We start from the raw sequence: 57,671 nt of genomic DNA, 5'->3' as shown, positions 1-57,671 counted from the left end.
CCAGTCCAATGATTGGGATATTCATCATTTCGGCCATCTTCACTGCTTTTGATACAATCATGGATACCAGTTCTTGGGGTGAAGTTACAACAATAATCCCATCAACGGCAATGGACTGAAATACCGTAAGGGGAACATCGCCGGTGCCCGGCGGCATATCGATGAACATAAAATCCACATCACTCCAGATAACATCAGTCCAAAACTGTTTTACTGTACCGGCAATAATTGGTCCTCTCCAGACAACAGGATCAGTATCATTTTCTAAAAGCAAATTAACAGACATAATATCAATACCGGTCTTAGTTTTAACAGGAAATATCCCGAATTCGCTGCCTGAGGCTTTTTCCCTGATACCAAAGGCTTTCGGGATAGAAGGTCCGGTAATGTCCGCGTCCAAAATAGCGGTATGATAGCCCATTCTATTCATGCTAACTGCAAGCATAGAGGTTACCAGCGACTTACCGACTCCTCCTTTACCGCTGACAATACCAATAACCTTTTTAATACTACTCATTTCATGTGGTTTCTCGGAAAAGTCATTTTTCTTTTCCTGCCTTTCACCACAGTCCTCCGAGCAACTGCTACAGCTTTGATTACAATTTTCGCTCATAATCTTATCTCCTTTATTTTAGATTCTCTTTTAATGTTGTCAACCGCGCCTGCGACAGCCCCGGCCACATCCATTTCCTAGTCCCTCGCAAAGCCGATATTCTCCGCCTTCAATCAAAAGGACCTTACCATTTACCAGTGACTGGGCCAGTTTCTTTCTTGCTTCCCCATAAATACTTTGAGCGGTAGTCCGGGCAACATTCATTTGCTTTGCGCATTCTTCTTGTGTAAATCCCTCTAAGTCGATAAGTCTTATCGTTTCATACTCGTCGACTGTCATTTTCACATAATTTTTCTCATCAGCATTTTCACCAAGAGGCCCAAACCTGTTTTTTTCGGGCAAGCAGCATACTTTTCTCCATTTGATCGGTCTTGGCATAATCTTATCATCTCATTTCCAAACTGATATAACTAGAGCGTACTTCGTTTACCCCTCAATAGTTTGTGACATATGTCGTTTATATTATACTCCGTTTATGGCATATGTCAATAATGCTTTGTAAAAAGGCCGCCAATTAAGAAGATTTTATTCTTAACTGCCGGCTATTTTACTATTAGCTTATAGCCTCGCTAATAGTATGTTAATCCCTTCAGGAATGTATTCTCCATGTTTTACCTATCGATTTGACATTGCGCTTTTACCTACGAAGCAATTTCTGCTTCTATAAGCTTTTGAATGTATGTACTACTTTCTTTGTTTAGCTCATGAAAGAAAGCCATGCTCCTACATTTCTTATACTCGACGCCATCCATCATAAATGCATATCCTCCAGGGCATGTAGGGGAACATGTATCTCCAATTAATTTTTTACAATCACATGCTTTGATAATTTCTTTTTTCATTTTGTCCGGGAAATTAGCCAAAATTGACTCATACCTTGCAATACCTGCTGTATATATTCTCATTTTAACCCCAGACTTTCTAAACACGTAATTTAGCAATACCTTTCCTGTAGAAGGTGAATTGTAAGATGTAACAAACCCTCTTTTCGCTTCTTTAATTACTCTCTTACATCCTTTTTCAGTCAAAAGTTTGTCCAAATCGAGAACAAATCCCTGCATATCGGCCGGAACATCATTTAAAAACGTCATAAACTTTTCGTCCATATCATACTTCTCCTTTTCTTGCTGTAAGCAACCAAATTTCAAATCGCGCCTTCTTCGGTTCAAGATTCATTGCTAAATTAATTTTATCACAGCACCGTCCTTTGCTCTACTAAGAATTGGCTTCAGCTACAACAACTAAACGCCAGCTGTTTTCATTATAACTATTCATTTTATAATCTCCGCTTAAGCATTAGCTTTATAATTCTCCTCTAGCTTCCTTCCAGTCCACCAACAAATTATAACGTTTTGTTTTGAAACGTAGAACACAAAAAGAAGGATCTTCCGGTCCGCTGAAATGATTGGCTAAACCATCATACCACATTTCCTTTTTTATCTCCGGGTCGGTCAATACTTCCATTTCCCCAACCAATGTGATATTGTAGTCCTCCGCATTAAAACAAACACTGGCTCTGTTACATTTATTAATCCGGTTAGTTTTGGTTCCACCTAACCCGGTACAGAAAGTAATCCAGTTGATTCCATCAGCTTTTGAAGCAGTGATTGTAGATACTGTCGGATAATCATCCATGTCTGTCTGAGCCAATACGCAGTAGGTTCCTTCTCCTGTGTTTCTTTCAATAATCTCCCCTGCTCGCTTAAGTATATCCTGATTCATTTTGTCCCTCCTTAGATTTTTCAAACATAATGTTATCTTCAAATGCTTTTACTATCACTAACCGCCCATTCCCTCTTTATATAAGTAAAGCAAGGTGGACTTCAGATATTTCCCCTGATTTCAAAAGAATAATTCGCTTTGATTAATCATCCTTTCGAAATACCGGAATTTTTACTGTAACCGCCCCGCTGCCATTATCATCATTCGATAATATAAGTTCTCCCTTGCATTTTGTAATAACGGTGTTTGCAAAAAACAAACCTAATCCATGATGCCCGGTTTTTGACCTACTTTCATTTTCCATAAAAAATTGCTCTTTTCCATACTTCAACGCCTTTTTAGAAAATCCTTTGCCCTGATCAATTATTTTGAAAGTCAGTTCACAATCATCCACTGCAACATATACAGCAATTGTTGACGCTTCCGGAGAAAAGTCAAATGCATTTTTGATAATATTCATTATTGCACGTTCGAATTCATTTTCAGAACCTTTTATATAGAGATTATCTTCAACATCTATTTTCCAAACTATGTTAATCTTTTTTGCTTTACTTAGAGCCTCGCTTTGCCTTTTCAAAGAATTCAGTACATTTATAACCTCGATATTTTCACTCGGATGTTCTTTATCAATTTCCTTTTTTGTAAGAGTCAATAATTGTTGAATATATTCATCCATTTGGTCACTGCTTTCCACTATATAATTGCAGTAGTCTTTTTGCTCCTTTGATAACTCTGTTTCCTTAAGTAATTCGGCATTTCCTTTGACTATAGTAAGAGGAGTTTTTATATCATGAGCTAAAGCTGAGACCTGTTCCCTCTTTTGCTTCTCCAACAACCATTGTTCCTCCAACGCAATCTTTAAAGAGTTTTTCATCCTATCAATCCCGTTAAGGACCATGCCTATCTCTTCTATATTACTATTGCCTGCCTTAAAATCTAAGTTCTGCTCCTGTATTTTTTCTGTTGCTCTAAGAAGGGATTGCAATTCAATATTAACCTTTTTTGCAAACCGATTAGACCACAAGACAATTGTTGTAATAAGTTGAAGCAAAAATAAAGATACACCAACTAATTCTACATTGGGTAAAGCTTTTCTCAATAAATCATTTCTTAATTGCATCGTCAACGGATAGCTTATAATCAAGATATCCTTTTCTCTTACAATGCCAATAATATAATTTGACAAACCTATTGAATTATCCCCTTCATAATAGGCATTCCAAATCTTTTTCTTATTCTTAGAAGGTAAATTTCCGTATAAGTATTGTCCATCTTTTGAGTAAACACCAAAACTGCACATTGGTGTTAATAGCTCCATTGTTACTTCAGGTGCATCCTTTAATTCTTCATAATTCTCTTTAATTACTTTTTCGGAATAATTTGCCAGATACACCATTGTGGCCGAAGTAAATGCTAATATGAAGTAATTGGCTAACAGTAAAGCAATAATCTGAGCCCCAAGAGATATAACATATTCAATAAAAATTGTTCGAAGTTTTTTGCTTTTTTTCATTCCCATTTGTACCCTATTCCCCAAACTGTTTTAATTGGTTCTTCTCCAAATTGCATGAATTTAGCTCGAATATTTTTTATATGCTCAACAATTGCACTTAAATTGCTCTCCTTTTCAAACCCAAAAGCATATTCAAATATTTGCTCCTTTGAAAAGACTTGACCATGATGAAGAGCTAAATACTCACTTATTTCATACTCACTCTTGGTAAGAGGAACCTTGTTATCGAGTACGAAACACTCCTTGGCAGATATTGAAAATCTGACATTTCCTATGCTGACCGAGTGTCTCTTTTCTCTTTATTCTCTTCTAATATGAGCATCCACTCTTGCACGAAGCTCTTGAACCCCAAAAGGTTTTGTCAAATAATCATCTGCTCCCAATCCCAATCCCTTAATAATATTCGCTTCCTCTGTTTTTGCTGTAAGAAATAAAATAGGAGAATCTACTTTGAACCGTATTTGAGAACATAATTGAAACCCATCAATACCGGGCATCATTATATCCAGAATTATTAGGTTATAGTAATCTAAATTTTCAGATAAAACATTTTCCGGATTCTCTATTTTCTTAACAAAATGTCCGCTTTTACCAAGGATATTCTCAATCAAATCCAGGATTGCTTTATCATCATCCACAACTAAAATATTAGCCATATAAACCTCCTATTCCTCCAACTTATGCCCTTCCCATCTTGAAAACCATACTAACATAATTATAATGGATAAAACAGTTGCAACAATAGATATAATAATTCCTAAATGTAAATCCGGCTCGATAAATACACTGCCCGCACTTTTATACTTCATCAGCAAAGATTCAACAAATCTCATGCTCCAAGTACTTGGGACAAAGGGCCATCTGCCGTCACCCATGCCTGTTAAAAACAACCCTGATGCAAGAGATTCAGAGATTCCCACTCCGATCGAAACTCCCTTTGAAAATCTAAAACTTAAGAAGAAATGCAAAACATACTGAAATACATTGCTGCCTATTAGAATTCCGACAACCGCCAAATTTATATAACCGGGATAAATATTATCGTCTATAAAAGAATAACCTATGTAAAAGCCCATAACTGCCAATAGAGTACTTAAAGTCCCCAATGATAAGAACAATATTAATTTACTGGCAAAAGCTAAATACTTTGGTTCCGAACCGGTTAAAATATTCTGAAATCCCCCTGCGGTATATTCTTGATCCGCCACCATTGAAGTAATTATTCCAATTAGTATAGGAAAAACCATGCATAAAACTTGCAAATAGGCTGATATCTTGCTAAAACTACTCCACGGCGAAATAGAATAATATCCTAAAAATATAATCAATCCCAGTAATGGAATGCAAAAGTGCATCCATATCATTTGAGTGGATTTCAATTTCATTATATCAGCTTTTATTAGCTTTATTAATTGCAACATTTATTTCACCTCTTTTTTATCAAACCACACAGTAGTCAAAATAGTTAATATAATGAAGACAATTATGTTGATAATCGTATCCGTTACTATCAAATCACCATTTATCAATGGACTATCTGCCTGTACCGGAAGGCCATTGGGCAAAATGTGAAGAATCGGTACCATTAATGCAGAGGATGCTGCGTAAGGCGAAAACTTTAAAATTGAATTTGTACCAACACTCACCACACCAATCATTGTCATACCTATATTAAAAAGAACGGCAACAAACATATTGAATTGGACGGTCAAAAACAGACTAACAGGAATAGTAAATAAAAAAGTGAGTATCAATATAACAGTTGCAAGCATATTAGCTTTTAAAGGGATAGTAGAACCAAAAAGAAAACCAATGACTTCAATTCCCACCGCAAATATCAAACTGGAAAATGCCAGTAAAATGCTAACATATATTATCTTCCCCACCCAGACAGAAGCTTTACTTTGAGGATATAATAGCACCCCCTTATAGGAAAGGCTCTTCTCTCTTGTAATCACTTGAGCAGAAATAATAGACAACATTCCTGGAAGAAACATAACATACCACCAGTTGTATGCTCCATTTTGTCCCCCACCCCATAAAACACATATTAAAAGGGTGAATAATGGCGTTATTAAAGCAAATTTATTTATAGTTGTTCTTTTACTCTTTTGAAATTCAGATTTTATTATTTCCAACATTAGTTTTCACCTCTGTTTCTTTTTATAATTTCCATAAATAATTTTTCAAGATTGTCATCTTGATTTATTTTGCCGTTATAACCGATGATTCCATTTGAAATAATACCTATTTCATCAGCTACTTGGGCAACTTCCGATAAAATATGACTAGATAAAATTACTGTAATGCCTTTTTGGGGAAAGGTTTTAATTAGTTCTCTTAGCTCTTCAATCCCAATTGGGTCAAGACCGTTGGTAGGCTCATCAAGAATAAGCAGCTTTGGATTATGGATAAGCGCCATGCCAATTCCTAATCTCTGCTTCATCCCCATAGAAAAATTCTTCACTTTCTTTTTGCCGGATTTCTCAAGACCTATAATATTCAGTACTTCTTCAACCCTTGGCTTGGGAAGCCCACGAAGTGTACAAGCAACATTTAAGTTTTCCATTGCAGTTAAATTTGGATATATTGCAGGATTTTCTATTAATGCCCCTATATCGTTTAAATCTTTCCTTGCCCACAGATGATTTTCAAATAGTATTTCCCCGGAAGTTGGTTTCATAATCCCTTAATCATTTTTAATAAAGTTGATTTTCCTGCACCGTTGGGTCCAAGTAAACCATAGACAGAATTCTTCCTGATGGATAACGAAACATTATTTACGGCTGTTTGACTCTTAAACTTTTTGGTCAGGCCCTTTACTTCCAAAATATATTCTGACATCCTAATAACCTCCCTAATTTCACCTTGTATTTAATCAATAATTTAAGTATAAAAGGTAATTATAAGGAATTTATAAGGATTTATTATGTTGCAACATATGCATATGAAGGGTTTAAGTCGAGGTGACGAAAGGTTACTGCTATTAATAATACACAGAACAATAAAGATACTTTCCTTTTAATGTTTTTGCAACAGCACCAAATCGGGCTTCCATTGTCAAGTGTTTGATTGTCTGTTCCTAAGTTCTTCATAGGCACTATTCAATGCTTCAGCCAATAAAAAAACATTCGTAATAGGGTCACCTTGAAGTTCACCCATTTGCTCCTTCTGTTCCCATAGCCGTCTAGCTGTTCGAATAGCAAAGTCTTGGCGTTCTTTCAAGAGTTCATACATTCCCCTTGTTCCATGTGTATAACATATACCTAAATATTCACTTAGCTTTTTGTCATACTCGGTTTTATTGATGGCTCCTGTTACCATTTGAAAATGCAGCAAAAACCACAGTTCAAAACACTGGACAGAATAAATTGCATTAAACTTCTTAGCCCTTGCCGCTTGTATGGCACGATTAAGGCCGTCAGAATCTCCATCACAGTCAAAAACACACCAAACTTCATTAGGAGAAATCGTCCCATATTTCTTTTTTAATTCAACCCATACCTTGTGAGCCTTTGAGACTACTCTTTCATGTTGCCCTGCTCCCGATTCAATATATACAGCACCACAACTATAGTGATATCCTCTATCCGAAGCAGCTCCCAATTTACCATAATAAGGAAAAGACTTGAAATAATCGTCCTCTGTAACTTCTCCTTCGCAAACAATGAGAAAAAACGGACTAGGGCGTATATATTTCTTTTGTCTTTTATAACTGGATATATCTCACTTTTTGCCCACAATACAACCCCCCGTCTATTTTTATATACTCAAGTTAAACTCTCCCAGATATGGGATAGCACCAAAGCGACCGGCTAAATAATTGTTCAAATAATTAAAATTACTTCTAATATCCAAATCAATGTCATATAAACTGTACATACCGCTTTCACCATATTTATTCTTTTCAATAAAATATATCTGGTCTCTCCGTAGTAATTTAGGGTTCATTAAAAGTGTATTATGGGTAGTGAAAATTAGCTGTGCATTACGCGGATTAGTCTTAGAATTGTTGAAAAGTCGAATTATCCTTTCACATAATAATGGATGCAAGGAACTTTCGATCTCATCAACCAGAAGAATACCTCCTCTCTTTAGGACAAATAAAATCGGGAACAGTAAGGCGTATAGTTTCACAGTTCCTCTCGATTCCATATCCAGTGGAAATCTTTCTTCGTCAACAACATTATACCGTTCATCATACTTAAAATGATGCATATATGTTTCCAACTCATTAGACTCAACAGGTTCAACACTTTCACCCTTTTGCTTCATAAACTCAATAAATTGGCGAAGGAATTCATCTTCATCAGTCTTCTTTTCGATTACAGAAATACCTACAATACCAATATCTGCATCTTTTAAGAAAGATAAAACCTCTTCTTTGGAAAGAATCTCACTCTCGGATCCCTTTAAAATCTCTTCTTCTATCATACTTTTAAAAAACATCTCCGGTAAATTGCTTGGCCGTATGTAAAATTTTAAATAATTAACAATTTCCTTTGCCCAAGTAAATTCTTTAATCGAATCCTGGGCCAATGTAAATAAGAATGGCCTCGTTGCATCGGGTTTTATATAATCCAAGGCCTTTTTGTCCTCAAAATATGTTCCTGTACGAACGATTTCATTCCTTTTCCTTTCAAAATAGCATGCCTCTTGCCTCTTAGGTACAAAGTACAACCATTCCGAATAAATGCCTTTACTGTCTATCTCAATACCATAGCGATGGCGTTTACCATTCAGGAAAAATGATATTTCAAAAGATACAGGCTTATTGTGACTTTCTGTGTCAAGTTTGAAATATGGTAAATTAGCTATCATTTTATGAGTATCAGCATATGATGAAAAAATATTATTAAAAAAAACAAACGATTGAATTAAATTCGATTTTCCACTGGCATTAGCACCAAAAATCGCAGCACTTCTTAACAGAGTCATATTTTCATATTGAAACAGATTTGCATCTGATAACTCTCGATTCTTGTCAGCCACCATTGAAAGAATAATCTCATTTTTATATGACATGAAATTTTTAACTCTATACTCAATTAACATGAAATTCACCCCCTCATTTATTAAATAATAACACTTTTTCGCATCATTCGCAATATTTTCGCGACATTTTATCATAAATTAGACCTCCACTTTCAAAATTCTTATATCATATTATTCACACCATACAGGAAAATATACAAAACATTTCATATCCTCCTCTTGATTAATTGATTCTAATAATTAGGTAGAAGGTTTCACATTAATTAACGGCAATGCCTCCTACTTTTTCGTACTCCGTCAAGCATGGAATAATATACATTTAATTGAAATAGATAGAAAGACACATTTACTTCTGCTATAATTGCAGAAAATGCGAGTATATGGAGAAAAATCAACAAATGCACTTCTTAACTTAAAAGATTCAGTTGTTGGTAAACTTGATCAAAACGGTGATGGGGAATTGGTATAGACGATATTTTTGCTTTAGCAATGCTATTGCTTATACACCAGCTCATGCAGGCATTTCAGTGGAAGAAATCGATAAAATTGCAGATGAAGTAATAAAATTTGAACGCAACTGTGTATCCGGAATATCAACAGCGCTTGGTGCTCCAGGTGGCTGGGCAATGGCAGCAACAATTCCCGCAGATATTGTTCAGTATTACGGTTATACACTTCGTGCAATGCAGAAATTACTGTATTTATATGGATTCCGGAACCCCATTGCTAATCCCTGACAGAGTAAAACAGTGGGGTTACCGTCGTCTGGTCATCAAATCGCACATGTAGTTTCCCCTCATACGATAATCTGGAATTGGAAAATAATCACATGGTTACACTCCTTGTAGCTGCAACCCCAAAAGTGAACAGCCCGTTATAGTCCCTTTTCCGTATCAGATTCGTAAGCATGAGCGCGACAATAACATAGCAAATTAGTTCAAATGCATTAAGCCAATTCATACTCATATTATAGTTTCTCACTTCCATACTTCATTGGTGTAAACCTTATCCCGTTTACCGTCTGCTCCGCATCAGTTGGAACAAATCCGAGACTCTTGTAAATCAAAACAGCATAGGGTGATGAATTTACCGTAAACTCCTGCTTTTCATAATCTTGCCGCATACGCTCAAATAGTTTTCTTCCGATGCCTTTTCTGTGATATTCTTCGTCCACAAAGAACAGGCTGATGTGCTGCGGCTGACGCATCGCTAGCACACCTATCAGCTTTTCCTGGTGATAGGCTCCGTAGAATCTCATTCTGCCAATGAACTCCGAATTATCCAGTGCACTTCTGAATTCATCGATGCCTTCATCTGAATACTCTGGTGCCTCGTATTTAAGAAACACCTTCCATGCCAGATCGCAAGCAGAAGGTTTTTCCTGTTCGGAAAGAGAACGTATTATCAGCCCAGACTGCCATTGTTCCTTTGTGAGAACATTTGCATGTCCTATCCGTGTTTCTCCCATCAACGGCACCGGAACATCATTGCAGGTATGGTGATAGATAAACCCGCACTTCTCCTGAACGCGCTTAGATTTTTCATTTCCGTCATAATAGCCACACCATATGGTGGTCATCCCTAAATCTTCGAATCCATGGCGAAGAATTTCCCTGACGGCCTCAGTCATATATCCTTTACCCCAGAAAAGTGCACTAAGCCAATAGCCCAACTCGCATTCGTCATCCCTATCTGTCATATCCGTGTGTCCATTCAGCTTAAGTTCAATACAGCCAACAGCAACATTATCCGTTTTCAGGCATATAGCATAGCATTCCGAGCCGCTAAACACGTTTTTTATCACATTAAGGCTTTCATCCACACTCTTGTGTGGCGGCCATCCGGCAATGGGACCGACTCTAGGATCTTTCGCATATTCGTATAACTTTTCTGCATCCGATTCGCTCCACGGACGCAAGATCATTCTTTCTGTCTCTAACATCACTTTCCTCCTTTTGCGACAATAAAGAAGCGATTAAAGCACAAAATCACTTCTCCATTATTCATGACAGGATAAATCTCCTGTACTCGCTTTAGTATTTCTCCCTCAAACACCGTCTGCTGTTCCGGGCTTAAAGCCGCAAGATACGGACGGAGCTTTGAACCCTTTACCCATTCGATCAGAGCCTGATGGTCCGAAAGATTGTGGTAATACTTTGTTTCCCAGATTTGAAAGCTGCTACTACATCTACTCAACAGATTAAAGTACTCTTTTGGAGTCAATTCGTCGTTATACTCTATCTGAATATTCTGAAAACCCCACTTTTCATCAGCTGCAACATCTGCAATGATCTGATACAACGGTTCCTTCCCGTTCATCGGAAACTGTGCAGCAAATACTCCTCCGGGATTCAACTTATCCATCAGCATCGGAATCAACGACTGATGATTGGGAATCCACTGCAGACAGGCATTTGAAAAGAGCAGATCATATGTCCCCTCCAAATTTTTGGCATCTTCTTTACAGAAAGATATTTCCGGATGTTCTTTCTTTGCTCTAGCAATCATATCGTCAGAACTGTCTATTCCTATGATCTTTGCCTGAGGAAAAGTCTGCTGGACGCGAATTGTACTGTTGCCGGGGCCGCAGCCGATGTCGACAACATTCTCAGGTTTAAAATCTCTGATTCTGTTCAATAGATCAATGATTGGCTGATTTCTCTGGTTTTCAAATATCAAATATTGTGCAGCATTCCACTCAGTTCTCATGTTTTTCCTCCAAATTAAGATTTCTATTTTCTTTAAACAATATTTTTACTTTCCTTTCATTTCTATCTTTTCAGCGTCACTCCATGACGGGCGCCAACCTTAATTGCTGTTTCTTCATCCTTTGATAAATGCACATACAACCTGCTCTTTGGCATTAATCCCTGTACATCGATGGATTTAATATATTTCTCTCCTGTTCCATGCCACAATATCTCCGGTGGAACCACTTCATCCAACTGTACATCCACAGGAATAGAATGTCCCTGATTTGCACGTATCAAAGTCTTATCCTCATTGAAAGAAAATCGCTGCTTGTCATCTGTGCGTACAATATCCTCCAGGATTTCTATATTAAATTCCTTTTCAACAGAAATACCCGCAATCAGTTCATCAACGTTTGCCCATCCATGTTCATCCAATGATATACCTATTGTCTCCGGTTTATGTCTTAGAATAAGGCTTATAAATTTACTTAAATCTGTTTTATTCATAGTAAAAATGATTACCTCCACTTTCTCCGGCTTATCTACATTGGAATTGTTCTGACTAAGGCGACAGCACCAATATTTAAGGAATCACAAATTCTCCACATCAAAATCCACATTAATTGCAGATTTTAGCACTCTTCCAGTTCCAATCAGCAAATCATTTTAATGCTTGTTAAATGCCATGATATTCAGGTCCATAACACTCACTATATACAATATCTTCTGAAAATGTTTCTTTGCCTACTTCTATATTTTTATTAATCCATGCATGAAAATAGTTTCTAATTTTTCGAGAGCAGGTCAACATATTATATCTGTTTTCAGTAAGCCATAAATATAATAGTCGCACCATGTATTGACCATTTTCCCTTGTCGAATCATACCCTCTCGGGTAAAACCACACTTTTCAAGAACCTTCCATGAGCCAACATTTCGAATGTCTACGTCCGTCCAGATGCGTTGCAGCTCCGTATGAGTAAAGCAGAAATCAATGATTGCTTTCATCGATTCTGTCGCTATTCCTTGATTTTGATAAGCGGGAGCAATCCGCAGAGCAACCTTTGCCATGCGATTATTTTCGATTAGATAAATCCATGCTTCACCGATGGCCTTATCACTTTCGTTCACTGCAATACCCCAATGAAAGCTCTTTGTATTTTTCTCAGCCTTTTCAAACAGCAGTTCCGGATTTTTATCCGTCTTTCCCGCCGGCTTGCCCCAGTAGGTATACATTGACTTATCAGGCATCCATTCTTTCAGTGCCGGAATATCAGACGGAAGTAACTGCCTCAATGTCAGTCGTCCAGTCCTCAAAATAGGTTTGTTTACAATATAATCTGCAAGTGCCATAATAATCCCCCTTAAAAGTTAAATTCTTTCGCCCAGTCAAATACTCCACTTTCCTCGAAGGATTTTGGCCAATGACCACACCAATCCGGTGTAATGGGATTCTCTACTCTGTCAATACTTGGAGTATATGGCTTGATATCAAGAATAGTACTTCCATTATTTGCATCCACATAAGTAAGTCCAATTGTACCATTTGTCACGTCAATAAATGTAATTTGGGCATTTGACACTCCGATAGGATTTGGTCTTTCCGGAGACCGAAGCGCGAATACTCCTATCTCATCAGGTCCATTCTTATAAGGCTTCTTCTGAATCAGCATTGCTCTGTCTGTTTCATTGTCACAACCATCCATCCACCAAATAATCTGCACATGGCTGTAATCTTCAAGTCCTTTTAGTGCTATCGTATACTTTTCATCAAGTTTAATGGCAACATCTCCATTTTCATTTTTAATCTTTCCGATGGGAATTATTTTAATCTTGCTCATTGTGAACCTCCATAAATTTATTCTCATCGAGCGCCCGATATTTTAATTGTACAAAGTATAAGCTATACTTCAACTACTTTTTTTAATTTTTTTCAAAATCATAAAGTAAAGCTCCTAACCATTAGAAATTCATCCAATGACGGGAGCCTTTTTTAGCTATATTTCAGCAAATCCTTTTTCTGTGTTACAAATAAACGGCCTAACGTCAGACCAGCTATCACCTGTTTTTAACATTTTCACTTAAACTTAGACATCAAATAACGTAAAAATCTGGCGTTACTACATTTAACAATAACGCTTATCACTAAATATGCCATTGGCGTTAATATTATATTAGTTTATTCTTTAATTCTATTATTCGGGCTTCAATTATTGAAATTACTTTCTTAAATTCCTCATCACTTTTCCCAGTGGGATCATCTAGCCCCCAATCCTCTCTATGTTTGCAGGGAAAGTAGGGACATTTAACATTGCACCCCATTGTAATAACAATATCTACCGGAGGAATTTCATCAAGCAGCTTTGAATATTGGGTTTTCTCCATATCTATATCATAAAGCTCTTTTATTAGACGCACAGCATCCTGATTAATTTGAGGTTTTGTTTCTGTGCCGGCAGAGTAGCTTTCAAATATATCTCCTGCCAAATGCTTACCTAGTGCCTCAGCTATCTGACTTCGACATGAATTATGAACACAAATAAATGCGACCTTAGGTTTATTACTCATTAGCCATACCTACTTTCTTTCCGGAAACCGATACCTTGTATTATTAGCCATCTTTACAAGTATCAACATAACAGGCACTTCTGTAGAACCCCCTACAATGGTGGCAAGTGCAGCTGGGCTTTGCATACCAATACCTGTATTTTTTTCTTTACTCATAACCATTACTCTCTATTTTAGCAACATTCCTCACCGCTTGAGCAATCACAGCTGGGCTCACTTCCGGTAAGCCATCCCATAATCACTGCTGAGGCACATCCCACTCCAGCGTCAACAGTGATGGCAGTTGCAGGACAATTTTTCGCGCACGCGCCGCACTCCATACAACTGTCTTTATCTTCAACCTGTGCTTTATTTTCGTTCATACTGAAAACTCCATGAGGGCAAACCTCAGTGCATCTTCCGCACCCAATACATTTTTCAGCCGACAGACCAAGCGTTGCGACATTTTTCAAATATCTATGTTTCATAGCATCCTCCTTTATACCCAAATACTATTTATCAGCAGCAATACAAGCCCTATTACGGCTGAAATAGCAATAAGCGGCACAGCTATTTTCATCTCTTTGATAACACCGGAAAAGGATGTATATGTTGACGAGCCTGTGAAATTCATCGCCAAATAAGCCGATAATGACGGCAATACCAACAAATACCCTATGGCAAGAAGCAAGTATGGAGGAGCAAACCAGCCGCTATACCAGATAAATCCGGAAGTCCATAACAGCCCCGGCAGCCACCCCTTCCATGCAAAGGCTCTGCCGGGAACCACGGGAAGAATCAAAGGCGTTAAGACAGCTCCCGTTACCACAGCACCCGTATAGGCAATGAAATCCTCAAGCCCGAAAGGTCTTGTAGCAAACAGGTTTAGGAGAAACATTACGCCGAAAACGATCAATGAAGACTTTGCGGTAGCCACCAACTCTACTGGAGTGAGAACCAATCTGTCCCACATTGTAAATTTCACGGTACGCATTTCTTTTGAGGCTTTAAATCCTGAATCAAGAAATGCCTTTATATCCTTCGCCATCACAGGTCCGTAAACCACAGAAAATCCGGTTTGTTTTGTTACTTCATGGGCACTCACACCGGGCGCCCCCAACTGCGGCAGCACCAATTTCCTGTGGGATACTATCTTAGACAGCCCGGTCTTCGATATGCGGTTCACCAGTTCATCAGTTCCGAATGTTCCTTTACCGGCAGCACACCAGACATTGATGCCCTTTGTGTCAAGTATCAAAATCCAACAATCCAGATCCGATAACTCTTTCCTTAAAGCATCAAAGGTCAACTTGTAGTTGGCGCTTACCAGCACAGGCGATGTATGATCAGGCTTACCTATAGCGTAAAGCCCCGGATTGATCTTGTATTTCATCCTGCCAATACCCCAGCGCACCTTCCAAGCTCCGAGCAAGTCTTTGAAGTGAAGATTTGCTGAAACCACCGGCACACTGCCTTTAGGAGTATGAATTTCACCCGTTACCCATTTGTCATTTTTATCATATGGCGTGATAGGTTCAATGCTGCAACAACTACTGGCCGAGCAGCAACAAGACTTCCCGTTACTCATTTTTATCACATCCTTTACAACAGTCTACATCTTCTTTGCAGATGCAATTTTCTTTATTTGAGGTAATATTACAGAGAAATTGCTTTATTCTATTGACAGTATCTGTGTCCAATGAGTAATACGTCCATTTACCTTGTTCTCTGCCCTTGACCAGACCGCAATCACACAAGAGCTTCATATGGTGAGACAGTGTGGATTGGGACATCTCAAATTTCTCTAAAATCATACAAGCACATTGCTCACCACAGGAAAGCATATCCACAATCTTGGCTCTTTTAGGATCCCCCAGCGCTTTGAATACTCTAGCATATTCCAAATAGTCTTCCATATCGGCACCTCAAATCTACAAATATCGATATGACTATTATATGCATCAAATCGAAGAGTGTCAATATGAAAACAGGAAGTTATATTGAAGATTTCACAGCTTCCCAATACTCAATTAACAACATTCTTTTTATCAATTGCTCCAATCAATATATCAAGACTTTCTAATACCTGCTTCCGTTTATCTTCAGGCAGCGCGAGGTAAACGCTTTCGAAATAAGAATTCATTCTTTCCTCAATACTTCTAAAAAGTTCATTTCCGCTTTCGGTAAGTGTGATAGTTACATACCTTCTATCTAACGGTTCAATATCCCGTCTTACCAAACCGTTATTTACCAGATTGTTAACCGTTCGGCTCATCGAACTGCTATCAAGATTAAGAATCTCCGAGAGTTCTTTTAAAGAAATGTCCCCTGCTCTCCCTATCTCTACCAAAGCGTGACACTGAGCCATTGTCACTCCGCAGCAAGATGTTTTAAATTCTCCTAATACCCCAAGTTTTCTTTCAAGTATTCTTATAACTTCTCTCAACTGTTTTGAATTATCTATATCACTCATATACTTTTTCTCCCAATCCCGAATTTATTTTGATACCTTAAACCCACCATCAACAAATATCGTCTCGCCATTTATATAATCCGACATGTCGGATAATAAAAACAGCGCCACATTTGCTATATCCTCTGGCCTAGCTATTCTTCCAACCGGGATTATACTTTCGGAGAATTCTCTTATTTTCGGATTATCAAATGACTTTGATGTCATTTCTGTGTAAGTAAATCCAGGAGCTATAGAATTTACTTGTATATTATAGGATGACAAATCCAAAGCCATTGCTGATGTCAACGCAACCACACCACCTTTTGATGCAGCGTAGTCTGCCATGTTGGGCCTAAAGATTTTAGACCTTATGCAACTAATATTAACGATTTTCCCCCTTTTGAATTTCATCATTTTTTGTGTTGTATACTTTGAAAGGATGAAGACTCCCGTTAGATTTGTATCAATTACTTTATTCCATTCAATTATGCTTAATTCATAAAATGGTTTTAAACTTGCATAAATACCAGCACAATTTACCAGTCCGTCCACTCTATTAAACTTTTCTTCGATATTATTTAATACAGTGATTACTTGACCCTCGTCAGTTACATCAAGCAAATAATGTATGTACCTTTCATGGATTATGGAAGCCTTCTTTATGTCTAAACCAACTACTATTGCTCCATTATCAAGTAGCGATTCTGTACAAGCCTTTCCAATTCCTGAATTTGATCCCGAAACAATGAAAACCTTATCCTTAAAATTCATTTTGATTCTCCTATAAATATATACTGCAATTATTGTATCATGCAACTATTGTAATATACAACCATTTTATTATTATATACCGATACGCATTTTGCTAAAATATATCGAATAAATGAGGAAACAGTAACAATTAAGCCAGCATATAAAAATAGAAAACATACATTAGAATATCCTCAACTACATCATTCTACAAAATGGTTGCTGCCATGTCATTTTTTATCGGAATTTCACGAATTTGTGAATAGTATTATGTTTATTATTTTGATTTTGAAAAATGACTATGGTATAATTTAAGAGTAGTCAAATATAGGCATATCGACGTTAAAGGCATCATCAACTTCTGTTCAGTTCTGCTCAGTAAATATTCAGCATACGAAAGGAGAATACAGTAATATGAGAAGATTAAGAAGATTGGCAGTAGCACTTCTTACAGTAGCATTAATCCTTACTTCTATGCCCGCAGTATTCGCAGATAATTCATCTACAATATCAAACGCTGACAAGGCTGCAGCATTAAAAGATCTGGGTCTGTATGCAGGTCAGGACTCAAACGATCCTAAAGTTGGTTTAGAGAATGCATTGACAACACAGGATTCATTAATATTTTTAGCAAAATTATTTGGTTACAACGATGCTGCTAATGCTTTATCTGCTGACCAGGTAGCTGAAGCATTAGCTAAATTTGATGATGCTGCCAGTATATCTGAGTATGCTAAGAACGTAGTTGCCTATTCAGCAGCAAATGGGATTTTAAGCGGCTCAACACAAGATGGTAAATTCTTTGTTGGCGCTAAGGATACTGTTACAGCTGCCAGATTTGCAACATTCATGCTCAAGCAAATGGGTTATACTGTTGCAGATTACAAGGTATCAGTTGAAAAGCTTGCAGAAACTAAAGGAAGCAAGGTCGATGCAACTTTAGCCGGTGATTTATATCGAGATGATGCAGTTGGCGTTATGTATGGTGCTCTAACTGCTGAAAAGGCTAGTGGAAAGACAGTTATCGCCGATATTGTTGATGACAATGCTGACTTAAAGGCAAAGGCCGAGAAACTTGGCTTATTGGAAGTTGCTCCTGTAGTTACTGAGGACTTAGCTGTTGAATCAGTTAAGGCTTTAAACTGTAAGCAGATAGAAATCAAATTTAATCAGGAAATGGATATAGATTCGGCTGAATCTGAGGAGTCCTATGAGATACTGGATAATGGCGAGAATAAAGTGGAGCTTGGCGATAACAGTGCTTCATTAGATTCTGATAAGAAAACAGTTATTATTACTTTAAACAAAAATGTTGCAGATAGGTTGACTAACCCATCTAAAGTAAAAGTAAAGGTCAAACAAGATATCAAAGCCGCTAATGAAAAAAATTTAGGAGAGGATGCCGAATATGAAGTTGAAGTACAAGATGGTATTATTCCTACAGTTACAAGCGTTAAAGCTACAGGAAATAAGAATATAAGAATCACATTCTCAGAGCCTATTTATGATAAGGGTAATGATAATTCAATTGATACAACTAACTTTGCCGTTAAAAGCGGAACATATACATATTATGTTTCAAATGCTACTTTGGAGGACAATAATGTTATTGACTTGACGGTCGGAACAAAATTAATTGAAGGTCCTGTCACTGTTACTGTTAATGACGCAGGTATGGATAACCCAAATTGTATTATGGACTATGCCGACTATAAAGTATTCAAGCAAGAAATAACATTTGACTATGTAAATGATACTTCCGTAGCAGTTATTACTGTTAAATCAGCAACTAAAAACAAAGTTGTTCTTCATTTTTCGAAGCCAGTTAAGGGTTCAGACATCACGTTATATCATTCAGTAAAAGAAGTTGCGTCCAACGGAGCACTGGTTAAAGGGGTTGCTAATGCAAGTGACATCACATTTGAATTTAAGGAATCAAAATTACCAAGTGGAAATGTTAACCTTTACCTGGTGAACAGCACGGATGACAAGAAAAAGTTATCTGATTATTATGATATAAAGATTCCGGACCAGATTATTACTTGTACAGTTGTAATTGATGAAACTGGTCCTACTTATGTCTCTAACAAAGTTTATTCAAACGAATATATCAAGATACAGTTTAATGAAGAGCTTGATGAAGAAGTTGCAAAGGATACGAAAAACTATGAAATAAAGAAGTATAAAGACAATACAGTAATATCTTTCTCAACTGAATTAGATCCTTCAGGGAAAATAGTTAAACTGATAGTAGATCCTAAATTAGAGGATAATACTGAATATCAGGTGACAATAAAAAAGGCTCAAGATATTAGTGGAAACAAAAGTGAAAATGTTGCCGTTTTTACTTTCACGACTGGGGATAACAAACCTCCGGAGGTAATTAAGGATCCAAAGATTTATCCGCATTGTTCTGCAATACCTCAGGATGGTAAGATTTTCATTGTATTCTCTGAACCTATGAATGAATCACAAATGCTTGATAAAGCTAACTATATGGTATTAATAGATGAAGGCAAAAATTATGTGGAGCTCAGTGGTGATGATAAGATTACCAAGGTTAGTGACAGGATAGTTGAAATTTACATTAAGGAACTAGATAATAAGAATGATCCAACTATTAGACCCAGTGTAAAGATAGCTCCAATCATGGATCTCGCAAATAAAAGATTGAATGGTAGTGTTGATGCTGTCACTGTTGACAGTATCGGGTCAGACCATATCATAACAGTTAGATCAGTAGAGTCAAACGTAGTTGTTCTTAATTTTTCGAAGCCGGTCAAGGGCTCAAACATAAAGTTATATTACTCACAAAAAGGCAATGAATCCTACAAGGCAGAAGTTTCAAAGGCTGACTATTCAGATGAGATCACATTTAGATTTAACAGATCATTACCGGTTGGGAAACTTAAACTTTTCCTGGTAAACAGCGAAACTGAAGATGAAAAGTTAGTTGATCGTGACGGCATATATGTGCCGGATCAGTCTCTTACTTGTGAGGTTGAAGAAATACCGACACCAACCCGTAAGGCTTCAACTAATACTAAGACTCCAACTGATACTGATGCTCCTGTTGTTAAGCAAATAATATTGAATGAGAATAAAGGTATAACAATTAAGTTTAATGAAAGGCTTGATGCAGCAACTGCAACTAATCCGGACAACTATGTAGTAAAAACACCTTCAGACATTCAAAGTGAAAAAATATCTTTATCAGCAAGTATAGATAGCTCAGGGAGAACAGTTGAGCTCAAATTCGATACTTTATTAGAAGGCTTGACAGAATATCAATTGGTGATCAAAGAGTACAAAGATGTTTATGGAAACAAAAATAAATCTGAGTATATATATCCTTTCACGACTTTGGAGTGTATATATCCGGAGGTAGTAATGGATCCTGAGAATGGTCAGTATTGTTTTACGGTACCTGAAGAGGGTTTTATTTACATTATATACTCTGAAGCTATGAATGAAGATCAAATGCTTGATAAGGAGAACTATCAGGTTTCAATTGATGAAGGCAATAATTTTATAGCTCTAGGTGATGATGATGCAATTACCAAAGTAAATGAATGGACAGTTCAAATCTACTTCAAGGAATTTAAGGGTACGAATATAGCTCCTTACGTGAAGATAGCTCCGATCACGGATCTTGCAGGAAATAAATTGTATGATAGCGATGAGCATTACATCGTGGAAGGTATTGAGCCGGAATATGTTTGTATTAGTGGCGCTTATTTAATAGCTTCGAACAAGATATTGATTACATTCAATAAGGAGATGAAAAGCGTCGAGGTGAGTGATATTGTAATTAAATTAACAACTCAGGATTCAGTTTATGCTATAGGCTGTGAATCAAATGCTATTAATTCTTTAGGACAAACAGAAGTGGTTTTAATTCTCAACAAAGGATTACCTACTGATGCAGAAGACGATGCGGGAGAACCGATTTACATTTATACTGCTGATAATACATCTTCAGTATCGAAGTGGGGCAGTAAGCTTGCGCCGGGCAATTACTACGGTATTCTTAATGACTGGACACCTCCTGAGATTGCTATGTGGGATCATTCTAATGATGAATCAACTCCTGAAATTGCTTTACGTGGATCAGGATCGAATCATCCCCTGATTTTTACCGCATACTCATATAACCTTAATGTGAAAAAATAGATGGTCGTTAAAGTGTAACCCAAATATCCGACAGTTTAATTAAGCGGATCCTAAGGACTGGATTCGGTATTCAACCGGACTCAGTCCTTTTAGTTTGCACTTAATTCGTTTATTGTTGTAGTAGTCGATACATAAATTCATCATGAAATCGTGCCGGATGCTATGTATAGAGACTAATATGATAATATCCCGGAAATTCTGTAACTTCATCGTAATTAATTAGAGCTAGTTCCATCGGGCGATATTTTTTGGGGAGCTTTGGAATTTACGTATCAATTATAACACAGGAGTATTTAAACTCACGAGCCATCCCCCGTTCATCAGGATACTTCCGCTCGCCTTTACTATCAAAGGAAAGCCCTATTCTCTCCATGACATGTACAGAATTAAGATTCCGACAATCACAATGAGCAACCAGTTTCTTTACTTTTAACTGCTTCATGGCAAATTCCTTGATTGCAAGTGCAGCTTCAGTTGCAAATCCCTTTCCCCAATATTTCTTATTGAGAATCCAGCCCAACTCTCCTTCGGTTTTATCCTCATTTAGATATACGCACACCGCTCCAATGTGTATAGAATCATAAAGAATAGCAAATTCATAATAAGATGGTTCTTCCTTTTGCCACTGTGCACTAACACTGGCTAAAAAGCTACGTGTTTCTTCTATACTTCTGTGCGGAAAATGAATCATATATTTCGTATTCTCTGCATCTGACGCATATTCGTTTACTGTCTGTAAATCTAAAATACTAAGCGGACGTAATATCAATCTTTCGGTGCTTAATTCAATATACATTAGTTAATCCCCTTCCTATCAACAACTACCGTCACAACGTATGATACTTAGGCTACCTTGCATTTTACAGATATCAAACTAAAATTCCAATCGCATTTTCCGATGAACAACCAGCTAAAATAAACACTAAACTCAAAAAATCGCCGCAAGAAAAGTTCGCTTATTTCTATTTCTTACGCTCATTTCTACCACAGTCCACATCCGCTCAAGCATCGTTAAAAATATTGTAAACTATTTGGTTTCAATTGACAATAAAACCTTAGCAAACTCGCATCCCAAGCACAAGTCACCTATCTCCTCAACATATACGTAATCTATTTTTTTAGCTTAAACTCCCATAATTAAAAACTCAAATTTTAACAGAAAGCACTTTCCATAGAGACCACTGTACCGGAAGACATCAGCTTTGATACATCTATCATACAGGAAGAATTTTTCGTCCCTGTACCGAGAAGAAAATTAAAATGATACTAAAGCAATTTTCAGCATAAACCTAGGAAATTATAGGGATTTTCATATGAACAATCATTCATATATCTATTGACATATTTATTTTACCGTCATATAATAAAAACACAACATATGAATAGTTGTTCAAGTATTCAACATACATCCTATACATGTAATGAAAATTGAACAGCTTTAATGATGAAAAACTTTTACTTGGGGGTTTTATTATGAACGTTATAGAAACCATATTTGTGGTCACATTATACCTTCTTTACTTAGGATTATGGAGAATAAAACAGGTAGACCAAAAAAGGCAGACTGGCATAGACCCAAATGTTATGGCAAAATCAACATCGAATGTTCAAAAATATATGAACCATTTATCGAATATTTTAATGGCATACGCAGTTTTAATAATTGCTTTTCATTCAATCCAGCTCCAGGTGGGTTCCTTGTTCAGCAGAATAGGGGTTATAAATGTCCTACTCTTCGACGCAATCGGCTTTTTAACAGGCGTAACAGGCTTATCATTTTGCTTGTATGCTCAATTAAAAATGGGTAGCTCATGGAGAGTAGGAATTGATGAAAAAGTAAAAACAGACTTGATTACAACAGGTCTATATAAATACATTAGAAATCCAACATATTTGGGATTGTTTTTATTAAATATAGGTGTCTGGCTAATCTGGCCAACTTGGACAGTATTTCTCTTTAATTTAGTTTTTATATTATTTCTTGACATTCAAGTTCGTTGTGAAGAGGATTACCTAAGTTCAATACATGGCATAAAGTACATAGAATATAAAAAAAGAACAAAAAGATATATTCCTTTTCTATATTAGAAGCACTCTCCTTCTTTACTCAAAAATCCATCTGTTGCCGCTCGATTTAAGCCCGACCTAATGCCAAAGCTTATTTTCGGCTCTTAATTTCTGAATCTCCATAGCTAATGTCATTGCAGGATATAGTGTTTGAGTACCTATACCCGTATCTAAATCGCCTATCTTTTCACGCTTTACCCACTGAAATAAAAGCTTGGGACATGGAGTCCTTTCGCTTTTGCCTCTCTCATTTCATTCCAAGAGGCTAAATAAGGTAGTCTTAGGTACCCCTAATTCTATAGCTACCTTTGTGATCCCTATCCCCTTCACAAACTTTACAGATTCTACCTTGTATTCTTTTTGTATACTTCCTCGTAGCTCTCTTTACAGTTTATGACATAATTGACCTCTATTTTTCTTGTTTTTGACTATTTGATCTAGGTCTTTATGTCAAGTATTATTATACAACATCAGAATAGCAAGAGAACTGTCCTCTTGACATATAGTCATTATTATCATTATAACTCATACTGATGGATTAGAATACATAATTACTGTGTTTAAGCCCGATGTTGAACTAAGTTCAAGTTTACCATACAAGCAAATAGGTATTTGTCTATTATCTTTAAATCGTCTATCAGGGCCACCGGACTTGTTAACATATTTCCATGTTTGTCCAACCACTTGTGAATCTCTAGGAACACCTTCACTTTCAATAAAACGAGTTGTATATGACGAAATCCTAATATCCGTATAATTAAGTGCACCTATCTTGCTACCTTGTAGTATAATCAATTTGTCAGGCAAAAAAAGCAACGTTTCTTTTCCAGTTTTGAAAGATGCCACTTGTAAATTTGCTTTGAATGGAAACTGAGCTTTTGTGGTAGCTTTACAAGCTGTTCTATTTAATGTATTGCTCGCTCCCGAAGCATACTTCCTATCAATTACTTTGCTTGTTTGTATTATTCTCCACACCTTAGCACATTCGACAATTTTTATCATAGGATTCATTCTGTCATCAACAATGGATTGCTGATCAGGATCAATAGTATAATCCAAAACAATCGTTCCTTTTGTGCGAATAAAGATTTTAAGAAGTAAAAATGCAGCAGCAAGCAAAAGTAAAACTGGAAATCCAAACCCTAAAATAAAAGTCACCCAAAAACCAATATTTGCGAGTTTGTTCAATTTAATCGCTCTGCTTGCCATAGCCAGCATATCTTCTAATCCTTCAGACACCATTGCATTCGCAACATTGTTTACTATGTTTCTAGTATCATAATGATTATTATCAATCTCAGGTATTTGTCGGGGTGGAACAGGATTGACTCCTTTGTTTGATCTTGCACCATTGTTTTTTCCACTTTCGTTCACATAAGAAATACCGGTGCCGGGAATAGATGCTGTTCTCCGAGTAGTTCCTTTAGCAGTCTTAGTTATTCGATAACCTTTAACGCCCCAACTATAACCTATTCCTGATTTACTTATGTTAATCCTGAAGCCGCCACCTAAATTTATACTTTTTCTATACCGAAATCCCATTTCATTACCTCCTCAGTACTCAATATTACTTCAACTGGAAAACTGTTTTTAACATTGAACTCCATATTATGCTCAAATTTAGCAAATGTATCAAATGGGTCTATATACTAAAACTTAATCTTTGATAGTATTTGTCTATTAAAGTTCACTGATACTATTGTTTTTTTATCAAGTAAAACATAAACTATGGTATTTCTAATTGGTAGCAAGGCAAACATTCCTCTTGATATTCTAACGCAAAAGCTACCTACATAATCGTGTATGCCATCGCAGGTAATCATTATAGGTGCACCAAGATAATCTATATTGCTGACTTTAATTTTGAAAAGATCCACAGTTCCACAATCAAAGCAGGCTCTTATCTCATTCTTTCTATCAAAGCTTTCACCTTTTATTGATTGCATAATCCTGACCTTTAACACGGTTTTCAAAATTAACTTTTGCATTTGTGATGTTTTCAAGACCAAGCTATTACCGTAGATTTTCTGTAATACCGTTCTTCTGAGTTATTTTCATGCATTTAATATACTATTCCATCTCTTATTATAAAACAGCTCGTGTTGAACGATATCCTCGTCTATTCCAAGAGCTATGATACAATCGGCGCAGCAGTTTATAGCGGTAGTTCTGCCTTCGCTGATTATGTCAACAGTCGGTTCGGATGCAATATTATTAAATACAGCACATTTGATGTTGTTTGCTTTCAACGAGTTGAGAATTTTTTCGTGATAGCCGAGAGAAAATAGCGTTTTATCCGTTACAAGAAGTACCGATTTATATCCCGCAAATGCGCAGATTTCACCGATTATTTCTCTTGCTCCGAAGCCTCCTCTCAAAACGGGCTCAGGCTTTGGAATTACTTTGATTACGGCTCCCGGCAATTTACAAATCATTCTTCTGAACAAATAAGAAGACATTTCTGTCCACCTCAAACTATAACCTAATAATTTGATTGCTAAACCGCAAACAGAAAATCACTAATAATTTCATCGGCAAAATTTTCATCGGAATCAATATTCTGATTTTTCCAGTCTATGGAGAACGGAATATAGTGCACTGCTCGTCGTGTTTAGAACAGATGCGTTTTTCTTCCATATGTTTTTGATAGGTTTTGAACTTTATGATATATTACATATTAGGATCATTCAGCGCTATCTAACTTAAGCAAAGCTTCCTCAATATAAGCTGAATTATACTTACCACTTGCTACACCCAACCCAAGATCAACGATATCATCGTCCTGACATTGTATTATTATATGATTTATTTTTATAATTTTTTTAAATCAATGCACACTTCTTGAGCATTCTTCTTATCATCGCCTCAGTTTCGGCTCTGGTTATTTTATCTTGCGGCATTATCTTACTGTCATATCCAGAAACTATTTCTCCTTTATGCGAACTCATCAATTTGATTGCAATTAATTTTACATTGATTTTCTGATATATTGGGCGGTTATTGTTGAACTGTTTTCCACCATATCCTTTACAGTTCCCTGAAATACAATTTCACCTCCACTACTGCCGCCATCCGGTCCAATATCGATAATATAATCAGCATTTTTCATTACATCCTGATTGTGCTCAATAATAATAACTGTATTTCCCCTATCTACAAATCGTTCAAATAACAGCATAATACTCTTAATATCCGAGGCATGAAGTCCGGTTGTGGGCTCATCTAAAATAAAAATACTACCTTTATCATCCAAGTGTTTTGCCAGCTTCAAGCGCTGCCGTTCTCCTCCTGATAATGTAGAGGTCGGTTGTCCCAGGGAAAGATATCCAAGGCCAACTTCCACCATTGCTTTTAAATGCTTTGCAATCTTTTTCTGATCTTTAAAGAAAATTAGAGCCTCTTCAGCAGACATATCAAGTATTTCCATAATATTTTTCCCGCGATATTCAAAAGAAAGCACTTCTTTGTTATAACGATTTCCTTCACACTCTTCACAAACTGTAGTAACAGGATCCATAAATACAAGCTCAGTAACTACAATGCCTTTCCCTTTACAAACAGGACAGCCACCCTTACTATTGAAGGAAAACATCGATGCATCCTGACCGGTTTCCTTTGACATTACCTTTCTTACATCATCGAAAAATCCTAGGAATGTTGCCGGTGTTGAACGACCTGTGGCTGTTATGGGAGACTGATCAACAATTACGACATCTTCTGCATATTTCTTTGCAAATACATCTCTAATCAGCGTACTTTTACCGGAACCAGCCACTCCTGTTACTACGGTAAGAACATTTAACGGAATATCAACCGATACATTTTTTAGGTTGTGACAATTTGCATTTCTAACAGGCAAATAATTTTTAGGAATTCTTGGGTTATCCTTTATTGGAACGATTTCTTTCATTGCATTACCGGTCAGTGTCCCTGATAAAAGAAGATTTTCATAGCTTCCTTCGAATAATATTTCACCGCCCCTATTTCCTGCAAGAGGCCCCACATCAATAATATGATCTGCAATACTAATAATATCTTTATCGTGTTCAACAACAAGAACTGTATTTCCTTTATCTCTAAGGCTTCGGAGTAATTTACACATACGATGAACGTCTCTTGGGTGCATGCCTGTACTTGGTTCGTCAAAAATGTATGTCATCCCGGTCAAAGCACTTCCCATGTATCTGACAAGCTTTAGGCGCTGTGCTTCACCACCTGATAAAGTGGACGATTCACGGTTCATACTAAGATAAGGGAGACCTATATCTATCATTCTGTCTAAAGACTTCACCATATCCTCGACAATTGTTACTGCTCTCTTGTCTGTAATTTTTAGTAATTCTTCCCTTAAACCGGTAAACTCTAATTCACACATCTCATAGATGTTTTTTCCATTAATCTTGCAGGAAAGAGCATGCTCATTCAGTCTCTTACCATGGCAGCAAGGGCATTCCTTTTGTATAATAAGGTTTAATAGTCTTTTGACAGATGCCTCCGTAATCGTGGAAGTATCCCGCATTAATACAGTCCTTCTTAGCTGATTAACAATCCCCTCAACTTTCTTGTTTACTCGCTCCCCTTCAGGAGTTTTTGCACCATAATAAAGAATATTTCTTTCTTCTTCCGAGTAATCCTTAAACTTCTTATCTAAATCAAACAACCCGGATTCAACATATATTTTCCAATACCAGTTGCCGACACCATAGGCCGGAAGCTTCACCATTCCCTCATTCCAGGATTTATCCGCATCAACCAATCCCTCAGTATCTATATCTGTTATATTGCCTAATCCGGAACATTTTGGGCACATGCCATTGGGATCATTAAATGAAAAATAAGACGCAGTCCCAACGTAGGGTGTTCCAATGCGTGAATATAAAACTCTTAGCGCTGTATATAAATCGCTGATAGTACCAACTGTTGAACGTGCATTACCGCCTAGTCTGGACTGATCGACAATAACCGATGCTGAAAGATTGTCAATATAATCAACCTTTGGTTTTTCATATTTTGGCATTCTTCCCCTGACCCATGCAGTATAGGTTTCATTCATCTGTCTCTGGCTTTCGGCTGCTATTGTATCAAATACAATACTAGACTTACCGGAACCTGAAACACCCGTAAATACAACTATTTTATTCTTGGGGATTGAAAGTGATATATTCTTTAAATTATTCTGGTGCAATCCTTTTATCTCTATCGTATCATTCATTCTCTTCACCTGCCCTACATACTGGAATTTGGATTTCTGTCAACCACTCTTCTTCGCTGTCTTTATTCCATACTCCATCGATATGGCTTTCACGAATCGGGCCATTAATCACAAATCCGTTTTCTTCAATATACCGGAGCACAGATTCATAAGACGATGAAAGTGTTTTATAGCTTCCTTTATGAAAAATACATGCTGCATAAGGAACCTCAGGAATCACTTTAAATTTGATTTTATCGGTATCCTCTTTTAACTCTGTTACTGCCTCACATGCTTCTATTAAAATGTGTTCCTCCTTATATCCCGGTTCTAGATAGCTTATGAAGCAATATTCCGGCATTGCACATTCGCAGCCTAGCTTTTCCATCTCCATTCCCATCTGTGGCATCATTACAAAAAGATCATCATAAGAATCAATTCTTCTTGTCATACTTGCAACAATTACTTCGGGAAGACTTTTAATCAGTACATGTGAAGTTAAGTCCTTATCCGGTGCATCCAATGCCTGCTCAACTTTTGCAAGGAGTTTGGTCAAATCTGCGATTTGCATCATTAGCTGATTTCTTTTCTTCTTTAGCAAATCCTTTTCACTACGCCCGTTGAGAACTGCCTTTATTTCATCAATCCTAAACCCCATCTCTTTTAGAGCAAGAATCTGATGCAGCTCTCCCATCTGAGAAAGTGTATAATATCTGTAGTTTGTCTCTGTATCTATAACTTTTGGTTTTAGAAGATTTTCATCATCATAATATCGAAGGGTCTTTATTGTGACATGATTCATATTGGCAAACATTCCAATTTTATAAAGAGTGTCCGGTGTTTTTTCTTTGCAGTATTTTGGCTCATTTTTCTCCATATATATCCCCTCTTTCTATTAATATAAGAGTAATATACAACCTCCCCTAAGGGGTAGAGTCAAGTACTATTTTATATTATTTTCATAATAGAAATTGACGTCTGTAAACTATTTTCTATAGCATCTGTTCGCTAAAACATGTCAGTATCGTTTAAAATGGGATGGCTTTATGTCTTATCCATTCCGATTCTACTTTCGCTTAATCTTATTTTTAATACGGATTGCTGCCTCAACATGCATGATCCAGTGTCTGGATAAAGGCATTTGAATAAGTCCTTTAACATCCTTATTACACCAGTAATCAATCAACCATATTGCTTTTTCATCTGAACTAACAACATTCAGTTCATGGATTCTACGTTTGTCCTCATCACCAAACTTCCTTTTAAGCTCGGTGTAATCAATTAATTTTAGCCATTCGTCAGTGGAAGTTTTAACGGCAATTATATATTCATACAAGACATCTAGAGACAGGCACTTTGAAAATTCGGAAATTTGTTCTTTTAAAAGCTCATTTCCTGTTGTAATAATAGGCGAATTCATTCTCTTCTGATAATTTACCTCAAAGAAAACCTGCCTGTCATTTTTAATCAACGTATGTACAACGATATCCTCAATTCTGAAAATGTGCCACAGGGAATATGCAATCGTTTTACTATGATAACCATCGGCATTTATAAATGGAATAGCGTAATAATCTTTTTCCTCCAACTCATATTTCCAGGAAATAATCTCTTCCATCAGCAGTCCCCGAAGCTGCAAAAGTGTATTTATTCCCTCTGTGAATGTTGTCTTGTTCAGTTGCTTCTGCATTCTCTTGTTCATTTCCGACCATTCTTTATTCATAGTATTGCTCGCCTCCTTTATTTCTGCGATACCTAGACATATCTCTTCGCAAGCTTTACTTCGGATAACATCCAACCAATTTCACTATCCAACTCTAACAGTATTTATTATATCATCAGTATGTTTATGGGAAAACATTCCCATATAATCGACTTCATTTTTTATATATTACTACCATAATAACAAAGAACGACTCCTTATGAAGTCGTTCACGTTATAAATAAGCATTATTGCATATTGATTGTGTCCACAATGGATATCTCTTTGAACTTCTTCATTGGTTTTTGAACTGCCAAAGCAACAGATAGAACTACAACCAGAAGAATAATCCCCAGCTCTGTCCATGGGATTGTCCAAGAGGTTCCCCACTTAGAACTTACTATCATATAAAATAAAGTCTTGTTACAGAACAGTCCCAGCACAGTTCCCACAAAACTGCCAATGATAGTATAGGTGCAAGCTTCGGAAATTACCATTTTATTAAGTTGACGCATGCTAAGACCAATAGCTCGAAAAGCGCCATACTGGTTGGTTCTTGCATACACGCTCATAGCGATACTGTTTATAACATTGAGCACCGTAATCAATGCTATCATGACCAAAAAGCCATAGATAAACAACCAGAAACAATAATAAGTTGCCATTACGCTGTTTTTGCTCATTCGTTCATCGGAAAAAGTATTGGAAACTCCCGCCATTTGCTTGATGGCACTTACATCTTCATCGGTTGCTTTTTTCTTCAATTGGATATCAAGTATAGTGTAGTCGGATTCTCCCGTAATTTGACGGAAAGTAGCTTCCGAACTGATCATAATTCCAACATCATTGCCATTTTTAAAGGGAGATGTTGAAAGCATACCCACTATATGAATTTCTTGAAGCCGATTACTTATCGTCATCGTCACCGTATCCCCAACCCGTAAAGTATTTTCCGGTTCAAAGACAATCAGAGCGGTATTCGGATTCTTTATAACATCGTCAATGGAGCCTTCTAACAGATAATCTTTCGCCCAGTCAAATTGATGCTGCTCGTAGGAAATTAGATCCATCTTTTCTTGTGAACCGTTCACTGTAACCGGCACATCATAGGCAAACATCCTTCCATAAACTGATTTAACCGCGGGATTTTCCTTAAGTTTTTCCAAAAGTTCACTGCCTATAGAGCAGGAATAGTCCGGGCTGATAATAGACAGATCTGCCTTCCAGGGACGCAGGGGAGTTAAAGCATGATTCATAAATTCCACTGTTACAGAAAAAGAAAGAAACAAGATAATACTTAAGGCAAAAGAACCAACCATCAAAATCAGGTTTTTCTTGCTGGCTTTTGCATGATGGATTCCCAAGGCTGTTTCAACTTTAAACAGCTTTGTATTCGCCGCTTTTTTTACCGGCTGATAGTCGCTGGCGTTGCCGGAAACCGCCTCCAGTGGGGAAACTTTTGCCGCCTTTTTTGCCGGGGAACGGGCTGCAAGCAAAACTGTAAACAGTCCCACAATAATCCCGGCGAAAATACTGGGAATACTCAAACCGAAGATAGCCATTTCGCCGAAATACTCGGGGCTGACAGTTCTTAAAACTGCACACAAAGTCCAGATTACGACAACACCAATCGCAATTCCCGCAGGAATAGCAAACCAGCACCAGCGGAGTGCCTCCTTACGAACTATACGCATTACCTGCTTGGGTGTCGCGCCAATGCAGCGCATCAGACCGAAAAACCTGGTACGCCAAGCTACATTACTGTTTAAGCTACTGGCAATCATCATAATACCTGCAACCATAACCAATACAAACAAAACACCAGCAGTGGCATATATTTGCAGCATAAAAGAGCTGCCACTTTGACCCAAAAGCCCAAGTAGCTTGCTGTTTTCTACAATTTGCTCCTCGGAAAAACCGTAATCCGTTTTCAAATCGTTAATCTCCTGCCTGGCATTCCATGCATTTTCAAACCGAACAAACAGCATACTATTGTAGTCCGTCAGCCTGTTGCTGTTTTTATTTGGGTACAAGGCACGAAAAGCGTCTGTGGTGAGGATGATTCCGTAGGAATCCTCACTCATGGTTTTGGATGCGTTCCGACAAAAGCCTGAAAGAGTATATTGCAGTTTCTTCCCATCAGGTCCATCAATAGTAATTGAATCCCCAAGCTGCAAACCAAACCTATCTTTTGCACTCTCCGTAATCATAGCTTGGGTATCTATCTGAGGGAAATTTCCCTCTGTGATATTATCCACCAGCAATTCTGTTACCCAGGCTTTGTCGCATCCCACGATAATGGAGTCTTTTCCAAATATTGTATATCCTTTCTCGCCTCTGTAATTCAAAACACCATATCGGGCAGCGGCTTTTATATCAGTGCGCTTTGCAATCAAAGCCGCGTCTTCATCTGTAATATCAAGAATAGCAATATGAAAGTTGCCGTCATCTAATTGCGTCTGCAAAATCTGACTGCGGATAAACATATCCGCCATACCGAATATCGTTGTGACCAAAGACACCGCCAGGACTATACAGAAAATCGACATCCTGTTCTGTTTCCGATGAACCTTTTCCGAAATGGGGACAAGATCAAGATAATGCTTCATTAACTGCCCCTCCCAAATCCGTAAGAATGCCATCCGATACTCGGAATACCCGATCCACCGATGTTGTCAGATTTTTATTGTGGGTAATCATCAGGATGGTCTGCTGGTATTGACGGGAAGCCTTTGTCAGCAGGTCAATAACATCCTGACTATTTTTGCTGTCTAAATTACCGGTTGGCTCATCGGCTAAAATCAGTTTGGGTTTGGTAATCAAGGCTCGTCCAATGGCGACACGCTGCTGCTGACCACCGGACAACTGGCTTGGTAAATGTCGGCGACGCTCTGTCAGTCCCAAAAGCTCCAGGATTTCCTTGACTGCTGCGGGGTCAGGTTTGCGATAATCCAGAAGCAATGGAAATATGATATTCTGCTCCACATTCAGTTCAGGAACAAGTTGAAAGGACTGAAAGATAAAACCGATATTGCGACGTCTGAAAATGGTTCGTTCTTCTTCCTTCATGGAAAACAAGTTCTGCCCATCCACAAGAATAATACCAGAAGTCGGGTTATCCAATGCTCCGATGCAATTAAGAAGAGTACTCTTGCCTGAGCCTGATTCTCCAACCACAGCTGCAAATTCTCCCTTTTTCAGCGAAAAGGATACGTTCTTTAAGGCGTCTACTTTTGCTTCGCCCTTTCCATAAGTTTTACATAAATTTTCTACTTTCAATATATCCATTGTATCAATGCCTCCTCTCCTAAAAGGATAGCATAAGTAGCTTACAATAAGATGAATTTAGCCTTACGATTCTGTAAGGAAAGAAAGGGTAAAAGTGGTGCCATGATGTTGTTTGCTCTCCACGGAGATTACACCACCTTGCCCTTCCACAATAGATTTTGCGAGAGGAAGCCCCAGTCCGATTCCCGTTGTTTTCTGCAAATTTTTACTTCGATAAAAGCGTTTGAATACATGGTAGATGTCTTCAGGAGCGATTCCGTCTCCATCATCGGAAATAAAAATCCGAACCATAACTGGAGTTTGCTCCCATGTAATGCGAATCACTTCTCCTGAACCGGTATGGTCCAGAGCATTCTTTACGATATTTCCGATGGCTTCGCTCGTCCACTGCATATCACAGAAAATATGCTGTTTGGGATCACCGTCTACAATGATTTGCTTGTTTTCATTTTTTGCGCGAGTAGTCAGTTCATTGATCGAGTTGGCTATCAACTCTGCCACAGAATAACTGCTTTTTTCGAAAGCAATATTTCCCGTATCCAAACGAGTTATTTTCAGCATTGACTGAATAAGCTGTTCCATGCGATTTAGTGATACGCGGATTTTTTTTGAAAATTCCTTTACCGTTTCTGCATTGTCCGGCTCATCTTCGATGATCTCCTGATACATGGTAATTGCAGCCAAAGGTGTTTTAAGCTGATGCGATATATCAGAAATTGTGTTTTTCAAGAATTCCTTTATCTTATTCTCTGTCTCTATTTTGGATTGCAGTATAGTGGCAAGCTGTTCAACAGAAGCAAACACCTGATAAATTGCTCCCTCGCTATTTTGCGGAAGATGGTTGGAAAAGTCTCCATTAATGTAATTGCCTATCACTCTATTTGCCTGCAAATATAGCTGCTTCCTCATCCAAAAGAAACGAGAAGTTATGACAATCAATACCAGAATCAATAATATCGAAATCGTGACAGTGCCAGAAAGGGAGGACTGCTGGAGTTCGGAAATATAAGGAAGTTTATGATTCTCAGTCTGGTGGTCTATGCCAACCATAGCCAGCAATTCTTTTCCCGTTTCACTGACTTTATTGCTCGTTAAGGCATTTGCAACTACCTCTCTGGAAACCCCATGTTCTAAAAGATAGGATGCAATCGCCTCGTCATGTGTTATATAGATCTCTTTTGCGCAATTTACTTGATTGATACTGCACAATACATTCATGCCAAGCAGCAAAATTGAAAAGAAAATCAAAAATAAACAATACCATCGAACTTGCTTATCCATAAAAAGGTTCATATAGACACCTCATTCCATCGATACCCAAATCCGCGAACAGTGACCAAACGCTGTGGATGGGACGGATCAATTTCCACCTTTTCCCGAAGCCGCCGTACATAAACGGATAATGTGTTGTCATCCACAAAGTTACCAGTACTATCCCACAGTTCTCTCAAAATCATGTCCCGTGTCACAATGCGGTCGGCATTCCGCACCAGCAAGCAAAGCAAGCGGTATTCCGCATTTGTCAAATCCAATACCTGTCCTTTGCAAAATACTCGGCTTCCCATCAGATCAATGGAAAGGTCACCACTTTCTAGTATAGTCATTTTTTCGCTGTTCGATATGTTTACTCGCCGCAGCAGAGCCCGAATGCGAGAGGAAAGCTCCCCCAGTCTGAACGGCTTTGTGATGTAATCATCGCCACCGCTGTCCAGTCCTCGAATCACATTCACTTCCTCATCCAATGCAGTTAAAAATATAATCGGCACCTGATTCCCTTGCTTGCGCACCAAATCGCACACATCGAATCCACTTCCGTCCGGGAGGGTAATATCTAGCAGTAAAAGGTCATAAGCAGTTGACTTTAAACATTCATACGCCTGTGCGACTGTTTGTGCTACATCCAACATAAAGCCGTTCTTTTTCAAAGAATAGCGCAGTCCATCAATCAAATTGATATCATCTTCCAATAACAACAGTCTATTCATATTTCTGTTCCTTTCCCTGTTTCATTTGACCGTCAATTGTTTTCCGCTGCTTTCGATATCAGCCATATCTTTGCTACTCTATAATATCATAAATTGTTATATCGCCACCAAAATTGTTCATACATTTGCCGCCTCAGCAGTAAAATCCCAATTTAGTATGTTTTCTTTATATTATTTTTTATAATATTGAAAAAAAGATACCAAATAAAAAACCTCCCATTCAATATCGCATATCAAATGGGAGGTCAGTCATCTTTCATTAATCTGCCTTGATAAATGTTAGCTTTCCGTGCTCCGGTGCTGAGCCCGTGTAAGACCATATTGTAACTTTTGTTCCATTGTCATACTTTGCTCCCGAAGCATTAACCAGCAACTTTTGATTGCCATAGTCTCGAATGGTGCAAAATTTGGTGTACTTATTGATACGCCACACGTACTGAACATTGTCGGCCATAAGCTGACCACCATTTTTATTCGTTTGTGGCCTAATGTATTGGCCATCATACATGATGTAGTACATCGGACCACGCTCCTCGCTGTTGCCGACCAATTGGATATTAAAGGGTTTATCCGGTTTCTTATCAGAAAGCTCCATCCAGTACCAGCCGCCGGAAACAGGATAAATGTACTTTCCATTGATCTTAAGATAATAGTGCCCGCTTTCCAATAATTTGATATCATCAGCTATAACACTGATTTTGAAATAGTTGAGCTTCTCACCCTTGTAGTAACAATCAACGATTTTATCGCCTGCCTGTGTGAACTTGTAGCCATCGTAAATCTTGGTGGAATTTACTCTTAATTCGATGTCTGAAGTAACATCAGTCGCGAAACCGTAAACATCTACATCGGCCACCTTAAAGCCTGCAATTTCAAAGGGTTCTCCCACCTTGTAAAGGAGCTTGCTTGGAGTGGATTGGAATTGAATAAAAGGCTCCTCGTAAATCTGCTTATACTGGTATGGATTTTCTAAGGCTTCCTGATAAGCCTTTTGGTAAGCATCATATTTGCTTTGCTCATAGGCAGTAAGTGCATAGCCCCCATTGGTGTTAATGGTTGCTGTTGATGTGGCACTATCCCATCCAACGCTGATATCAAATATCTGCATTACATCGCGAAGCTTAAAGTAGTTGCTTCCGTCAATGTTGTAAGCAGTCATGGAAACTTCGCCACCGTCAACAAAGATTTTAGAGTTGGTGCGAGTTGCCTGCTTGGCTTTACCGTCTCCTTTGGCCATCTCGCCCCCGACACTCGTATAAGCTTTATTTGATATGAGGCTAATAGCATTTTTTGAGCCATCATATGTAACCTCAAAGTTTTTTTCAGTATTATTGACCATAGCCGCAAGGTCACGAAGCTTGATGTAATTGTTCCCGCCTATGGTGTAGGCATCTGTGGCCACATTCTTTCCGTTTACCATGAGCCTGGTAGAAGACGGCGTGGCTGTTGTCTTTTCCGGCGAGTAGGTCTTATAGCCAAATGTGCTCTTCAGATAATTGGCGGAAGCCCTATAGACCTTTCCGTCCTTAATATAAATGGTAAAACTATCCATTGACTCAAGGTTTGTTGAATTATCCAGATAATCAGGGATAATGATCCTACCACGATTATCGCAGTAGCTGCCGTCGATGCGGTATAGACCATCGACTGCTTCGTAGAATTTCTTGTCGGTTGAAAACACTTCTTTCCCATTTTTGTCGAGCAAGTATGTCTTTCCGTCTTTTTCAACATAGTAGACACCCATATCGAAAAAGGTAGAAGTTATCTGTGTATTTTGCTGCACATAACTGGATCCAACTAGAACAGTACCGGCACCAATAGCATCATAGGCAACTGGCAGCAATAACTTGCCGTTTTTTTTCTCTGCAAGGCCTAATTTCCCGTTTTCATTTTCCACAATGATAACGGTTGCATCTGCGGGTAAGTTGCGGGATAATTCGAATGATTTGTAGGAACAAGGAATAACCAGCTTGCCATCAGTGTTCACAAGCCCTTTCTTCCCATCTTTCTCAACAACAGCGAAACCATTTTTCTCAAGCGACCATGATTCATGATCTACATTGTTAAACTCAAAAGGCAGTATGGTATTTCCGGAAAAATCAATAAGCCCCCATTTTGTGCGTTCTTTATTCTGAATCCAGGCATAACCGGTCGTACTGAATTCGCTGAATTCATAACCTGTCAAATAGCTCTCCTTTGGATCCCAGCCGAATTTTTTTGATATGTTCAGATAGCTGCCATCAGGCTTCACAAAATAATAATCGAATGGCTGGTAGGATTCATCTGGGTCGTAGTTTCCCGTATACTTAAAAGCATGATTATAACCATTGGTAAAAAAGATACCACCACCATCATAGTCCATTTTATTATATGTGCTTGTATAAAGTGTGTAGCCGCTCGAGTAAGCATTTTCCTTTTCGCTGTATCTGAGGTCGTTTTCACTGAAAGGAATGAGCACTTTGCCGCTAAAGTCAATGACGCCATACCCGGTGCCATAGAGTTTATCAGGTCTATGGTCTTTCTCGGTGTAAATGGTCTTATTCTTCGTGTTGATTTCAAACCGTGCAGGGCTGATGAAATGATCGGCTTCAGCGGGAGTCGCCCCAATACCGGTTGTGTAGGTGGGCTTTATTAAAACGCCGGAAGGTCCGGCAAGTCCGGTGGCATATGTATTAAAGGTTAATGTTTTTCTCCAATTTGAATCGTCTTTCTTGGTAAAAGTACGATCCTTAATGGTTATAGGCACCTGATAGCTCAAATACGGGCCTTTTTGCGGGTAATTTGCATAAGTGTTTCCAAAGTCATAGACAAAATATGACTTTCCAAAAATATCCTTACCGTTTTTATCTATGATCGTTGCCATGTATGAGAGCCCGGAGACATCGACCCTTGCCTCTGTAAAAACCATGGCATAGCCCTCTATAAAGTCATGGACCGCAAGGTAATCGCCAGTTGGCTTTTTCTTGCTGGTTTCAGGAGAGCCGATCCTGTTATTCTTCTCCAAGGTGACATATTTGCTAGGTTTTACGACCTCTCTGTTTTGCTCCAGATTCCAGTATCCAAGATACGAGTAATAGCTGCCCGGTATATCATTGAACACGCGGCACATTCCTTCGGAAGGCAAACTTACAAAGTCGTACTGACAGGGAATTACCTCCTCTCCTCTTGTATTGAGAAGGCCCATTTTACCATCTCGTACTGCCTGAGTGTATCCGCCGATAAAATATTGGGGCAAAATCGTTTCTTCGACATCGTAGTTATAATCTTCGTTGAATGCATAAAGCTTTATTTCATCATAGATTGGCTGTACCACAAAATTACCATATTTGTTGACTAAACCATATTTTTCATTGAGTACTCCATTGTTGCTGTAAAAACCCACTCTTACCTTTCGCAGGCCGTTTTCGTCAAACATGGTATCAAGAGTAGTTTGATACTCTGCTTCGGTGCCAAGATACACTGGCTCGTTCTCTGAAGTGTATTCCGGTTTGGCTGCCATTGACGCAGTAGGCACCATGCCCATGAGCAAAATTGCTGCCAATAAAAGTGGGATAATTCTTTTCTTCATCGTATACGCCTCCTTTATTCTATCCTTTCAAGAATAAATGTCTGACTTTCATCTGAAGCTTCTGTCCAAAGTATGATATTTGCTCCATTTTCCATTTTTGCATCTGAAACACCTACATAAAGCCCTGCGCTATCTATAATTCTGTATGTCCCGTTTGCCTGTTTTATTATTCTGAAGGTTATAGAACTGCCATCGGTTACAGAGACGGACTGGTTGAGTACCGCTCCCTTCTTCCCGCTGCTGGTCCACCACTTACCGGAATGAACACACTGGATTACATACACATCTCCGTCCATTTTGATAAGTCTGAATTTTTGATTATCATTACCGGTCTTGGTGTGAAGATTGAGTTTTGCACCATCATCTTCACTTGCATCAGATACATCTATAACAAAGTTTTTGTTTTTTGAAGCTTTAATATAGTAAACTTCCTTCTCCGACTCTTCACTACTTGAATCTGTATCGTCGGATGTCTCAATAATCTGTGGCCACCCCGTATAAGTTAGACCCGGCTGAATGACCGCCTGGCCTGCATCGCTGTCCCAGTACACATTGAACTGTGATGCAGTTCCGGAAAGCTTCTGTGCAAACTCACGCAGTTGAATGTAATTGGTATCACCGTCAATTAGCCGTGCATCTGAAAATGAAAATACTTCCCCGTTCATCTTGAATTTCGTATCACTACTGCGGACATTAGTTGTACTTTGAAGTCTGGTTGCAGTAACTGTGCCACTATAAGGCCTGCCGGGTTCTATTACGGCATACTGTCCATCCCAACCTACATCGAACTGAGCGGCAGTGCCGTTTAGCATCGAAGCGATCGCGCGAAGCTGCAAGTAATTGGTGTTTTTTATGTTGTACGCCGCCGTAACTGATACGGGCTTGCCATTCATCACAAATCTCGTTTGACTTGGGTTAGCGGTAACCGGTACGATTTCGCCGGATGATATTCCCTCTGAAGTTCCCTGTCCGTCGGTTGGTTTTTTACTGTTGGCAGCTTCATAGGTTATTATTTCAACAACATCGTACGTTGGTTCGGTTTTTCCTTTTTTATACTCTTTCCACCACTGAGGAATATCCTCATCTGCAACTTGGGTTCTTATTGTTAACTGGGCACCATCTCGTTGGAACCTGTTTGCTTTATCTTTTACAAGTGCCACATTTGAATCCGTAGTTTCTTCCCCATCTCCACCCCAGAGTTTGAGGTAATATGTAGTGTCACTGGCGACATTGAAGTTATATTCAATATAGCCTCCTGCATTCTGACCGTAGATTTTCCACTCACAAGGCTTATCGCTGATAATGATTGTAGCATTACTTTTTAGTGGGCCAAGGTATGAAAGATATCCTCCGTTAGCAGTATGAATATAGTATTTGTTATCACCCAGATGCTCAAAATAGTAAAGGGGAAAGCTTCTTGTCGGCGAAACAACACCACCGTTACTCGGGGCAATGGAACCATAATCGCGGGTATAGATATATGCCCAGCCAGACTTAATAATACCGTTTGTCATGTTCTTATTACTCGGTACAAAGGGAAATCCGCCGGATACTTCAGTGATAACTTTAAGTGGAGAACTCTCCGGTGATGCTTTTAATTCATCAGTTTGCTTCATGCGAGCGTAAAATTTATATGTAGTAGAAAAAGACAGGTTATAGAATGTGTTGCTATCCTGCCACACCTCCCCGTCCCTTCTATATTCGGCACCTTCAATTGGTTTCAGGGTGACACTTCTACCGGTTTTGCTTAATAATTCCGGCGCAGAAGGAGCTGTTTGTTCTCCTTTGTCCACAGCTCTTTTAGAAGTCCTGACCATTAATGGCTCACTTGCCGGAGACGCATAATGTGTATAAGTATCTTTATACCGGGCGTAAATTGTATAAGTGGTATAGGGCGTAAGCCCCCTAAATATCGGACCACCCCAATTCTTTCCGTCCATGCTGAATTCAATGTCTAAATTGTTATATACAAGAGTAATGCTATCTGATGTTTTCGACTCAAGAGTTGGTGCAGGAGGTGCATTTCGGGATTCTTTAACCTTAACATTAACCGTTGTAACATCTGTGTAAACCGGCTCTGCACCGGGAGCACTTAGTTCGCAGTAATAGTAATATGTCCCGCCGTCTAAGTCTGCTGGAATCATAAACTTTTCTTTCGTAGCACCTAGAATGGGTGTTCCCGAATTACTATCGCAAACGGTGTTTGAGTACCATTGGTAGGTCAATTCTGCGTTTGAGGACGCATATGCTATAACCCACAAGGTCCAGTCGGTATTTCCTTTTATAAGCGAGACTGTTTCTTCCGGCTGTCTAATTATTTTTATATCAGCAGGCTCAGGCTCAACAATAACAGTAGCAACCTCGGAACGTACCGGCTCTGCATCAGATGATGTGATTACGCAGTAGTAATAGTATGTTCCAACTTCCATATACCGCGGGGTCGTAAAGCTGCTTCGCGAAGCGGCGGTAACGGGAGTACCTCCTATATTACTGTTTGTAGTGTTGCTGTACCACTGATATTTTAAAAAACCATTATTCGAAAGATTGGCTTCAACAGTCAGCTCTGCTTTTTCTAACTTTTGATAAACTGTAGTTATCTTTTCCGGTTGCTTTGTTATGGTTATTACCGGTGTTGGATCCTTAACACTTGCACTGGCAGTTTCAAATAACTTTCCCGATACTTCACCTTGTGTGACTTCAGTTAAAGAAGCTGGCTGAGTTATTATGGTTATGACGGGAGCTTCCTCTGCTGATACCGGAAGCAAGCTCAGCATAATACAGAGAGCTGTCAGCAAAGTTAAAAGCCTTGCTTTCATATGTTCGATCCCCCTTAAATAGATATGCTCATAGTTAAAATTAATTTATCATAACTGAAACGGGGAAAAATGCTTTTGTCATGAAATGCAGTTTTTTTGACATGAAACACCACTAAAAAAGTCAAAAATTGGTTGACAATAAGTTAATCGCCCCCTCTGTTTTTTTCCAATTCGGCTATTTCATGCAAAATCTCTGAAAATTCATCTGATTTTGCTTCCAATAATCCATGAGTGGTATCCTTCATGATATACATTTTTTTATATGGAGCCTCGACCGTATCAAAATATTCCTGGGCCAATATGTAATTAGTCTGATAATCCTTATCCCCATTAATGTTGTAATATGGAATCTGATATTCGTTTCTATCCGACAACCAGAATTTTGTGAATTCATCGGAATTTACAAACATCATATATTGGGAAAAATCCGAATTCATAAATGAAATGAAATCCGATATCGAATAATAAGGATTAAAAATCTGTGCGGTTACTAGATTGTAATCTGTTCCATCAGCAAAAATATCATATCCGTATTTACTCATCAAGGTGTTTCTTGCTTCAAAATAATCCATTGAGAAATCACCTATTGTCAAACGGTTAATTAGTTTTTTGCCTTCTTCATCATCACCAACCCAAGTTGTTGCTATTTCTTTGAATGCAACTTCATTATCGTGAAAATTAATAAACTGTCCTGTTCCGATAAAGCAATCATAATATTGTGGATATTCAAGAGCAAGATTGGCCCCATATACTGTTCCCCATGAATGACCAAGAAGTGTGATTCTATCCTTACCTAAATAATCCAAAATAAATTCTGTCATCTCTACACCGTCAGTCATCATCAGGTCATAAGTTATGATTGTATCGTTTTGCTCCTCAGAATAGCTCTTCCCACAATTTCTTTGGTCCCATGTAACAACGGTATATATGTCAGCCCATTTTCTCGTGAAAGCATAGTCATAAGAACTCGTAGATGCACCTGGACCACCATGCAAATATAACAGAACAGGATTGTTTATATCTTCTCCATAGATACTAATCCATTGTTTCGTTCCGTTGATGTCAACGTACATCGACTCATTAATTCCGCCTTCAGGTGTTCTCGCATTTATCTTCTGCCCGACAAAACGCACTATAAAAAATAGTACGATAGCAGAAACCAAAACAATCACAGTCCATTTAATTATTTTCATTAATCGTTTGCCAATTTTCTCCATTTCATAATCCCCCTATTAGTAACAGATAGTGTCAAGTTTGACATCCCATTTTTTCTTCAAAACCTATATTTCAGGGGTTACATGGTTTTTTAAGCAAAAAACTATGCCCACCTTTTTCCATTCCCAAGTATCAACTTCTCTCCTGACTAGGGGCTTAATCCCTTTTGTCTTGCTCAGTTGGCATGAAAAGACGCATCACAAAATAATCCAACTCTATTATATGCAAAAAAAGAATAAATGTAATCTGCTATTACAACAATTCACAACAATATAGTTATGAAGTCTGCTGCTATAGCTACTTTCTCTTTTATATTATTCATAAATAAGTCCCCTAAATAATTGAATCCCGTTTCCACCTAATAGGTTTCGTATCCACATGTGCTTATAGCCTTGATATATAAGGCTTTCTTGCGCACTCACTTTTGTACCGTTGACACAACACAAGGCACTCCACATGGCCCAAGAGGTGTTATCTTCCGTCATCTGTTGCCATAATTCATTTCTGTAAGATGTGGGTATCGCTGTTTTCTGAATTGTAGTATCCCAACTCCTGTACTGACTCCGGTAACAACAGCCACTTTACCTTCCAATGGCTTTATATAAGCCTCCCTATTAGTGTAATATTATTTTCACTAACATATAAAAAATGACTTTAATTTCAATTACAAACTTCTCTTTTTTTACTTACAGTATATCAGATATCTATATTTTTGAACAAATGTTCTTTCAATCTTTTCAGTCTCAGATTATTACATGGGTTAAGAATGATAATCCTCTGAAGGCGAAAGATATGCTCACCGCCTGAAAGGCTAGTGGCATACTACCAGACATTGCAAAAGCAATCCTGATGTTATCTTCTCTTATATGTTTTAGCATAAAGCAATGTCATAACAATTATAGTAATGCTTGCAAATACACACGTATAAATTACAGACATATTCGTTTTTAGATGTTCACCAAACATATAAGCCTGAAATGAGAAAATATCCTGAATGCTTTCTGCAAATTTACCCTGGTCCAATCCCCCTATATCATTATTTATCTTTTCAAGTACGCCACTTAGTAGTGTATTCCGAAAAAGTACTGTTATATGACTGGCGGGAAAAATATTGCAAGCCGTCTGAACACTGTCGGAAAACTGCGACACAGGTATATATGCCCCAATCACAAAGCCTGTTGCAGCCGACAACATCCCAAAGAAGGCCGCACATGCCGAAGAGGACTTAAAGAAAAGTACTATTATCATAAAGAATGCCGTCGCAGATATTGCCCCAAGTATGATAACTCCATACAGTTTTATGATTGTCTTTACCGATAAACAAGTGTCTCCCATTGCATTCAATGTTATCAATCCAATCGTAAAAATAATTGCCGTCATTACAAATGCAGAAATAACTGACGAGACAAAATAGGATAAAATAATCTGCCATCTTTTCATAGGAGTAGCAGAGATATCGTAATCAATCTTATTCTCTCTGTCTTTTACAACTGTCGTTAAGCAGTTATAAGGAACGGTAATCATAGCAGAGCCCATAATACCGGTTAAAAGAATCCCATTGACCAGCATTTCAATGTCTTTAGAATTAATAATACTTTCTAACCCATTCATTACACTATTAATAGCATCCACAAACGTCCCCTTTAGGAACAATAGATACAAAACAAATACAATAATTGAAGTTAATAATGAAAAAACAACTGACTGAATATCCTTAAAATATAACAGCAGATGTCTCTTAGTCAATCCAATAAATCCTTTCATTACTCAAGCTCCTTTCCTGTTATATTCAAAAACACATCATCCATACTTCCCTTGATTATTTCATAATCCGTAATCACATCTTTATGTTGGTACAAAAACTCTGTGATGTTGCCATGAATTGATATATCATAATGATCCACATCATATTTTGGTGCGGACATATCTATTGCTTTTTCTCCTTCAAGCTGTGTCAGTAGTTGTTCTGCCTTCGGACTTTTGGCGGTATACCATATGAAATGTCCCGGGGCATATTTGCTTTTCAGTTCTGCCGGTGTGCCCTGACACATTATTTTGCCATGGTCCATAATTACAACATGATCCGCATCTCTTGTTTCTTCCATATAGTGTGTCGTAAGAAAAATGGTCATTTTACGTTTCTTTCTAAGCGAATCGATGTAATCCCATACAAGCCTTCTGGATTTCGGATCAAGTCCGGTAGTCGGCTCATCTAGAAATAGAATTTTAGGATCATTTAATAGTGCTCTGCAGATATCCACTCTTCTTCTCTGTCCACCTGATAATTTTTCATATCTTCTGTTCCAGATCTCTGACATTTCAAAGTACTCGTCATATTCCTTCAGTTTATCTGCAATTTCTGCTCTTGACAATCCGTAATAAGAACCGCGTGTATACAGATTCTCTTTTACTGTGAGCTTGTTATCAAGCACTGAATTTTGAAACACAATACCAATACTTTTTCTAATCTCATCATCATCCTTTCCAAGCTCATAACCACAGATTGTCGCTTCACCAGAAGTCTTTTCCAAAATAGTGCACAGTATATTGATCGTTGTTGATTTTCCCGCTCCGTTTTCACCTAAAAAGGCAAACAGTTCTCCTTCCTCAACTGAAAATGAAATGTCATCTACTGCCACATGTTCCTTATATTTTTTGACAAGATTTTTTACTTCTACTACTGCACTCATTTTATGTTCCTCCTTCTGGCATCAAATAAAATGCCATTTCATCTCTTCAAGGAAAACCATACCAAAACAACTGCAATAAAAAAAGAGCAAAGAACCTAAGTTGCAAAAAACGGTTACCAAGTTGCTCTTTTCATCACTCTATTTTTTTATTCCTCGTCCCGGATAGCTTCCAAGGCTTTATTTATTTTCTTTTCATCCTGTTTCCCTATCCATATGCTGGCTATCCACACAAAAAGATAAACCAGAAAATAGCCTATTGTCACAAATAAAAAACCATCCCACCTCGTATACCACGAAAAAATATATCCCATTAAAACTACTATCCCATATAGCAAAAACATGTGAATTATAAGCTTAATAATAAATATCTTTCTACTCCATTCTCCATAGTTCATAAGTAAAAGAGTTGGAATAGCACATACAAATCCAGCCACTAAAACTGACAATGGGTGGTACCAATCAAGGCTGAACTCTTCACCAAGAAGATGATATGTTACCCCTTCTACACTTATAATAAAAAGGATTCCGGTGGATATCATAAGCATCTGAATAAATAATGTTTTTATCCTCTCTATCATAGATCCATCCTCCTTTTGATATCTTTCACGTAACTTCTGGAAATGACAATCTTCTCACCATTTAGCATTTCAGCATTCAATCTTCCACCAAGTTCTGATCGGACATTCCTTATTTTTTTGAGATTTACTATCATTGCCTTTGAGCACCTGGCAAAATATGTGCCAAGCTTTTCCTCCAATTCATAGAGCCTGCTCTTAGTCTCAAAGCAATCATTCTTTGTATAAATGTAAGTACGCTTATCAACTGATTCAATATAATAAACAGCATTTATTTTACACATGTAAGTTATGCCATCCTTTGTAACTGAAATACTGTTTATGCCATTTTCAAGCAGATCAATTGCGCTCTGAATATCAGAAGTCTTCTCGACAGCTTTTATGAGAGCTATTTCCTGCTCCTTTGATTCTACCTTTTCAAATACAACCTGCATTTGTGCTCTCACTTCCTTACTTGATTCAATGCGATTCCAATTTTAAAGTTTTAGGGAATAAGATCAAAATTGTCTGATATGCCTTGTGCCCACTGCTGTCTTGCAACAGTAATTACATCCGGAAAAGTCTTTTCTGCTTCCAATATTTCAGGAGGCCAATCGTAATATTGATCAAAATCTCTATTACACATTGACATATATTTTTCTAACTCTTCTCTTTCAATCCTACATGAACCAAATAATTTAATTATTTTTGAAAAAGGTATAATAGTCAACTCTTTCTCACCAAAGAATGTACGGCCTATATATATACCACGTTTTAGCATATCATCATTTAACGTCACTATGGCTCTTGTCGGAACAATAACAAGTGTTTTTACCTTTTTCTTATCCATAGCAGCAGCTACAGCCTTATGATGCCCATCAATCAATACACATAGATATCCTGCCATATAATATGCTAATGCTCTATAGTCATCTTTATCTCTATAAAACTCAGCCTGCTTCGGATTATAATGGCTTGGGGGTTGTGTAGGTAGAATATAATATGGAAATCCCTCACTATAAGTCCCATCTTCATAACGTATACGACGAGATGCCTTATTATAAGTTGGTTTATTATTCAACTTCCAAAAGAATTCACCATTACCATCTGTAGGGCATAGTTCAGTATCAACAAGTGCATAGTACCCCGTTGGCAATAAACCCAGAAGAGGTTTAAGAGCTTCAACTGACTGCTCTAATGATATAAATTTACTGTTCAGTATGCCCCTTAATTCTGATATAACCAGCTGTTCACTCATATTAAGTCCATAACCTGCTGAAACAAGCTTTTCTTCTATATCCGGGCAGAAGTCTCGATACATATCTTCACAGAATTTTATTAATGGAGTATTTCCGTAGACCAAAGTACTAAATAAATGGTTCCCTGGGCAATAATTGGCATCGAACAATAGGCCATTACCATTTTTTACACAAAAAACCACTCCATTACCTCCCCAAGTTGAGTTTTGGCTATTTACCTGTTTTACAGTGATAATCTCTGTATTATTGGATTTTTTAATAAAATTACGCAACATAGTGCCACCCCAACGGTTTTACTTATCATGTTACATAAGAAGAATATAAAAATCAATACTATAGTCACAACCTCTTTTATGTCTACTTTATTTTCTCAAGCGTTACAGTCTCTCCTTCAAAGAATCAAAGCGGCCTTCATATCTTTATTAGCTTCTTTACCCAATTAAATAAATCCACCGACATTGCATCAAACTTTACCGTAGCACCGTTCTTCAGAGCAATATAATTATTCACAATCTCTTTCTCCTCATTGTTTACCGCTTCAAGCAAGTCTTTTTGGTGCCTAACATATTTGCCTGTATCCTTAAATACAAGAGCCTGTATAACAAAAGATGCTGACTTATATAGCCCACGCACTATATCATCGCTTTTTTCATATAGCATATTGTGCACGCATCCGTGGTAAATGTTGCAAGCACCTATTTTAATAGCACGATCAACTGCCTCTTTGTCAATTTTTGTCAACAGCTCATCAAGAGTACCTGCAATCGGTATGGTATCATAATAAAACTGAAATAAATCTGAAGGCTCCCAATTTATGAGCTCATCTTTTCCTGAAAGAAATCCACAAATCAATTCTCGGTTAGGAAGGATATCTACCATATCACTATATTTTTTTATATCATCTGCTGTCAACTTATCTAAAATCACCACTACATCAATATCACTTGCTTCAGTTGCTTCACCTCTTGCGTAACTTCCTTGTAGACCTACAAAATAAATACGTTCACCAAAAGTTTCTTTAAGTAACTCTGTAAAGCGCCCCATCCATAATTTAATGTCAATCATAATAACCTCCGTATTTTTTCAACTTTTTCCATTCATCACGGCTGATTGCATACACTTTAGTGTTTTCATTACCGTCATCTTCAAACTCATCAACCAGTTGACATCCATAAGCTATTGCTGTTCTATATGATGCAACATTCGTATGCTTCATATAGGAGTAAATAATATTAATAGGTGTATTGATAAATGTCCAATCTCTTACTGCCTTTGCAGCCTCACTTGCATATCCTCTCCTCTGACAATCTTTTCGAATATGATATCCTATTTCCGGCTTTATCTGTCCATTAATTATCTGCATTGTAAGGCCACAATCCCCAATCATTTCACCGGTTTCTTTCAAAACCACAGCCCACAAACCAAAGCCAAAAACTTTGTATCTTTCAATGTTTTTTCTTATCCATCCTCTAATTCTATCCTCGTCAAAGGAATAAGAATAGTGCTCCATAATATCCGAATCTGCAAGGACAGTATACAATGCATCAAAATCTTTTTCTGTCATTTCTCGCAAAATCAATCTATCTGTTTCTATAACCATAATCTAAAATCCTTTTTTTGTTCTTATTTCGCCCCAAATTTAATAAAGTCTTCTTTCACTTTTTTATTTAGCAATTTCAAATAGCGGATATGTTCCCCAAAAGATTCTATCACATGTCCATCTACAATTTGCTGATCATTTCACTATAAAATCTCACTGCCCCCTGAATCTCATCTTCAGTAGGATTCTCCTTATTAATTCCTCCTATAAGTTTAAGAGGCCCATATGTGTCATAGCCCTTGCAGCAATAAGTGCCAAGAACATTGCATTTCTTTGAAGCAAGAGTGCTCTTTATACTTTTTGCAAAATCCTGCCCTGGTTTTCCGCAGGTGTACATAAGAAATACATTTTTACCTTCCGGCATTTTCTCTTTGGCTACTTGTTCAATTTCTTTATAGAATTTGCTATAAGCGATACCGGATGCAATTCCAATAAGATCATATTCTTCCAGTGTAATATCATCCTCTTTTACATTAAGAAGTATGACATCGTATTCTTTTTTAATTGCATCACAAAGTTTTTTTGTATTTCCATGATGCCACGATTCATATAATATTGCTGTCTTCATATTTATTCTCCTATGTTTTCATATTCTTTATCAAGCAATTCTCTCCAAACTTTGCCCACTTGCTTATGATATTCCAAGTGTCCTGTAAAAGCAGTCTCTCCTTTAGTAACACCCTGCATTTCAGAGAGACCTAAGGTTTGTTTTCATATCCACCCTATATACCCAATTGTTTACAATTCGCTTATTATTTCTGTTATTGGCATGTTACTCATACGTTTTGAAGGAACATAAACAGCAGCAATAGTCGATAAAATGATAAATATCAATATAATGAGAAGCGATTGAACAGGCACATTCCATGTCGCATAAGAGAAATGTGCAGTAATCAGCTTGTCATACATCAGCTTGCTAAGAGGCACTCCTACTACACAGCCAATTACGAACCCGCTAAAAGCATAGGTGGATGCTTCAGCAGTTATCATTCTCATAACTTGATGTTTGTCCGCGCCAATAGCACGCATTACTCCGTATTGCTTTATTCTTGCAGACACACTCATTGAAATACTGTTTACAATATTTAATATGGCAACCAGTGCAATAAGTACTACAAATGCGTATACAAGCACCACGAATGCCGTATAAGTACCAATAGTCCGTTGGTCACGATAATCACGAAATTTACATTCGTCTCCAAGTAAGCTGCGGATTGCTTCTACATCTCCATCCGTCACATCTTTGGTTAGCTGTATAGAAATAAGCGAATAATCCGATACATTTGTCAGACGCGTAAAGGTTTCTCCAGAAGTAATAAGGGTTACTCGGCCATCTGTGCTGCCATCGTTAGTGAAAATATCATATCTCAACAGTCCTGCAACTTCAAGTTCTTCATCTCCAATCCGCACTTTATCACCTATCTTTAATGAACCCTCTTTGTCATGAATTGAAATTACATAGTTACTATTCCCATATACTTTTGAAATATCACTTCCTTTTCTAAGTTCTTTATCCTTTGTGAGACAATCCAAATCAAATTCATCAAAGGAAATCAAATCAACCGTATCTGCTGAAATTGTATTGCTTAATAACTCTGCAGGAATATCAAAAATGCTTCTGCGTCCAAAAACTTCTTTTACCCCATCCATATCGCTAATTTTATGAATCAACGTACTATCAAGAGAGTTTATATTGTCTACTGAATAAATCTCGATATCAGAATAATTTGCTTTCTGAGGCATGAGATAATTCACAAGCTCAATAAGAACTGAAAAACTCAAAAACAGAATAATACTAAGTGCAAATGAACCTGTCATAAGCAATAGATTTTTTTTGGCTGATAGTGCGCGCTGAATACCAAGAGAAGTTTCGATTTTTTTAAATGGGATGTTTACCGCACGGTGGACCCCTCTGGCCTTTACGGCATTGCCAGATACTGCTGACACTGGAGACACTTTAGAAGCCTGTTTCGCAGGAGATTTTGCAGCGATAAACACGGTAACAATTCCTGTAACTGCTCCACTGATAATGCCAACTGCACTTATCTTAAATAGAGGCATATATAAAAATTCTTCACCAACACCATACCTCATGACCGCACATAAGCCCCATGTGGATACAACTCCAAGTGCAAGCCCTATGGGAACAGCAGTTTTACACCAGTTCAAAGCTTCCAATCTTACGAAATGGAGAATCTGTCTTTTACTCATGCCAATGCAACGCATCATTCCAAAAAACTGTGTTCTTTGAGCTATATCACTATTCATACTGCTAGCAATCATTAGTACACCTGCAATCAGCACAAGCAAAAACAGTATTGCTGCGGCAAGATAAAAAGGTTGCATAGCTGAATCATCATTAATGCCTGTTATATCTAAAATAGCTTTATTTCGCTCAATACTATTATCTGTAAGCTCGTATTGCTCCTTTATTTCTTCAATGCGTTTGCTTGCCCCTGCATCTTTTTGAAATTGAACATAGTATGCAGGTGTTAAGGCATTCTCATTCATATCACAAAGGTTTTGAAATGCATCTCGGTTCATATATGCTCTGATGGTGCCGTATAAAGTATTATAAGAGGTATCATCCTCACCAAAACCAGATACAGTATACTCGATATCTCTGGCCGGGGTATTCACCGTAATGTTATCCCCTATATCGATACCCAGAATTTTTTTTGCATTTGGGCTTAGCATGATTTCAGTATCATTATGAGGATAATATCCTTCTTCCAAACAGTCCATAATGTTGGTAATATACCCTTCATCAACGCCAATGAAAACCGCAGTTCTACCGCCAATATAGTACTCAAAGTCCCGTTCATAATTAATTGTGTCATGCCAAGAGATGACAGCAACATCCGGACGTAATCTTATTTGCTCTGCTTCACTTTCAGATATATCTTTGATTTTTACATGCCAATAGCCATGTTTCATACGCAGACTTGCTTCTTCTGCTCTGATTCCCATGTCTGCCATACTAAAAATAGCAGTCACCAAAAACACAGCAAGAACAATACATAAAATCGTCATGAGGTTTTGCCGCTTACGTACCTTCGCAGAAATTGGGATTAAGCTTAAATAGCTTTTCATTCGCAGCACCTCCCAAAATCGGTCAACACGCCATCGGACACTTGCAATATACGGTCTGCTGTCTGCGCAATACTTCGACTATGTGTAATCATTACAATGGTCTGTTGATACTTTTTTGATGCTTCTTTCAGTAAAGTAATGACCTCATTGCTGTTTTGTGAATCCAAATTTCCCGTCGGCTCGTCGGCAAGAATTAACGCAGGGCGGGTAATTAATGCGCGGCCAATGGCAACCCTCTGTTGCTGTCCGCCAGATAGCTGACTGGGCAAATGATTGCGGCGTTCTTTCAGCTTGAGTATGGTAAGTAATTCTTCCAAATATTTTTTATCCGGCTTTTGATAATCAATCAGGACCGGAAATATAATATTTTGCTCTACCGTCAATTCAGGAATAAGATTAAAGCTCTGAAAAATAAAACCTATATTCCTGCGACGAAATACAGTTAGGCGGCTATCATTCATAGAAAAAATATCCTTACCGTCAATAAATACTTTGCCTGAAGTGGGGGTATCCAAAGCACCTATCATATTTAATAACGTACTTTTTCCAGAGCCTGACTCTCCGACGATTGCAACAAATTCTCCTTTCGGAACGGAAAAAGTAACGTCCTTTAATGCATGTACAGCAGCCTCTCCGCTGCCATATGTTTTAGAAATTGACTTGACTTCTAATAAGTTCATAGGATAAACACCTCTTTCTATTCTCATATCTGTAGTATACCGTAGCAACCCTACAGTAATATTACTACCAGACTACAAATTTGTAGGAATTAAGAAGTTCATTGTGAAAGTGGTGCCAACGCCTAATTCACTGTCAACTTTAATCGTTCCGTTATGTGCTTCTACTACCGCTTTTGCCAAAGACAATCCAAGTCCGATACCCTGCTTATCTTTCGAAAAACGGCTGCGGTAAAATCTTTTAAAGATGTGATATAAATCCTCGGGATGGATGCCACTTCCATTATCCTTTATGACAATTTGAAGGATAGAAGAAAAAACCCTCCACTCAATACTGATAACATCTCCTTTTTCCGTATGGTCAAGGGCGTTTTTTACAATGTTACTAACAGCTTCGATTATCCAGCTGCGGTCACACAAAAGAAAGATTTCCTCATTCCCTGACAATCTGATTTCCTTGCCTTCTTGCTCGGCGCGAAGCAAGAAATGCCTTTTGATAGTTTCCATTAATTCAGATACATTTTCTAGAGACTTTTCCAAGCAAATTGTGCCTGCGTCAAGTTTTGTAATTTTCAAAAGGCTTTGTACCAGTGTTTCTATTCGGTCTAGCTCCTGTTCCGAAAGATCGACAAACTCTTTCATGGTTTGAAACTCTTTTGATTCTTCCTTCATAATACCATTGTAGATATTCAGAGCGGCAAGCGGTGTCTTTAACTGATGTGATATATCAGATATAGTATTCTTCAAAAACTCTTTTGCGTTCTGTTCATTCTCTGCCTGAGCATTTAACGCAGAAACTAAGGAATTTATTTCATGAAACAGTCTATATATCTCGCCCTCGTCATCGCATTCTATACGAGCATCTTTGTTGCCGGACATATATTCTTTTATTTGCGCCACGGCTTTTTCCATGATTTTGCTCTGTTCCTTAAAATATCTGTAACAGAGCATTAATATTGTGATGCTCATGCCAATGAAACAAACAATAATGAAAACTGTAGAATTTTTAATTTCAAATCCAATAAATAACGCAAAAATCAGCGTAAAGACCAATATACACAATAAGATATTGGCAAAAAGCAATCTAATTCTTCGGTCGGCAAATATTTTCATTTTAAACCTCAATCCATTGTATTCCATTTATAACCCATTCCGCGGACAGTGATAATTCTTGTTGGTGCTCCTGGGTTATCTTCAATTTTCGTACGCAGCCTACGGATATATACTGTAAGAGAATTGCTATCTATAAAGTTTTCGTTGCAATCCCACAATTTACTTAAAATCTGCTCAGCTGAAAGCACTATATTGGGATTTTCCATCAACAGACATAGTAACTTATATTCATTTGCTGTTAAATCAAGCAGTTTTCCGTTTTTATATACTTCGCCTTTCAGCAGTTGTACGTTTATCTCATTGGATTTCAGTTCTGTGACAGCTGAATTAAAATTCTCGCTTCTACGAAGCAAAGCGTTAATTCTTGACAGGAATACAGCCAGCTTAAAAGGTTTTGTAATATAATCATCACCTCCAATATCAAGTCCCATAATGATGTCAGTTTCTTCATCGGAAGCGGTAAGGAACATAATAGGCACTTTGGAAATCTGACGTATTTTTTTACAAAAGTCAAAGCCCGACCCGTCGGGAAGTGATACGTCTAAAATAATTAAATCATATTTTCCATTCGCCCATAATGCATCAGCTTCTAATATTGTACGGGCAACATCTATCTCGTATCCCTGCTTTTTAACAGCAAAAGAAAGCCCGTTAATTAAACTCAAATCATCCTCCAATAGAAAAAGACGTTTCATTTGCTTTCATTTCCCTTCTTTTTGGGGTTATACCACGTAGCTGCCATCGCCGGCACGAAATGTTGACATGTTCGGGGAAACCTCGAAAAACACCTCGGTTTTTTTATTGTGATATATGAAGTATGGTGTAAATTACACCTTTTTCTGTTTTCACTTTTTCTAAATCATCAACAAAATAAAACACCTGGTATTTCCATTTGTCCGGATTATAAATAACTACATACTCTGCATCAATTTTCAGTATCGCGTCTTTGATGCTATTTTTAAAGTTGTTCAAGCTTTCTTTCGGCTCTATTTCTCCTACAACTTCAAATAAAAAGTTTGCGTCTTGAAATCTTTGCCTCGTCGTATCAATTAACGGAACTCCGATATTTACGTTCTGCCATCCAAATGATGTTATAATATTGTCGTAAAATCCCTCAAATAAGAATTTATTTAATCCTTCACAATCTTTCCAAAGATACAATGGGGAATAACTATTTTGCAAGCTATTATTTATCCCCTTTTCTGTTATTAAGTAAAGTTTGAACTTTAGACCATAAAATCCATCTGTTTTATAGCCGTTGTCCTTGACTCGCTTCCTTATGATATCCATATCATAGTTGCCGGGTAATGTTATCTTGTATTGTGATGCAATCATACTTCCACTTCCTTTTATATACTTCAATATCTAGATGGTTAGGCTCTCTTTAAGTAATTCTGTAAAGCACTCCATCCATAAGCCATCGCCGTTCTATATGATGGTGCATTCGTATACTTCATATAGGATAAATAATATTGTTCATAAAAGTCAAGTCTCTTACTGCCTTTGCAGCCTCACTAGCATATCCTCTCCTCTGACAATCTTTTCGAATATCATATCCTATTTCCAGCTTTATCTATCCATTAATTATCTGCATTGTAAGGCCACAATCCCCAATCATTTCACCGGTTTCTTTCAAAACCACAGCCCACAAACCAAAACCAAAAACTTTGTATCTTTCAATATTTTTTCTAATCCATCCTCTAATTCTATCCTCATCAAAGGTATATAGATAATGCTCCATAATATCCGAATCTACAAGAACAGCATATAATGCATCAAAATCATTTTCTGTCATTTCTCGCAAAATCATTCTATCTGTTTCTATTGGGGAATAATGATTTCTAAATGTTTTATCAAACTGTTCGATGTCATCAGTGAATATTTACTGAACTTTTTTGACACCGCACTCTTTCCAAATTTTCGGCCAAAGCGTTCCGTTGCTGTAAAATGCTAAAAATGCGCGAAATTTTGCTTTGTTGAACTGCCCATTTCTAACTAGTATTTCTTGTTCCACACCGCTCATCCTAATTAAATAGCCCGTTTCCTTAAAACCATTATTGAGATAAAAGCGCTTGCGGCGTTCCTGTTCTTCGGTTTTGTCGGTATTACTATGCTCAATAGAAACAATAACCTTTTTCATCGGATAAAGTTTTTTCAGTTCATTCAATATTTCTCTTCCGTATCCCTTTGACCGTAATTCTTTATCCACTGCAAAGAACATTACGAAAACTTGTTTGAATTGGACTGCAAAGTATATGAATCCACACAATTTATCATTATCATAAAAAGAGAGAAATTTCGTATTCCAAAGCTTTGACATAAGAACCATCATCCAAAATGGCATACGCTCATTTGGAGGAAATGAGTCAAAATAAATCGCCTTTACGTCTTTACTTTTAAGGCTAACTTTCTTTACTTTAAGTTCCATATAATTCTCCTTCTATCACATAGTCAAGCTTTGTAACCTTGCAACTATAAATTAACATTTAATCTGTCTCTCATTGTCATTACTACCATCTCCACATCACTCGAGTGGCCATTATTATAATATTTTTTCCAAGTCGTGGCCAATCTCCTCAAATTTCTTATACTCATGCAGGATATTCAACGAATCCAAATATAAATGTAGAATTTCATTATCACAAAATAATATGTCAGCTGTGCCGATATGAATATCAATCTTTAGTTTGCCTCGAATCTTTTGCGCATTTTGCCGTACCAAGCATAAAATATTGTTTTCCTCCAAATACCATTCTTCTCTCATCATATCTTCGTATAACTCTATAGCTTTTTCGGGAGCTACTCCCACAGTACGGTATTCTTTGTTATAGAGATGGTGATAGGTTCCTGCGTAAGAGGTCACGGAACCAAACAGCTCGGGATGCTTAACTGCATAATAAAACGCCATGTTGCCCCCCATTGAAAACCCTGACAGCATTCTGCTCTCGCGGGTTGAGTCTGTTCTGTACTGTGTGTCGATATGGGGTATCAGTTCCTTAATAAGGATGGTTTCAATTTGCAATAAGGCATCGAAATAATTTTCTTCCGACGAAATTGCGTTGACAAAAACAGTAATGGCCCATCTGTTTTTATAGACCTTTTCCAGTGGCCATATCTCGGAAGATTCGTTGCCCGTCCATCCATGAATGTGGTATGCAACTGGATATTTTTCGCCACTGTCTTTGTACCCGGGCGGAAGATAGATATTATAGCCTATTTCGTGATTTAATACTTGGCTATAAAATGTTTTATGAATAACATATTGAGGTGATTCTGCTGGTGGGTTTATAAAGTTCATTCAACACTCCTCCAATGTCGACTAATTTTAGATATCCATAATTCCGGTATTCTCTTTCAAGCACATATCCAATAACCAGATCACCGTCGATTGT

At 37.7% G+C, this 57,671-nt stretch carries 54 protein-coding genes and 4 pseudogenes (1 of these 58 running past the window's edge); 3 read left to right on the top strand and 55 right to left on the bottom strand.

What is annotated here, in order from left to right; translation table 11 throughout:
* From EFD62_RS01465 to EFD62_RS01415, 11 genes and pseudogenes are all read right to left on the bottom strand, one after another.
* Nucleotides 1–613, bottom strand: the 5' portion of a protein-coding gene (locus EFD62_RS01465; RefSeq protein ID WP_128705636.1) for an Mrp/NBP35 family ATP-binding protein. 221 nt of this gene lie to the left of the window's left edge; only the first 613 of its 834 coding nucleotides appear in the window; the start codon lies at nt 611–613; the stop codon falls past the left edge of the window.
* Nucleotides 614–652: 39 nt separating this feature from the next.
* Nucleotides 653–991 (bottom strand): DUF134 domain-containing protein, encoded by a 339-nt coding sequence (locus EFD62_RS01460; protein WP_069194627.1) that lies wholly within the window; start codon nt 989–991, stop codon nt 653–655.
* 263 nt (nt 992–1,254) lie between these two features.
* Nucleotides 1,255–1,719, bottom strand: a complete 465-nt coding sequence (locus tag EFD62_RS01455) for a hypothetical protein (RefSeq protein ID WP_069196320.1) — start codon at nt 1,717–1,719, stop codon at nt 1,255–1,257.
* A 196-nt stretch (nt 1,720–1,915) separates the two neighbouring features.
* Nucleotides 1,916–2,335 (bottom strand): pyridoxamine 5'-phosphate oxidase family protein, encoded by a 420-nt coding sequence (locus EFD62_RS01450; protein ID WP_069194628.1) that lies wholly within the window; start codon nt 2,333–2,335, stop codon nt 1,916–1,918.
* Between the two features lie 142 nt (nt 2,336–2,477).
* Entirely contained in the window at nt 2,478–3,854 is a 1,377-nt protein-coding gene (locus tag EFD62_RS01445) for a HAMP domain-containing sensor histidine kinase (protein WP_128705635.1), read from the bottom strand.
* Nucleotides 3,845–4,504, bottom strand: a pseudogene (locus EFD62_RS01440) (response regulator transcription factor). The gene EFD62_RS01445 and the pseudogene EFD62_RS01440 overlap by 10 nt, the downstream one beginning before the upstream one ends.
* 9 nt (nt 4,505–4,513) lie before the next feature.
* A complete protein-coding gene (locus EFD62_RS01435) occupies nt 4,514–5,269 on the bottom strand; it encodes a lantibiotic immunity ABC transporter MutG family permease subunit (RefSeq protein WP_128705634.1) in 756 nt (251 codons plus the stop codon).
* Nucleotides 5,270–5,989 carry a lantibiotic immunity ABC transporter MutE/EpiE family permease subunit gene (locus tag EFD62_RS01430; protein WP_128705633.1) on the bottom strand — a complete coding sequence of 240 codons (720 nt, stop codon included), beginning with the start codon at nt 5,987–5,989 and terminating at the stop codon, nt 5,270–5,272.
* Nucleotides 5,989–6,692, bottom strand: a pseudogene (locus EFD62_RS01425) (lantibiotic protection ABC transporter ATP-binding protein). Before EFD62_RS01425 ends, EFD62_RS01430 begins: the two are co-directional and overlap by 1 nt.
* Before the next feature lie 216 nt (nt 6,693–6,908).
* Entirely contained in the window at nt 6,909–7,517 is a 609-nt protein-coding gene (locus EFD62_RS01420; RefSeq protein WP_235832538.1) for an RloB family protein, read from the bottom strand.
* A 93-nt stretch (nt 7,518–7,610) separates the two neighbouring features.
* Nucleotides 7,611–8,903 (bottom strand): AAA family ATPase, encoded by a 1,293-nt coding sequence (locus tag EFD62_RS01415; RefSeq protein ID WP_162302496.1) that lies wholly within the window; start codon nt 8,901–8,903, stop codon nt 7,611–7,613.
* A gap of 467 nt (nt 8,904–9,370) precedes the next feature.
* Here EFD62_RS01415 and EFD62_RS01410 point away from each other — a divergent pair, with 467 nt between their 5' ends.
* Nucleotides 9,371–9,580 (top strand): hypothetical protein, encoded by a 210-nt coding sequence (locus tag EFD62_RS01410; RefSeq protein WP_194087082.1) that lies wholly within the window; start codon nt 9,371–9,373, stop codon nt 9,578–9,580.
* 230 nt (nt 9,581–9,810) lie between these two features.
* Here the strand turns inward: EFD62_RS01410 and EFD62_RS17965 are convergent, their stop codons facing one another.
* The 12 genes from EFD62_RS17965 to EFD62_RS01350 form a co-directional block, all read right to left on the bottom strand.
* Nucleotides 9,811–10,785 carry a GNAT family N-acetyltransferase gene (locus EFD62_RS17965; RefSeq protein ID WP_083225152.1) on the bottom strand — a complete coding sequence of 325 codons (975 nt, stop codon included), beginning with the start codon at nt 10,783–10,785 and terminating at the stop codon, nt 9,811–9,813.
* The gene (locus EFD62_RS01400; protein WP_069194634.1) at nt 10,785–11,552 is read right to left on the bottom strand and encodes a methyltransferase domain-containing protein; all 768 of its coding nucleotides are present in this window, start codon (nt 11,550–11,552) and stop codon (nt 10,785–10,787) included. Before EFD62_RS01400 ends, EFD62_RS17965 begins: the two co-directional genes overlap by 1 nt.
* Before the next feature lie 62 nt (nt 11,553–11,614).
* Nucleotides 11,615–12,043, bottom strand: a complete 429-nt coding sequence (locus EFD62_RS01395; protein WP_083225153.1) for an RNA 2'-phosphotransferase — start codon at nt 12,041–12,043, stop codon at nt 11,615–11,617.
* Nucleotides 12,044–12,340: 297 nt separating this feature from the next.
* Complete coding sequence (locus tag EFD62_RS01390) at nt 12,341–12,889, bottom strand: GNAT family N-acetyltransferase (protein ID WP_069194635.1); 549 nt, start codon at nt 12,887–12,889, stop codon at nt 12,341–12,343.
* A gap of 11 nt (nt 12,890–12,900) precedes the next feature.
* Nucleotides 12,901–13,377: a TrmO family methyltransferase domain-containing protein gene (locus tag EFD62_RS01385; protein WP_069194636.1), complete on the bottom strand. Its 477-nt coding sequence runs from the start codon at nt 13,375–13,377 to the stop codon at nt 12,901–12,903.
* Nucleotides 13,378–13,705: 328 nt separating this feature from the next.
* Nucleotides 13,706–14,104, bottom strand: a complete 399-nt coding sequence (locus EFD62_RS01380; RefSeq protein WP_069194637.1) for an arsenate reductase ArsC — start codon at nt 14,102–14,104, stop codon at nt 13,706–13,708.
* A 9-nt stretch (nt 14,105–14,113) separates the two neighbouring features.
* On the bottom strand, nt 14,114–14,260 hold the full coding sequence (locus tag EFD62_RS01375) for a hypothetical protein (RefSeq protein WP_456236575.1): 147 nt from the start codon (nt 14,258–14,260) through the stop codon (nt 14,114–14,116).
* Nucleotides 14,261–14,277: 17 nt separating this feature from the next.
* Nucleotides 14,278–14,571 (bottom strand): mercury methylation ferredoxin HgcB, encoded by a 294-nt coding sequence (gene hgcB / locus EFD62_RS01370; protein ID WP_069194638.1) that lies wholly within the window; start codon nt 14,569–14,571, stop codon nt 14,278–14,280.
* A gap of 11 nt (nt 14,572–14,582) precedes the next feature.
* Entirely contained in the window at nt 14,583–15,671 is a 1,089-nt protein-coding gene (hgcA, locus tag EFD62_RS01365; protein WP_083225154.1) for a mercury methylation corrinoid protein HgcA, read from the bottom strand.
* A complete protein-coding gene (locus EFD62_RS01360; protein WP_069194639.1) occupies nt 15,664–15,999 on the bottom strand; it encodes an ArsR/SmtB family transcription factor in 336 nt (111 codons plus the stop codon). The genes hgcA and EFD62_RS01360 overlap by 8 nt, the downstream gene beginning before the upstream one ends.
* Nucleotides 16,000–16,109: 110 nt before the next feature.
* The gene (locus EFD62_RS01355; RefSeq protein ID WP_128705630.1) at nt 16,110–16,556 is read right to left on the bottom strand and encodes a MarR family winged helix-turn-helix transcriptional regulator; all 447 of its coding nucleotides are present in this window, start codon (nt 16,554–16,556) and stop codon (nt 16,110–16,112) included.
* A 24-nt stretch (nt 16,557–16,580) separates the two neighbouring features.
* The gene (locus EFD62_RS01350) at nt 16,581–17,309 is read right to left on the bottom strand and encodes an SDR family NAD(P)-dependent oxidoreductase (protein ID WP_069194641.1); all 729 of its coding nucleotides are present in this window, start codon (nt 17,307–17,309) and stop codon (nt 16,581–16,583) included.
* Between the two features lie 393 nt (nt 17,310–17,702).
* Between EFD62_RS01350 and EFD62_RS01345 the strand changes: the two genes are divergently transcribed.
* Nucleotides 17,703–21,461, top strand: coding sequence for an Ig-like domain-containing protein (locus EFD62_RS01345; protein WP_128705629.1), 3,759 nt, complete (start codon nt 17,703–17,705; stop codon nt 21,459–21,461).
* Between the two features lie 39 nt (nt 21,462–21,500).
* On the opposite strand, the pseudogene EFD62_RS01340 reads toward EFD62_RS01345, so the two are convergent.
* Nucleotides 21,501–21,590 (bottom strand): annotated as a pseudogene (locus tag EFD62_RS01340) (IS3 family transposase); the annotation flags it as partial.
* Between the two features lie 136 nt (nt 21,591–21,726).
* Nucleotides 21,727–22,257 carry a GNAT family N-acetyltransferase gene (locus tag EFD62_RS01335; RefSeq protein ID WP_083225156.1) on the bottom strand — a complete coding sequence of 177 codons (531 nt, stop codon included), beginning with the start codon at nt 22,255–22,257 and terminating at the stop codon, nt 21,727–21,729.
* A 677-nt stretch (nt 22,258–22,934) separates the two neighbouring features.
* On the opposite strand from EFD62_RS01335, the gene EFD62_RS01330 reads away from it, so the two are divergent.
* A complete protein-coding gene (locus tag EFD62_RS01330; protein ID WP_069194643.1) occupies nt 22,935–23,549 on the top strand; it encodes a methyltransferase family protein in 615 nt (204 codons plus the stop codon).
* Nucleotides 23,550–24,053: 504 nt separating this feature from the next.
* On the opposite strand, the gene EFD62_RS01325 is transcribed toward EFD62_RS01330, so the two are convergent.
* The 30 genes and pseudogenes from EFD62_RS01325 to EFD62_RS01175 form a co-directional block, all read right to left on the bottom strand.
* On the bottom strand, nt 24,054–25,070 hold the full coding sequence (locus EFD62_RS01325) for a DUF4236 domain-containing protein (protein ID WP_069194644.1): 1,017 nt from the start codon (nt 25,068–25,070) through the stop codon (nt 24,054–24,056).
* Between the two features lie 107 nt (nt 25,071–25,177).
* Nucleotides 25,178–25,474, bottom strand: a complete 297-nt coding sequence (locus tag EFD62_RS01320; RefSeq protein WP_069194645.1) for a hypothetical protein — start codon at nt 25,472–25,474, stop codon at nt 25,178–25,180.
* A 108-nt stretch (nt 25,475–25,582) separates the two neighbouring features.
* A complete protein-coding gene (locus tag EFD62_RS01315; protein ID WP_128705628.1) occupies nt 25,583–25,987 on the bottom strand; it encodes an iron-containing alcohol dehydrogenase in 405 nt (134 codons plus the stop codon).
* A 363-nt stretch (nt 25,988–26,350) separates the two neighbouring features.
* Nucleotides 26,351–26,476 carry an S-layer homology domain-containing protein gene (locus EFD62_RS18295; protein WP_128705627.1) on the bottom strand — a complete coding sequence of 42 codons (126 nt, stop codon included), beginning with the start codon at nt 26,474–26,476 and terminating at the stop codon, nt 26,351–26,353.
* Between the two features lie 20 nt (nt 26,477–26,496).
* The gene (locus EFD62_RS01305; RefSeq protein WP_128705626.1) at nt 26,497–28,740 is read right to left on the bottom strand and encodes an ATP-binding cassette domain-containing protein; all 2,244 of its coding nucleotides are present in this window, start codon (nt 28,738–28,740) and stop codon (nt 26,497–26,499) included.
* Entirely contained in the window at nt 28,733–29,596 is an 864-nt protein-coding gene (locus EFD62_RS01300) for a MerR family transcriptional regulator (protein ID WP_069194648.1), read from the bottom strand. Before EFD62_RS01300 ends, EFD62_RS01305 begins: the two co-directional genes overlap by 8 nt.
* Before the next feature lie 189 nt (nt 29,597–29,785).
* Nucleotides 29,786–30,442, bottom strand: a complete 657-nt coding sequence (locus tag EFD62_RS01295; protein ID WP_069194649.1) for a phage head-tail adapter protein — start codon at nt 30,440–30,442, stop codon at nt 29,786–29,788.
* A gap of 227 nt (nt 30,443–30,669) precedes the next feature.
* Entirely contained in the window at nt 30,670–33,030 is a 2,361-nt protein-coding gene (locus tag EFD62_RS01290; protein WP_128705625.1) for an ABC transporter permease, read from the bottom strand.
* The gene (locus EFD62_RS01285) at nt 33,014–33,709 is read right to left on the bottom strand and encodes an ABC transporter ATP-binding protein (RefSeq protein ID WP_128705624.1); all 696 of its coding nucleotides are present in this window, start codon (nt 33,707–33,709) and stop codon (nt 33,014–33,016) included. Before EFD62_RS01285 ends, EFD62_RS01290 begins: the two co-directional genes overlap by 17 nt.
* 63 nt (nt 33,710–33,772) lie before the next feature.
* A complete protein-coding gene (locus tag EFD62_RS01280; protein WP_069194652.1) occupies nt 33,773–35,002 on the bottom strand; it encodes a sensor histidine kinase in 1,230 nt (409 codons plus the stop codon).
* Nucleotides 34,999–35,694 (bottom strand): response regulator transcription factor, encoded by a 696-nt coding sequence (locus tag EFD62_RS01275; protein WP_128705623.1) that lies wholly within the window; start codon nt 35,692–35,694, stop codon nt 34,999–35,001. Before EFD62_RS01275 ends, EFD62_RS01280 begins: the two co-directional genes overlap by 4 nt.
* A gap of 259 nt (nt 35,695–35,953) precedes the next feature.
* Nucleotides 35,954–39,262 (bottom strand): WG repeat-containing protein, encoded by a 3,309-nt coding sequence (locus EFD62_RS01270; protein ID WP_069194654.1) that lies wholly within the window; start codon nt 39,260–39,262, stop codon nt 35,954–35,956.
* Nucleotides 39,263–39,276: 14 nt separating this feature from the next.
* Entirely contained in the window at nt 39,277–42,078 is a 2,802-nt protein-coding gene (locus tag EFD62_RS01265) for an RICIN domain-containing protein (RefSeq protein ID WP_069194655.1), read from the bottom strand.
* A 143-nt stretch (nt 42,079–42,221) separates the two neighbouring features.
* Nucleotides 42,222–43,295, bottom strand: coding sequence for an alpha/beta fold hydrolase (locus EFD62_RS01260; protein WP_069194656.1), 1,074 nt, complete (start codon nt 43,293–43,295; stop codon nt 42,222–42,224).
* An 850-nt stretch (nt 43,296–44,145) separates the two neighbouring features.
* A complete protein-coding gene (locus tag EFD62_RS01255) occupies nt 44,146–45,057 on the bottom strand; it encodes an ABC transporter permease (RefSeq protein ID WP_069194657.1) in 912 nt (303 codons plus the stop codon).
* The gene (locus tag EFD62_RS01250) at nt 45,057–45,983 is read right to left on the bottom strand and encodes an ABC transporter ATP-binding protein (RefSeq protein ID WP_069194658.1); all 927 of its coding nucleotides are present in this window, start codon (nt 45,981–45,983) and stop codon (nt 45,057–45,059) included. Before EFD62_RS01250 ends, EFD62_RS01255 begins: the two co-directional genes overlap by 1 nt.
* 146 nt (nt 45,984–46,129) lie before the next feature.
* On the bottom strand, nt 46,130–46,561 hold the full coding sequence (locus EFD62_RS01245; RefSeq protein ID WP_128705622.1) for a DUF3021 family protein: 432 nt from the start codon (nt 46,559–46,561) through the stop codon (nt 46,130–46,132).
* The gene (locus EFD62_RS01240; protein ID WP_069194660.1) at nt 46,558–46,992 is read right to left on the bottom strand and encodes a LytTR family DNA-binding domain-containing protein; all 435 of its coding nucleotides are present in this window, start codon (nt 46,990–46,992) and stop codon (nt 46,558–46,560) included. Before EFD62_RS01240 ends, EFD62_RS01245 begins: the two co-directional genes overlap by 4 nt.
* A gap of 50 nt (nt 46,993–47,042) precedes the next feature.
* A complete protein-coding gene (locus EFD62_RS01235; RefSeq protein WP_069194661.1) occupies nt 47,043–48,071 on the bottom strand; it encodes a hypothetical protein in 1,029 nt (342 codons plus the stop codon).
* Nucleotides 48,072–48,207: 136 nt separating this feature from the next.
* Nucleotides 48,208–48,861, bottom strand: coding sequence for a nucleotidyltransferase domain-containing protein (locus EFD62_RS01230; protein ID WP_069194662.1), 654 nt, complete (start codon nt 48,859–48,861; stop codon nt 48,208–48,210).
* Nucleotides 48,854–49,396 carry a GNAT family N-acetyltransferase gene (locus tag EFD62_RS01225; RefSeq protein ID WP_069194663.1) on the bottom strand — a complete coding sequence of 181 codons (543 nt, stop codon included), beginning with the start codon at nt 49,394–49,396 and terminating at the stop codon, nt 48,854–48,856. Before EFD62_RS01225 ends, EFD62_RS01230 begins: the two co-directional genes overlap by 8 nt.
* A gap of 121 nt (nt 49,397–49,517) precedes the next feature.
* On the bottom strand, nt 49,518–49,964 hold the full coding sequence (locus EFD62_RS01220) for a flavodoxin domain-containing protein (RefSeq protein WP_069194664.1): 447 nt from the start codon (nt 49,962–49,964) through the stop codon (nt 49,518–49,520).
* A gap of 170 nt (nt 49,965–50,134) precedes the next feature.
* Entirely contained in the window at nt 50,135–52,489 is a 2,355-nt protein-coding gene (locus EFD62_RS01215; RefSeq protein ID WP_069194665.1) for an ABC transporter permease, read from the bottom strand.
* Complete coding sequence (locus EFD62_RS01205) at nt 52,486–53,169, bottom strand: ABC transporter ATP-binding protein (RefSeq protein WP_069194666.1); 684 nt, start codon at nt 53,167–53,169, stop codon at nt 52,486–52,488. The genes EFD62_RS01215 and EFD62_RS01205 overlap by 4 nt, the downstream gene beginning before the upstream one ends.
* A gap of 72 nt (nt 53,170–53,241) precedes the next feature.
* On the bottom strand, nt 53,242–54,279 hold the full coding sequence (locus EFD62_RS01200; RefSeq protein WP_128705621.1) for a sensor histidine kinase: 1,038 nt from the start codon (nt 54,277–54,279) through the stop codon (nt 53,242–53,244).
* 8 nt (nt 54,280–54,287) lie between these two features.
* Nucleotides 54,288–54,974: a response regulator transcription factor gene (locus EFD62_RS01195; protein WP_069194668.1), complete on the bottom strand. Its 687-nt coding sequence runs from the start codon at nt 54,972–54,974 to the stop codon at nt 54,288–54,290.
* Nucleotides 54,975–55,077: 103 nt separating this feature from the next.
* Nucleotides 55,078–55,614, bottom strand: a complete 537-nt coding sequence (locus EFD62_RS01190) for a DUF4865 family protein (protein ID WP_069194669.1) — start codon at nt 55,612–55,614, stop codon at nt 55,078–55,080.
* A gap of 118 nt (nt 55,615–55,732) precedes the next feature.
* Nucleotides 55,733–56,074 (bottom strand): annotated as a pseudogene (locus EFD62_RS01185) (GNAT family N-acetyltransferase).
* An 87-nt stretch (nt 56,075–56,161) separates the two neighbouring features.
* Nucleotides 56,162–56,707, bottom strand: coding sequence for a GNAT family N-acetyltransferase (locus EFD62_RS01180; protein WP_128705620.1), 546 nt, complete (start codon nt 56,705–56,707; stop codon nt 56,162–56,164).
* Nucleotides 56,708–56,821: 114 nt separating this feature from the next.
* Nucleotides 56,822–57,577: an alpha/beta hydrolase gene (locus tag EFD62_RS01175; protein ID WP_069194672.1), complete on the bottom strand. Its 756-nt coding sequence runs from the start codon at nt 57,575–57,577 to the stop codon at nt 56,822–56,824.
* Between the last annotated feature and the right edge of the window lie 94 nt (nt 57,578–57,671).

It is taken from the genome of Acetivibrio mesophilus, assembly GCF_004102745.1.
GTDB lineage: Bacteria > Bacillota > Clostridia > Acetivibrionales > Acetivibrionaceae > Hungateiclostridium > Hungateiclostridium mesophilum.
This window is presented reverse-complemented; position numbering and strand designations above follow the sequence as displayed.

What these genes read in the sequence shown, in the direction of transcription:
- EFD62_RS01460 (WP_069194627.1), bottom strand. Translation starts at nt 991, where the DNA reads ATGCCAAGACCGATCAAATGGAGAAAAGTATGCTGCTTGCCCGAAAAA.
- EFD62_RS01455 (WP_069196320.1), bottom strand. Translation starts at nt 1,719, where the DNA reads ATGGACGAAAAGTTTATGACGTTTTTAAATGATGTTCCGGCCGATATG.
- EFD62_RS01450 (WP_069194628.1), bottom strand. Translation starts at nt 2,335, where the DNA reads ATGAATCAGGATATACTTAAGCGAGCAGGGGAGATTATTGAAAGAAAC.
- EFD62_RS01445 (WP_128705635.1), bottom strand. Translation starts at nt 3,854, where the DNA reads ATGGGAATGAAAAAAAGCAAAAAACTTCGAACAATTTTTATTGAATAT.
- EFD62_RS01435 (WP_128705634.1), bottom strand. Translation starts at nt 5,269, where the DNA reads ATGTTGCAATTAATAAAGCTAATAAAAGCTGATATAATGAAATTGAAA.
- EFD62_RS01430 (WP_128705633.1), bottom strand. Translation starts at nt 5,989, where the DNA reads ATGTTGGAAATAATAAAATCTGAATTTCAAAAGAGTAAAAGAACAACT.
- EFD62_RS01415 (WP_162302496.1), bottom strand. Translation starts at nt 8,903, where the DNA reads ATGTTAATTGAGTATAGAGTTAAAAATTTCATGTCATATAAAAATGAG.
- EFD62_RS17965 (WP_083225152.1), bottom strand. Translation starts at nt 10,785, where the DNA reads ATGTTAGAGACAGAAAGAATGATCTTGCGTCCGTGGAGCGAATCGGAT.
- EFD62_RS01400 (WP_069194634.1), bottom strand. Translation starts at nt 11,552, where the DNA reads ATGAGAACTGAGTGGAATGCTGCACAATATTTGATATTTGAAAACCAG.
- EFD62_RS01395 (WP_083225153.1), bottom strand. Translation starts at nt 12,043, where the DNA reads ATGAATAAAACAGATTTAAGTAAATTTATAAGCCTTATTCTAAGACAT.
- EFD62_RS01390 (WP_069194635.1), bottom strand. Translation starts at nt 12,889, where the DNA reads ATGGCACTTGCAGATTATATTGTAAACAAACCTATTTTGAGGACTGGA.
- EFD62_RS01385 (WP_069194636.1), bottom strand. Translation starts at nt 13,377, where the DNA reads ATGAGCAAGATTAAAATAATTCCCATCGGAAAGATTAAAAATGAAAAT.
- EFD62_RS01380 (WP_069194637.1), bottom strand. Translation starts at nt 14,104, where the DNA reads ATGAGTAATAAACCTAAGGTCGCATTTATTTGTGTTCATAATTCATGT.
- EFD62_RS01375 (WP_456236575.1), bottom strand. Translation starts at nt 14,260, where the DNA reads ATGAGTAAAGAAAAAAATACAGGTATTGGTATGCAAAGCCCAGCTGCA.
- hgcB (WP_069194638.1), bottom strand. Translation starts at nt 14,571, where the DNA reads ATGAAACATAGATATTTGAAAAATGTCGCAACGCTTGGTCTGTCGGCT.
- hgcA (WP_083225154.1), bottom strand. Translation starts at nt 15,671, where the DNA reads ATGAGTAACGGGAAGTCTTGTTGCTGCTCGGCCAGTAGTTGTTGCAGC.
- EFD62_RS01360 (WP_069194639.1), bottom strand. Translation starts at nt 15,999, where the DNA reads ATGGAAGACTATTTGGAATATGCTAGAGTATTCAAAGCGCTGGGGGAT.
- EFD62_RS01355 (WP_128705630.1), bottom strand. Translation starts at nt 16,556, where the DNA reads ATGAGTGATATAGATAATTCAAAACAGTTGAGAGAAGTTATAAGAATA.
- EFD62_RS01350 (WP_069194641.1), bottom strand. Translation starts at nt 17,309, where the DNA reads ATGAATTTTAAGGATAAGGTTTTCATTGTTTCGGGATCAAATTCAGGA.
- EFD62_RS01345 (WP_128705629.1), top strand. Translation starts at nt 17,703, where the DNA reads ATGAGAAGATTAAGAAGATTGGCAGTAGCACTTCTTACAGTAGCATTA.
- EFD62_RS01335 (WP_083225156.1), bottom strand. Translation starts at nt 22,257, where the DNA reads ATGTATATTGAATTAAGCACCGAAAGATTGATATTACGTCCGCTTAGT.
- EFD62_RS01330 (WP_069194643.1), top strand. Translation starts at nt 22,935, where the DNA reads ATGAACGTTATAGAAACCATATTTGTGGTCACATTATACCTTCTTTAC.
- EFD62_RS01325 (WP_069194644.1), bottom strand. Translation starts at nt 25,070, where the DNA reads ATGGGATTTCGGTATAGAAAAAGTATAAATTTAGGTGGCGGCTTCAGG.
- EFD62_RS01320 (WP_069194645.1), bottom strand. Translation starts at nt 25,474, where the DNA reads ATGCAATCAATAAAAGGTGAAAGCTTTGATAGAAAGAATGAGATAAGA.
- EFD62_RS01315 (WP_128705628.1), bottom strand. Translation starts at nt 25,987, where the DNA reads ATGTCTTCTTATTTGTTCAGAAGAATGATTTGTAAATTGCCGGGAGCC.
- EFD62_RS18295 (WP_128705627.1), bottom strand. Translation starts at nt 26,476, where the DNA reads ATGAGTTCGCATAAAGGAGAAATAGTTTCTGGATATGACAGTAAGATA.
- EFD62_RS01305 (WP_128705626.1), bottom strand. Translation starts at nt 28,740, where the DNA reads ATGAATGATACGATAGAGATAAAAGGATTGCACCAGAATAATTTAAAG.
- EFD62_RS01300 (WP_069194648.1), bottom strand. Translation starts at nt 29,596, where the DNA reads ATGGAGAAAAATGAGCCAAAATACTGCAAAGAAAAAACACCGGACACT.
- EFD62_RS01295 (WP_069194649.1), bottom strand. Translation starts at nt 30,442, where the DNA reads ATGAATAAAGAATGGTCGGAAATGAACAAGAGAATGCAGAAGCAACTG.
- EFD62_RS01290 (WP_128705625.1), bottom strand. Translation starts at nt 33,030, where the DNA reads ATGAAGCATTATCTTGATCTTGTCCCCATTTCGGAAAAGGTTCATCGG.
- EFD62_RS01285 (WP_128705624.1), bottom strand. Translation starts at nt 33,709, where the DNA reads ATGGATATATTGAAAGTAGAAAATTTATGTAAAACTTATGGAAAGGGC.
- EFD62_RS01280 (WP_069194652.1), bottom strand. Translation starts at nt 35,002, where the DNA reads ATGAACCTTTTTATGGATAAGCAAGTTCGATGGTATTGTTTATTTTTG.
- EFD62_RS01275 (WP_128705623.1), bottom strand. Translation starts at nt 35,694, where the DNA reads ATGAATAGACTGTTGTTATTGGAAGATGATATCAATTTGATTGATGGA.
- EFD62_RS01270 (WP_069194654.1), bottom strand. Translation starts at nt 39,262, where the DNA reads ATGAAGAAAAGAATTATCCCACTTTTATTGGCAGCAATTTTGCTCATG.
- EFD62_RS01265 (WP_069194655.1), bottom strand. Translation starts at nt 42,078, where the DNA reads ATGAAAGCAAGGCTTTTAACTTTGCTGACAGCTCTCTGTATTATGCTG.
- EFD62_RS01260 (WP_069194656.1), bottom strand. Translation starts at nt 43,295, where the DNA reads ATGGAGAAAATTGGCAAACGATTAATGAAAATAATTAAATGGACTGTG.
- EFD62_RS01255 (WP_069194657.1), bottom strand. Translation starts at nt 45,057, where the DNA reads ATGAAAGGATTTATTGGATTGACTAAGAGACATCTGCTGTTATATTTT.
- EFD62_RS01250 (WP_069194658.1), bottom strand. Translation starts at nt 45,983, where the DNA reads ATGAGTGCAGTAGTAGAAGTAAAAAATCTTGTCAAAAAATATAAGGAA.
- EFD62_RS01245 (WP_128705622.1), bottom strand. Translation starts at nt 46,561, where the DNA reads ATGATAGAGAGGATAAAAACATTATTTATTCAGATGCTTATGATATCC.
- EFD62_RS01240 (WP_069194660.1), bottom strand. Translation starts at nt 46,992, where the DNA reads ATGCAGGTTGTATTTGAAAAGGTAGAATCAAAGGAGCAGGAAATAGCT.
- EFD62_RS01235 (WP_069194661.1), bottom strand. Translation starts at nt 48,071, where the DNA reads ATGTTGCGTAATTTTATTAAAAAATCCAATAATACAGAGATTATCACT.
- EFD62_RS01230 (WP_069194662.1), bottom strand. Translation starts at nt 48,861, where the DNA reads ATGATTGACATTAAATTATGGATGGGGCGCTTTACAGAGTTACTTAAA.
- EFD62_RS01225 (WP_069194663.1), bottom strand. Translation starts at nt 49,396, where the DNA reads ATGGTTATAGAAACAGATAGATTGATTTTGCGAGAAATGACAGAAAAA.
- EFD62_RS01220 (WP_069194664.1), bottom strand. Translation starts at nt 49,964, where the DNA reads ATGAAGACAGCAATATTATATGAATCGTGGCATCATGGAAATACAAAA.
- EFD62_RS01215 (WP_069194665.1), bottom strand. Translation starts at nt 52,489, where the DNA reads ATGAAAAGCTATTTAAGCTTAATCCCAATTTCTGCGAAGGTACGTAAG.
- EFD62_RS01205 (WP_069194666.1), bottom strand. Translation starts at nt 53,169, where the DNA reads ATGAACTTATTAGAAGTCAAGTCAATTTCTAAAACATATGGCAGCGGA.
- EFD62_RS01200 (WP_128705621.1), bottom strand. Translation starts at nt 54,279, where the DNA reads ATGAAAATATTTGCCGACCGAAGAATTAGATTGCTTTTTGCCAATATC.
- EFD62_RS01195 (WP_069194668.1), bottom strand. Translation starts at nt 54,974, where the DNA reads ATGAAACGTCTTTTTCTATTGGAGGATGATTTGAGTTTAATTAACGGG.
- EFD62_RS01190 (WP_069194669.1), bottom strand. Translation starts at nt 55,614, where the DNA reads ATGATTGCATCACAATACAAGATAACATTACCCGGCAACTATGATATG.
- EFD62_RS01180 (WP_128705620.1), bottom strand. Translation starts at nt 56,707, where the DNA reads ATGGAACTTAAAGTAAAGAAAGTTAGCCTTAAAAGTAAAGACGTAAAG.
- EFD62_RS01175 (WP_069194672.1), bottom strand. Translation starts at nt 57,577, where the DNA reads ATGAACTTTATAAACCCACCAGCAGAATCACCTCAATATGTTATTCAT.